The organism is Nocardia concava NBRC 100430 (genome assembly GCF_000308815.1).
Lineage (GTDB): Bacteria > Actinomycetota > Actinomycetes > Mycobacteriales > Mycobacteriaceae > Nocardia > Nocardia concava.
This window is the reverse complement of sequence record NZ_BAFX01000008.1, coordinates 56,555-108,792: the sequence shown is the minus strand read 5'-3', so window position 1 is coordinate 108,792 and position 52,238 is coordinate 56,555. Positions and strand designations below refer to the sequence as shown.

Annotated in this window: 52 protein-coding genes and 1 pseudogene (1 of these 53 cut by a window edge); 17 read left to right on the top strand and 36 right to left on the bottom strand. The window is 67.1% G+C overall.

Features of this window, described 5'->3' with window-relative positions; genetic code table 11:
* A pseudogene (locus ON43_RS46025) lies at positions 1 to 118 on the bottom strand (alpha/beta fold hydrolase); the annotation flags it as partial.
* Positions 119 to 332: 214 nt separating this feature from the next.
* Here ON43_RS46025 and ON43_RS45455 point away from each other — a divergent pair.
* Positions 333 to 500, top strand: coding sequence for a hypothetical protein (locus ON43_RS45455; protein ID WP_162958162.1), 168 nt, complete (start codon positions 333 to 335; stop codon positions 498 to 500).
* Between the two features lie 4 nt (positions 501 to 504).
* Positions 505 to 1,986, top strand: coding sequence for an alpha,alpha-trehalose-phosphate synthase (UDP-forming) (locus tag ON43_RS02875; protein ID WP_040803148.1), 1,482 nt, complete (start codon positions 505 to 507; stop codon positions 1,984 to 1,986).
* Positions 1,987 to 2,048: 62 nt separating this feature from the next.
* Here the strand turns inward: ON43_RS02875 and ON43_RS02870 are convergent, their stop codons facing one another.
* From ON43_RS02870 to ON43_RS02810, 13 genes are all read right to left on the bottom strand, one after another.
* A complete protein-coding gene (locus tag ON43_RS02870) occupies positions 2,049 to 2,993 on the bottom strand; it encodes an oxidoreductase (RefSeq protein WP_040803147.1) in 945 nt (314 codons plus the stop codon).
* 142 nt (positions 2,994 to 3,135) lie between these two features.
* Positions 3,136 to 3,627 carry a hypothetical protein gene (locus tag ON43_RS02865; RefSeq protein ID WP_051177810.1) on the bottom strand — a complete coding sequence of 164 codons (492 nt, stop codon included), beginning with the start codon at positions 3,625 to 3,627 and terminating at the stop codon, positions 3,136 to 3,138.
* On the bottom strand, positions 3,624 to 4,439 hold the full coding sequence (locus tag ON43_RS02860; protein WP_040803146.1) for an Rv1363c family protein: 816 nt from the start codon (positions 4,437 to 4,439) through the stop codon (positions 3,624 to 3,626). Before ON43_RS02860 ends, ON43_RS02865 begins: the two co-directional genes overlap by 4 nt.
* A 50-nt stretch (positions 4,440 to 4,489) precedes the next feature.
* Positions 4,490 to 5,941 (bottom strand): MCE family protein, encoded by a 1,452-nt coding sequence (locus ON43_RS02855; protein WP_040803145.1) that lies wholly within the window; start codon positions 5,939 to 5,941, stop codon positions 4,490 to 4,492.
* A 2-nt stretch (positions 5,942 to 5,943) separates the two neighbouring features.
* Positions 5,944 to 7,161 (bottom strand): MCE family protein, encoded by a 1,218-nt coding sequence (locus ON43_RS02850; RefSeq protein WP_174416439.1) that lies wholly within the window; start codon positions 7,159 to 7,161, stop codon positions 5,944 to 5,946.
* The gene (locus ON43_RS02845) at positions 7,161 to 8,402 is read right to left on the bottom strand and encodes an MCE family protein (RefSeq protein ID WP_040803144.1); all 1,242 of its coding nucleotides are present in this window, start codon (positions 8,400 to 8,402) and stop codon (positions 7,161 to 7,163) included. The genes ON43_RS02850 and ON43_RS02845 overlap by 1 nt, the downstream gene beginning before the upstream one ends.
* Positions 8,399 to 9,460 carry an MCE family protein gene (locus tag ON43_RS02840; RefSeq protein ID WP_040803143.1) on the bottom strand — a complete coding sequence of 354 codons (1,062 nt, stop codon included), beginning with the start codon at positions 9,458 to 9,460 and terminating at the stop codon, positions 8,399 to 8,401. Before ON43_RS02840 ends, ON43_RS02845 begins: the two co-directional genes overlap by 4 nt.
* Positions 9,457 to 10,485, bottom strand: coding sequence for an MCE family protein (locus tag ON43_RS02835; RefSeq protein WP_040803141.1), 1,029 nt, complete (start codon positions 10,483 to 10,485; stop codon positions 9,457 to 9,459). The genes ON43_RS02840 and ON43_RS02835 overlap by 4 nt, the downstream gene beginning before the upstream one ends.
* Positions 10,482 to 11,738, bottom strand: coding sequence for an MCE family protein (locus ON43_RS02830; RefSeq protein WP_083913114.1), 1,257 nt, complete (start codon positions 11,736 to 11,738; stop codon positions 10,482 to 10,484). The genes ON43_RS02835 and ON43_RS02830 overlap by 4 nt, the downstream gene beginning before the upstream one ends.
* Before the next feature lie 8 nt (positions 11,739 to 11,746).
* A complete protein-coding gene (locus ON43_RS02825; RefSeq protein WP_040803139.1) occupies positions 11,747 to 12,598 on the bottom strand; it encodes an MlaE family ABC transporter permease in 852 nt (283 codons plus the stop codon).
* Positions 12,599 to 12,602: 4 nt separating this feature from the next.
* Positions 12,603 to 13,367: an MlaE family ABC transporter permease gene (locus ON43_RS02820; protein ID WP_040803138.1), complete on the bottom strand. Its 765-nt coding sequence runs from the start codon at positions 13,365 to 13,367 to the stop codon at positions 12,603 to 12,605.
* Between the two features lie 322 nt (positions 13,368 to 13,689).
* Positions 13,690 to 14,592, bottom strand: a complete 903-nt coding sequence (locus ON43_RS02815; RefSeq protein ID WP_040803136.1) for a 3-oxoacyl-ACP reductase — start codon at positions 14,590 to 14,592, stop codon at positions 13,690 to 13,692.
* Positions 14,593 to 14,637: 45 nt separating this feature from the next.
* Positions 14,638 to 14,826 carry a ferredoxin gene (locus ON43_RS02810; RefSeq protein ID WP_040803134.1) on the bottom strand — a complete coding sequence of 63 codons (189 nt, stop codon included), beginning with the start codon at positions 14,824 to 14,826 and terminating at the stop codon, positions 14,638 to 14,640.
* A gap of 152 nt (positions 14,827 to 14,978) precedes the next feature.
* Here ON43_RS02810 and ON43_RS02805 point away from each other — a divergent pair, with 152 nt between their 5' ends.
* Together ON43_RS02805 and ON43_RS02800 are read left to right on the top strand one after the other, a co-directional pair.
* Positions 14,979 to 16,172, top strand: coding sequence for an acyl-CoA dehydrogenase family protein (locus tag ON43_RS02805; protein ID WP_040803132.1), 1,194 nt, complete (start codon positions 14,979 to 14,981; stop codon positions 16,170 to 16,172).
* A gap of 20 nt (positions 16,173 to 16,192) precedes the next feature.
* Positions 16,193 to 17,317 carry an acyl-CoA dehydrogenase family protein gene (locus ON43_RS02800; RefSeq protein ID WP_040803131.1) on the top strand — a complete coding sequence of 375 codons (1,125 nt, stop codon included), beginning with the start codon at positions 16,193 to 16,195 and terminating at the stop codon, positions 17,315 to 17,317.
* 111 nt (positions 17,318 to 17,428) lie between these two features.
* On the opposite strand, the gene ON43_RS02795 is transcribed toward ON43_RS02800, so the two are convergent.
* Together ON43_RS02795 and ON43_RS02790 are read right to left on the bottom strand one after the other, a co-directional pair.
* Positions 17,429 to 18,124: a maleylpyruvate isomerase family mycothiol-dependent enzyme gene (locus ON43_RS02795; RefSeq protein WP_040803129.1), complete on the bottom strand. Its 696-nt coding sequence runs from the start codon at positions 18,122 to 18,124 to the stop codon at positions 17,429 to 17,431.
* A gap of 100 nt (positions 18,125 to 18,224) precedes the next feature.
* Positions 18,225 to 19,421, bottom strand: coding sequence for a glycosyltransferase (locus tag ON43_RS02790; protein ID WP_051177809.1), 1,197 nt, complete (start codon positions 19,419 to 19,421; stop codon positions 18,225 to 18,227).
* A gap of 114 nt (positions 19,422 to 19,535) precedes the next feature.
* Here ON43_RS02790 and ON43_RS02785 point away from each other — a divergent pair, with 114 nt between their 5' ends.
* From ON43_RS02785 to ON43_RS02775, 3 genes are all read left to right on the top strand, one after another.
* A complete protein-coding gene (locus ON43_RS02785; RefSeq protein WP_040803179.1) occupies positions 19,536 to 19,952 on the top strand; it encodes a VOC family protein in 417 nt (138 codons plus the stop codon).
* Between the two features lie 73 nt (positions 19,953 to 20,025).
* Positions 20,026 to 20,835: a helix-turn-helix domain-containing protein gene (locus tag ON43_RS02780; protein WP_040803128.1), complete on the top strand. Its 810-nt coding sequence runs from the start codon at positions 20,026 to 20,028 to the stop codon at positions 20,833 to 20,835.
* A 247-nt stretch (positions 20,836 to 21,082) separates the two neighbouring features.
* The gene (locus ON43_RS02775) at positions 21,083 to 22,669 is read left to right on the top strand and encodes an acyl-CoA synthetase (protein ID WP_040803126.1); all 1,587 of its coding nucleotides are present in this window, start codon (positions 21,083 to 21,085) and stop codon (positions 22,667 to 22,669) included.
* A 16-nt stretch (positions 22,670 to 22,685) separates the two neighbouring features.
* Here the strand turns inward: ON43_RS02775 and ON43_RS02770 are convergent, their stop codons facing one another.
* From ON43_RS02770 to ON43_RS02755, 4 genes are all read right to left on the bottom strand, one after another.
* Positions 22,686 to 23,327 (bottom strand): response regulator transcription factor, encoded by a 642-nt coding sequence (locus tag ON43_RS02770; protein ID WP_051177808.1) that lies wholly within the window; start codon positions 23,325 to 23,327, stop codon positions 22,686 to 22,688.
* A 90-nt stretch (positions 23,328 to 23,417) separates the two neighbouring features.
* Positions 23,418 to 24,419 carry a sigma-70 family RNA polymerase sigma factor gene (locus ON43_RS02765; RefSeq protein WP_040803125.1) on the bottom strand — a complete coding sequence of 334 codons (1,002 nt, stop codon included), beginning with the start codon at positions 24,417 to 24,419 and terminating at the stop codon, positions 23,418 to 23,420.
* Between the two features lie 114 nt (positions 24,420 to 24,533).
* Positions 24,534 to 26,183, bottom strand: a complete 1,650-nt coding sequence (locus tag ON43_RS02760; RefSeq protein WP_040803123.1) for an acyl-CoA synthetase — start codon at positions 26,181 to 26,183, stop codon at positions 24,534 to 24,536.
* 98 nt (positions 26,184 to 26,281) lie between these two features.
* Positions 26,282 to 27,319, bottom strand: a complete 1,038-nt coding sequence (locus ON43_RS02755) for an LLM class F420-dependent oxidoreductase (protein ID WP_040803121.1) — start codon at positions 27,317 to 27,319, stop codon at positions 26,282 to 26,284.
* Between the two features lie 93 nt (positions 27,320 to 27,412).
* Between ON43_RS02755 and ON43_RS02750 the strand changes: the two genes are divergently transcribed.
* Genes ON43_RS02750 through ON43_RS02735 form a run of 4 tightly spaced genes read left to right on the top strand, consistent with a single transcriptional unit; the run spans position 27,413 to position 31,000 of the window.
* Positions 27,413 to 28,378 carry a Zn-ribbon domain-containing OB-fold protein gene (locus ON43_RS02750; protein ID WP_040803120.1) on the top strand — a complete coding sequence of 322 codons (966 nt, stop codon included), beginning with the start codon at positions 27,413 to 27,415 and terminating at the stop codon, positions 28,376 to 28,378.
* A 17-nt stretch (positions 28,379 to 28,395) separates the two neighbouring features.
* Positions 28,396 to 29,424 (top strand): thiolase family protein, encoded by a 1,029-nt coding sequence (locus tag ON43_RS02745; RefSeq protein WP_040803117.1) that lies wholly within the window; start codon positions 28,396 to 28,398, stop codon positions 29,422 to 29,424.
* Positions 29,421 to 30,587 carry a thiolase family protein gene (locus ON43_RS02740; protein WP_040803115.1) on the top strand — a complete coding sequence of 389 codons (1,167 nt, stop codon included), beginning with the start codon at positions 29,421 to 29,423 and terminating at the stop codon, positions 30,585 to 30,587. Before ON43_RS02745 ends, ON43_RS02740 begins: the two co-directional genes overlap by 4 nt.
* Positions 30,584 to 31,000 carry a nuclear transport factor 2 family protein gene (locus ON43_RS02735; protein ID WP_040803113.1) on the top strand — a complete coding sequence of 139 codons (417 nt, stop codon included), beginning with the start codon at positions 30,584 to 30,586 and terminating at the stop codon, positions 30,998 to 31,000. Before ON43_RS02740 ends, ON43_RS02735 begins: the two co-directional genes overlap by 4 nt.
* Positions 31,001 to 31,072: 72 nt before the next feature.
* Here ON43_RS02735 and ON43_RS02730 read toward each other — a convergent pair whose 3' ends face one another.
* Entirely contained in the window at positions 31,073 to 32,272 is a 1,200-nt protein-coding gene (locus ON43_RS02730; protein WP_051177814.1) for a cytochrome P450, read from the bottom strand.
* Between the two features lie 206 nt (positions 32,273 to 32,478).
* On the opposite strand from ON43_RS02730, the gene ON43_RS02725 reads away from it, so the two are divergent.
* The gene (locus tag ON43_RS02725; protein WP_040803110.1) at positions 32,479 to 33,645 is read left to right on the top strand and encodes a steroid 3-ketoacyl-CoA thiolase; all 1,167 of its coding nucleotides are present in this window, start codon (positions 32,479 to 32,481) and stop codon (positions 33,643 to 33,645) included.
* 358 nt (positions 33,646 to 34,003) lie between these two features.
* Entirely contained in the window at positions 34,004 to 34,420 is a 417-nt protein-coding gene (locus tag ON43_RS02720) for a helix-turn-helix domain-containing protein (protein ID WP_011207048.1), read from the top strand.
* A gap of 610 nt (positions 34,421 to 35,030) precedes the next feature.
* Here the strand turns inward: ON43_RS02720 and ON43_RS02715 are convergent.
* The 7 genes from ON43_RS02715 to ON43_RS02685 form a co-directional block, all read right to left on the bottom strand.
* Complete coding sequence (locus ON43_RS02715) at positions 35,031 to 36,065, bottom strand: hypothetical protein (protein WP_040803109.1); 1,035 nt, start codon at positions 36,063 to 36,065, stop codon at positions 35,031 to 35,033.
* Positions 36,062 to 36,574, bottom strand: a complete 513-nt coding sequence (locus ON43_RS02710) for an ImmA/IrrE family metallo-endopeptidase (RefSeq protein WP_040803108.1) — start codon at positions 36,572 to 36,574, stop codon at positions 36,062 to 36,064. Before ON43_RS02710 ends, ON43_RS02715 begins: the two co-directional genes overlap by 4 nt.
* Before the next feature lie 10 nt (positions 36,575 to 36,584).
* Positions 36,585 to 37,838 (bottom strand): hypothetical protein, encoded by a 1,254-nt coding sequence (locus ON43_RS42090; protein ID WP_051177807.1) that lies wholly within the window; start codon positions 37,836 to 37,838, stop codon positions 36,585 to 36,587.
* Positions 37,839 to 38,397: 559 nt separating this feature from the next.
* Positions 38,398 to 39,477: an NAD(P)H-dependent flavin oxidoreductase gene (locus ON43_RS02700; protein ID WP_040803107.1), complete on the bottom strand. Its 1,080-nt coding sequence runs from the start codon at positions 39,475 to 39,477 to the stop codon at positions 38,398 to 38,400.
* Positions 39,474 to 40,232 (bottom strand): CoA-transferase subunit beta, encoded by a 759-nt coding sequence (locus ON43_RS02695; RefSeq protein WP_040803105.1) that lies wholly within the window; start codon positions 40,230 to 40,232, stop codon positions 39,474 to 39,476. The genes ON43_RS02700 and ON43_RS02695 overlap by 4 nt, the downstream gene beginning before the upstream one ends.
* A complete protein-coding gene (locus tag ON43_RS02690) occupies positions 40,232 to 41,107 on the bottom strand; it encodes a CoA transferase subunit A (RefSeq protein WP_040803102.1) in 876 nt (291 codons plus the stop codon). The genes ON43_RS02695 and ON43_RS02690 overlap by 1 nt, the downstream gene beginning before the upstream one ends.
* Before the next feature lie 5 nt (positions 41,108 to 41,112).
* On the bottom strand, positions 41,113 to 41,877 hold the full coding sequence (locus tag ON43_RS02685) for an enoyl-CoA hydratase family protein (RefSeq protein WP_040803100.1): 765 nt from the start codon (positions 41,875 to 41,877) through the stop codon (positions 41,113 to 41,115).
* 56 nt (positions 41,878 to 41,933) lie between these two features.
* Between ON43_RS02685 and ON43_RS02680 the strand changes: the two genes are divergently transcribed.
* Both ON43_RS02680 and ON43_RS02675 read left to right on the top strand, forming a co-directional pair.
* Positions 41,934 to 42,722 (top strand): SDR family oxidoreductase, encoded by a 789-nt coding sequence (locus ON43_RS02680; RefSeq protein WP_040803170.1) that lies wholly within the window; start codon positions 41,934 to 41,936, stop codon positions 42,720 to 42,722.
* A gap of 29 nt (positions 42,723 to 42,751) precedes the next feature.
* The gene (locus ON43_RS02675) at positions 42,752 to 43,663 is read left to right on the top strand and encodes an SDR family oxidoreductase (RefSeq protein WP_040803098.1); all 912 of its coding nucleotides are present in this window, start codon (positions 42,752 to 42,754) and stop codon (positions 43,661 to 43,663) included.
* A gap of 66 nt (positions 43,664 to 43,729) precedes the next feature.
* Here ON43_RS02675 and ON43_RS02670 read toward each other — a convergent pair whose 3' ends face one another.
* A complete protein-coding gene (locus tag ON43_RS02670; RefSeq protein ID WP_040803095.1) occupies positions 43,730 to 44,563 on the bottom strand; it encodes an SDR family oxidoreductase in 834 nt (277 codons plus the stop codon).
* 84 nt (positions 44,564 to 44,647) lie between these two features.
* Between ON43_RS02670 and ON43_RS02665 the strand changes: the two genes are divergently transcribed.
* On the top strand, positions 44,648 to 45,535 hold the full coding sequence (locus tag ON43_RS02665; RefSeq protein WP_040803092.1) for a metallophosphoesterase family protein: 888 nt from the start codon (positions 44,648 to 44,650) through the stop codon (positions 45,533 to 45,535).
* On the opposite strand, the gene ON43_RS02660 is transcribed toward ON43_RS02665, so the two are convergent.
* Both ON43_RS02660 and ON43_RS02655 read right to left on the bottom strand, forming a co-directional pair.
* Positions 45,524 to 46,918 carry a uracil-xanthine permease family protein gene (locus tag ON43_RS02660; RefSeq protein WP_040803089.1) on the bottom strand — a complete coding sequence of 465 codons (1,395 nt, stop codon included), beginning with the start codon at positions 46,916 to 46,918 and terminating at the stop codon, positions 45,524 to 45,526. The two genes, ON43_RS02665 and ON43_RS02660, sit on opposite strands and share 12 nt — an antisense overlap.
* Before the next feature lie 158 nt (positions 46,919 to 47,076).
* Positions 47,077 to 47,484: a hypothetical protein gene (locus ON43_RS02655; protein WP_157513876.1), complete on the bottom strand. Its 408-nt coding sequence runs from the start codon at positions 47,482 to 47,484 to the stop codon at positions 47,077 to 47,079.
* Positions 47,485 to 47,511: 27 nt separating this feature from the next.
* On the opposite strand from ON43_RS02655, the gene ON43_RS44580 reads away from it, so the two are divergent.
* Positions 47,512 to 47,655 (top strand): hypothetical protein, encoded by a 144-nt coding sequence (locus tag ON43_RS44580; protein ID WP_157513875.1) that lies wholly within the window; start codon positions 47,512 to 47,514, stop codon positions 47,653 to 47,655.
* Here the strand turns inward: ON43_RS44580 and ON43_RS02650 are convergent.
* The 5 genes from ON43_RS02650 to ON43_RS02630 form a co-directional block, all read right to left on the bottom strand.
* A complete protein-coding gene (locus ON43_RS02650; protein ID WP_040803087.1) occupies positions 47,652 to 48,803 on the bottom strand; it encodes an acetyl-CoA C-acetyltransferase in 1,152 nt (383 codons plus the stop codon). The two genes, ON43_RS44580 and ON43_RS02650, sit on opposite strands and share 4 nt — an antisense overlap.
* A gap of 161 nt (positions 48,804 to 48,964) precedes the next feature.
* A complete protein-coding gene (locus tag ON43_RS02645) occupies positions 48,965 to 49,570 on the bottom strand; it encodes a TetR/AcrR family transcriptional regulator (protein ID WP_040803086.1) in 606 nt (201 codons plus the stop codon).
* A 71-nt stretch (positions 49,571 to 49,641) separates the two neighbouring features.
* On the bottom strand, positions 49,642 to 50,397 hold the full coding sequence (locus ON43_RS02640) for a hypothetical protein (RefSeq protein WP_040803084.1): 756 nt from the start codon (positions 50,395 to 50,397) through the stop codon (positions 49,642 to 49,644).
* A 230-nt stretch (positions 50,398 to 50,627) separates the two neighbouring features.
* Entirely contained in the window at positions 50,628 to 51,422 is a 795-nt protein-coding gene (locus ON43_RS02635; protein ID WP_040803082.1) for an SDR family oxidoreductase, read from the bottom strand.
* Positions 51,419 to 52,238, bottom strand: partial view of an acyl-CoA dehydrogenase family protein gene (locus ON43_RS02630; RefSeq protein ID WP_051177813.1) — the 3' portion only. It continues 401 nt past the right edge of the window; 820 of the gene's 1,221 nt are visible here — the last part of the coding sequence; its start codon lies beyond the right edge, outside the window; its stop codon occupies positions 51,419 to 51,421. Before ON43_RS02630 ends, ON43_RS02635 begins: the two co-directional genes overlap by 4 nt.

Sequence of the window (52,238 nt, the reverse complement as noted above, 5' to 3'; positions counted from 1 at the left end):
TGCCGGTGCCCATGATCATGACGACCAGCGGCGCCGAGCCCTTCACGTCGGTGCCCTTGGATCGGTCTCCCTTGACCTGGTAGTTCAACGAGATTCCGTTCACCGTCGCCAACGGCATGCTTGCGACCCCTTCATCAGGTGTTTCGACTCGAGCTTTCGTCCACCGTATAGGTATCGGCCCCCGGAACGTTTCGTGCCGTCACCATCGCCGTTCGGGCTCGCATTACCGTTGCGGTTCGGGCTCGCAATGCACGCAGCGAACAGGCCCGACTTTCCTGGCAGATACGATGGACTCCTCGCAGAGAGTTGACTTTCCCCGAGAGGACACCGATATGGCCGCGAAGACCGGCGCGAACGACATCGCGGACGACGACCTGGAACCCCTCGCCGACGAAACCGCTCGTCAGGCCCAGCGCGTCGTGGCCGCCTACGCCACCGACGCGGACGAATGCCGCATGCTGCTGTCGATGCTGGGCATCGGTCCGACGCGAGGCGAATAAAGCCGTGCAGCCGGACACGTCCGGTTCCGGTTTTGTCGTCGTCGCGAACCGGCTACCCGTCGACCTGGAGCGACTACCCGATGGCACCACCCGTTGGAAGCGCAGCCCCGGCGGTCTGGTGACCGCACTGGAGCCGGTGCTGCGCAATAACAAGGGGGCGTGGGTCGGCTGGGCCGGTGTCCCCGACGTGGACCTGGATCCGATCGTCGAGGACGGCCTGGAACTGCATCCGGTGCCGCTGACCAGCGACGAGGTCTCCGACTACTACGAGGGCTTCTCCAACGCGACGCTGTGGCCGCTGTATCACGACGTGATCGTGCGGCCGGTCTACGACCGCCAGTGGTGGCAGGCGTACGTGCAGGTGAACCGCCGCTTCGCCGAGTACACCGCGAAGGTGGCGGCCGAGGGCGCGACGGTGTGGGTGCAGGACTACCAGCTGCAACTGGTGCCCAAGATGCTGCGCATGCTGCGCCCGGATCTGACCATCGGCTTCTTCCTGCACATTCCGTTCCCGCCGGTGGAATTGTTCATGCAGATGCCGTGGCGCACCGAGATCGTCGAGGGCCTGCTGGGCGCCGACCTGATCGGCTTCCACCTGCCCGGCGGCGCGCAGAACTTCCTGTATCTGGCCAGACGTCTTGCCGGACAGCCGACTTCGCGCGGCAATGTGGGCGTGCGCTCGAAACTCGGTGTGGTGCAGGTGGGTTTCCGCACCGTGCGGGTGGGCGCGTTCCCGATCTCCATCACCTCCACGGAGCTGGACGAGTACTCGCGCCGGCGCAGTGTGCGGGAGCGGGCCGCGAAAATCCGTGCGGAGCTGGGCAATCCGAAGACGATCCTGCTCGGTGTGGACCGCCTGGACTACACCAAGGGCATCGATATCCGGCTGGCCGCGCTCGAGGAGCTGCTGCACGAGGGCCGCATCGATCCGGCCGACACCGTCATGGTGCAGCTGGCGACGCCGAGCCGGGAACGGGTCGAGTCGTACAAGCAGATGCGTGGCGACATCGAACGCCAGGTCGGCCGGATCAATGGCGAATTCTCCCGCGTGGGCTACCCGGTCGTGCACTACCTGCACCGCCCGATCCCCCGCGAGGAGCTGGTCGCGTTCTTCGTGGCCGCCGACGTCATGGTGGTGACACCGCTGCGCGACGGCATGAATCTGGTGGCCAAGGAATACGTCGCCTGCCAGGGCGGCCTCAACGGCGCCCTGGTGCTGTCCGAATTCACCGGTGCGGCAGCGGAATTGCGGCAGGCCTACCTGTGCAACCCGCACGACCTCGACAGCGTCAAGGACGCCCTCATCGGCGCCATCGACGATGACCGAGACACCCGTCGCCGCCGCATGCGTTCCCTGCGCCGCCAGGTCCTGACCCACGACGTCGATCGGTGGGCCCGCGCCTTCCTCGACGCCCTGGCCACCGACCGGGTCGCGGGCAGCGCCCTGCTCAGCGACGACGATGTGGATCCGGACCTGAGCCGCTGATCCGCGAAACGTGAACGCCCCCGGACCTTTTCCGCCGGGGGCGTTTTCGTATTCCGGGTTTATCAGTCGTCGAATCGGTAGGTGACACCGGTGAGCCGCTCCGACTCCACCCAGAGCTTTCCCGCCAGCTCGGGATCGCGCGCCTGCTCGCTGAACTCGTTCAGGACCGGGTACCCCTTGCTGAACCCGCTGGGCCCGAAGAAGTCTCCGCCGCGCACGCCCGGATCGGTGCCCGCCCGCAGCATCGGCAGCGCGCCCATCTCGACGGTCTGCATGAACATCCGGAACATCCAGCGCAGCGACGGCCGCGACAGGAAGGCGACGGCGGGACCGAGGTTCTGCGCGAAGTCCGACTCGGCGGCCCCCGGATGCGCCACCACCGAAATCAGTTCCGTACCCGTCCCATTGAGCCGTCGCTGCAGCTCGAGCGCGAACAGCGCGTTCGCCAGCTTGGACTGCCCGTACGCCCCGAATCCCTTGTACGGCCTGCGTTCGAAGAACAGGTCGTCGAGCTCGAGCTCCACCTCCTTCTTCGAGGCGAACCCGGTGGTCACCGCCACCACCCGCCCCCGCGGCGCGGCCCGCAGTAGATCCAGCACCAGCCCCGTGAACGCGAACGGCCCGAGATGGTTTGTGCCGAAGACGTTTTCGAACCCATCCGCGGTCACACCCCGCGTGCGCGAGAACGTCCCCGCATTGTTCACCAGCAGATCGATCGACTCGAACTCGTCATGGACCCGTACCGCGGCCTTCCGCACCGACTCCATCGAAGCCAAATCCAGCTCCACGAACGGCAATTCGGCCCCCGGCACCCCCGCCCGAATCTCCTCGGCAGCCGCAGCGGCCCGCTCCCCACTCCGGCAAGCCATCACCACCCGAGCCCCATGCTCCGCCAACCGCCGAGCCGTCTCCAACCCCAACCCCGCACTGGCCCCCGTCACAATCGCGGTGCGCCCGTTGAGATCCGGAATATCCGCAGCGGTCCACGGCGACGTCTTGCTACCCACGGTGCGATCCTGACTCTAAGATCTTGCAGTTCTCGTCGAGCAGCCTAGATCGCCTCGAGTCAGCCGACCAGTTGGCAACCGTTCTCCGGCAACGCAAAACGCGCGCGGCTCTGCCGCGCGCGTTTCGGGGACCGAGAGTCCGTCAGACCGGGGTGACGTCCGAGACGAGCCAGCGGTCGCCGCTGTGGTCCAGGGTCACACGCAGGCGGCTCGCGTCGTAGGTGCCCTTGGAGGGGTCCTTGCCGGCGCTCTTCTGGTTCAGGAAGACCATCACCTCGACGTGATTCGAATCCGCCTTGATCACACCGGTTTCCGTGGCGGTGGCCTCGACGACGAGCTCCTTCTCCTTCGCGGCGGGCGCGAGGACGGTGCTGGTGACCTTCATCCAGTCGTCCCGGAACTTCGAGGTCATGTCGTTGCCGGCCTTGGCCATGGTGGCGTCGATGGTCCGGAAGTTGTAGCCGAACATGCCCTCCACGGTCCGCTTGGCCACCACGACCGACTGTTCGCGGGCCTTGTCGACCTGGCTGTCCTGGTAGTAGCCGTAGCCGATCCAGCCGCCGACGCCCAGGCTCGCGGCGAACACGACGAGGGCACAGACCATCAGGATCAGGTCGCGCTGACGCTTGCTCATACCGTCATCTCCATTCCGGTCGCGGTGATGCCCTTGTCGTCCTTGGACAGCGTCACCTTGAACCGGTACTGCCGCTGCTGCGGACCTTCCGCGCCCGCGTTGGTCAGCGTCTGCTTGACGGCGACCAGCACGACGGCGGTGTGGTCGTCGGAGGACTGCAGGGCGGCCTCGACGACCTCGCCCTTGGCCTTGACCTGTGCCTTCTGCACGATGCCCGCGTAGTCGTCCTTGCGGTCGGTGTAATCCTTGTGCAGGTCACCGGAAGTCACCTCGAGCACCCGGTTGATATCGGCCTGGGCCGTATCCGCGCTGATATTGGTGATGTTGAGCATGGCCTGCTTGGCGGCCTGCACGTAGTCGGCGCGCAGCGCGTCCTGATCGGCGTAGGTGCTGCGCTGATGGCTCGCCCACACGGTGCCGCTCACCGCCACCACCGCGAGCACGAGCGCGGCGACCGCGACGATCCGCATCCAGAGGCTGCCACCGTCGGCCGAAGCGACTGCGGGCGCTTCGGATTCGGGAGCGGCATCGGACGCGGCGTCGGCGACGTCCTCCGCGGGCTGCTCGGACTCCTGCGCGGAGTCCGTGGATGCTGCGGCCACCGCGGGGGCCTCACCCCACCCGGTGACCTCGACCGGCGCCGAGTCCGAGACGGGCTCTTTACTCAGCTCGACGGACTCCGTGCTCGGCTCGACGGGCTTATCGCTCGGCTCGACAGGCTCCTTGCTCTTCGCCTCCGGAGCGGGCACGACGGCTTCGAACGCCGGTGTGGCGGCCCCCGTCTCCTCCGGCGGGGGCCCTTCCGAGCGCACAGCCCGCCGTCGTGTCCGGTTTCTCACCACACTCGAATCGCTCGAATCGCTCACTTCACCTGCTCCTGGACCATTGCTGTCAAACTCGCCGGGACGATCCCGGATCCGTTGTTGTCGATATTCGCCTGACGATACGTGCGGCCGTCCGCACCGAGGAACTCGCCGGTACGCGGATCGTACGGCTGGGTCTGAACGGTGGCGGGTTTGGCCTCCGTGTTGGCACCGGGCTGGGTGGTGTAGCCGCTCGGATGGGTGCCACCGATCGGGTTGCCGTCCTTGTCCACCGGATTCGGCTTGCCGAAGGGAGGATTGTCGCCCGCGGGCACGTAACCCTCTGGGTCACGGCACAATTCGGGAGTCGGTGCGCGCTTGCCGGGAACCTCCATGCAGGGCGTGTTGCGGAGGCCGCGGACCGCCAGCGGGGAGTTCTGGGAAACCTTGCAGTACAGGCCCTGCCGGGTGTCCGGGTGGTCCAGCAGGGCGGGCGAGCGCCGCTCCTCGGGAGTCAGGAAGCCGGTGGTGCAGCCCTGCGGGTCGTTGACGCTGACCATGAAGTCCACCATCGCGCCGTACTCGGTGGGCCCACCGGTCGCGACGCTGAGCAGCCCGGCGATGAGCGGCGGAAAGACCACCAGCAATTGCTCGAGGCCGGCGTTGTAGGTGTAGCCGACCTGGCCGACGCTGACCAGATTGCGCGCGAGCAGCGGCAGCGTGGGCTTCAGATCCTGGAAGAGCTGGGTCGCCCGGGTGACCGCGCCCGGCGTCTTCTCGATGACGCCGCGCAGCGCGGGATCGTGCTCGCGCAGCTGGTCGGTGACGGTCGCCAGATCCTTGGTCCAGCTCCGGATGGCCTCGTCGGACTGCACCTGGGTGTCCAGCAGCGGGCCGATCTTCTCGATCAGGTCCTTGGTGGCGTCGGTGTTGTTCTTGGCCTCCTGGACCAGCAGGGTCGCGGAATCCAGGAAACGCTGCAGGTCCGGTCCGGCGCCGTTGAAGGCGACGAAGGCATCGTCGATGACCTGCTTCAGCTTGGTGTCGGCGACGCTGTTCAGCAGCCGGTCGGTCTGATCGAGCAGGCTGCCGACGTCCTGCGGCAACTTGGTGCGCTCGACCGGGATCACCGAGCCGTCGGACAGGTTGCCGCCCTTGGGATTATCGACCGGCACCAGGTCGACGTACTGCTCGCCGACCGCGGACACGCTCCGCACCCAGGCGTCGACATCCTTGGGAATCTTGTAGTCGCTGTCGATGGAGAGTTTCGCGTCCACCCCGGCGGGGGTCAGCACGACCTCCTTCACCTTGCCGACATTGGTGCCGCGGTAGGCGACATTGGCGTGCTCGTAGAGCCCACCGGTGGCGGCGAGCCGCACGGTCACGTCGTAGCGTCCGATGCCCAGCATGGCGGGCACCCCGACGTAGTAGCCGCCCATCACCGTGATGCCGATGACCGTCAGCACGGAGAAGATGACCAGCTGGACCTTGACGAAGCGAGTGAGTTTCATCGTCACTTCCCTTGCGGCACAGTGAGGCCCGGAATCGCGGGCAGACCCGGAACCTGCCCGATCCCCGGAATGGTCGGAATCGGCGCGGGGGTGTCGGGGTGAGGCTGGAACGGGGCGTTCTTCGGGTCGACCGGAGCGCCCGGGGTGCCACCCAATTGCCCCAGCGCGCCCTCGACGCCCGCGTAGCGCGGACCGAACGGGGTGTCGGTGAGGAAGTTCTTGGCCAGGCGCGCGGCGGTGAGATCGAAGGTGATCTTCACATTGAGGTAGTCGCCCTTGATCGCGCCGTCCATCTGGTGCATGGGGAACGGGAAGGTGAGCAGCATGCTCAGGGCCGAGGTGAGGTTGCTGCCGGTGTTCGCGATCTGCTCCAGCGCGGGCCAGAGGTTGGCCAGGTTGGCCTTCAGATCCGGACCGCCCTGCTGCACGATCTTGTCCACGGAATCACTCAGACCACCCAGGGCGGTCAGGGTTTTGGTGATGTTCTCGCGCCGATCGGCGATCACGGTCAGGGCCGGATGGATGTTGTCGATGGCGCTGGCCACCCGATCCTTCTGCTGGGCCAGCACCCCGGAGAACCGGTCCAGCCCGCCCATGGCGGCGATGATGTCCTTGGTCTGGTTGTCCAGGGTGCCGATGAGCGAGTTCAACTGCGGCAGCAGATCCCGGATCGCGTCGGTGCGTCCCGAGAACGCCTTGTCGAGCTCGCCGGTGATGTTCTCGAGCTGGCTGATGCCGCCGCCGTTGAGCACCACCGACAGCGACGACAGCGTCTGCTCGGTAGTCGGGTAGGCGCCCGCCCGCTCCAGCGGTATGACGTCGCCACCCTTCAATTCGCCCTGTGCCGCAACCTCGGTCGGCGCGGCGAGTTCGACGTGATTGCTGCCGAGCAGCGAGGTCTGGCCGATCTTGGCGACCGCGTTGGCTGGCAGCTTCACGCCCTTGTCGAGGCTGACGGTGACCAGCGCGTGCCAGCCCTCCACGTCGATCCCGGTCACCGTGCCCACGGTCACGTCATTGACCATGACCGGCGAATTGCGGGTCAGCGTGGTGACATTCGGCATCTGGATCTTGACCTGCCACGCGCCCTCCCCGGTGCCGGCGGCGCCGGGCATGGACAGCGAGTTCAGGCCGTCCCACTCACATCCGGTGGCGCCCAGGGCGATCGCGATCCCGATCGCCACACCGGCCACCTGCTTGCGGCCGCGAATGTTCTTCATCAGTTGCCTCCCGGGAGCGCCAGATCGGCGAGGCTCTTGGGCACGGTGACCTGAGCGTTGGCACGGGCGGCGAGTTCCGGCGTGCTGTATTTGATCTGATCGGGGCGCGCGCCGGCCGCGGTGGCCGGGCTGAGCATGAACGGCAGGTAGTTCATGGCCAGGTTGCCGAACACCGGTCCCAGGATCTGGGAGCAGAGGTTCGCACTCTTGTCGGATTCGTTGTCCTGCAACGCCGCGATCGAACCGCACAGGAAGCTCATCGGATCGGCCATATTGGTGAGCACCGGGTAGCCGGTCACCGAGCCGGTCGCGGGCTTGTAGATCTGATAGAAGTTCGTGAGCGCGGTGGGACCGGCGTGCAGCACCTGCTCGAGCTGGGGCCGCTTGTCCACCAGCAGCTGGAGCACATCGGTCATCCGCTGCAGGCTGTCGGTGAGCGCGTCACCACGGGACTCGATGAAGCGGCGCACATCGGAGACCGCGCCGTCCAGATTGTCCAGTGCCGCACCGAGATCGGTGGACACGCCCGCCAGCACCGAGGACACCGAGGCCAGCCGCCCGCCGAACTGCACGATCTGATCGTTGCTGTGCGACAGGGCGTCCACGAACACCTGCAGGTTGCGGATGGTCGCGAACAGGTCGGTGCGGCCGTCCGACAGCGTGGTCAGCGCGCCGGACAGTTCCTTGAGCGCATCGCGGAACGCCTGGCCGTTGCCGTCCAGGTTGTTGGCGGCGGTATCGACGAAGCGTCCGAACGAACCCTGCTTGTCCTGGCCGACCGGACCGAGAGTTGTTGCCAGCTTGTTCAATTCGGCCTTGATGTCATCCCATTCGACCGGGATGGCGGTGTGCTCGATCGGGATGGTCCCGCCGTCCTTCAGCTTCGGCCCGCCGGTGTAGGCGGGCGCGAGCTGAATGAATCGGGCGGAGACCAGCGACGGCGAGACGAGCACGGCCTTGGCGTCGGCCGGAATGTCGATGCCGCGGTCCAGCGTCATCTTGACCGTGACCCGGTCCTTGCCCGGCTCCACCGAATCGATCTTGCCGACCTTGACCCCGAGGACCCGGACCTCGTCATTGGCGTACAGGCCACTGGTGGACGGGAAGTACGCGGTGACCTTCGTCGTGCCGATCCGGCTCACGACCGCGTATCCGCCGCCGACGACAATGGCGACCAGCGCCACCACCGCGGCGATCCGCGCCCAGCGGGGCATCGTTCCAACTTTGCGCAGTGCGTTCATTTACCCGGCTCCGTCTGTGCCGGGGAGATGACCGGCGGGAAGTCTTTCAGGTAGTGCTGGAGGTCGGCGGGCAGATGGTCCGGCCACACCATCGAGTCGATCAGCATCTGGATGTAGCTGCTGTTGGCATTGACGATGTAGGCCTGGAAGTAGGGGCCACTGCCGACCTGCTCACCCAGCGCACCCGCGTAGGGGCCGAGGGCGTCGAGCGCGTCGGAGAGGTTCTGCTTGTTCTTCTGCAGTACCCCGAGCACCGAATTCAGCTTGTCCAGTGTGGGTTTCAGCTGCGCTTCGTTGTCGTTGACGAATCCGGTGAGCTGCTGGGCCAGCGAGTTGACGTAGGTGATGAGCTGGCCGAGCGCGGTCTTGCGCGCGTCCAGCTCGCCCAGCAGGCTGTTGCCGTCCACCAGCAACGCGTTGATCTCCGACGCGCGGTCGGAGAGCACCTTGGTCACGCTCTGCGCCTTGGCGAGCAGATCGGTCAGCGCCTGATCGCGTGTATTGATGCTGCGCGACAGGGCCGTGATGCCGTCGAGCGCGGAGCGCAGCGGCGCAGGGGTGTCCTTGAAGGTGTCCGACAAGGTGTCCAGGGTCTTGTTGACCTGGTCCATGTCCAAACCCTTGACGGTGTTGGACAGATCGCCGAGCGCGTCGTTCAGCGAGTACGGAGAGGTGGTGCGGTCCAACGGAATCGTGGACTGCCCACGCAGGGTGCCCTCGCCCGCGGGCGTGACCTCGAGTGACTTGCGGCCCAGCACCGTATTGGTCTTGATGGCCGCGGAGGTCTTGTTCCCCAACGGAATTCCCTCGTCGAGGGTGAACCGCACCTTCACCTTGGCGCCGTCCAGCTTGACGTCCTCCACCCGGCCCGACTTCACGCCGGCGACCTGAACCTGGTCGCCGGGGAGCAGCCCGCCCGCATCGGCGAACAGCGCCGAGTACTCGGCGCCGGAGCGCACGAAGGGCAGCCGATCGAACTGCAGTGACGCCAGCGAGACGGTCGAGGCGAGCACGACGCCGATGATGCCGACATTGATCAGGGACGAACGCTCGGTCACTTGCCGCACCTTCCGGTCGTCTGGCCACCGGGCAGTTTCACGTGCAGCGGCTTACCGTCCGGACCGTCGATGAGCAGGTCGGTCGGACAGGCGTAGATGTTCAGGAACGAACCGTAGGAACCGATGCGCACCAGCTTCTTATAGGCGTCGGGCAGATTCTCGATGATCCACTGCAGCTCATCGGTGTTGTCGTCGAGCAGGCTCGCGGTGCGGCCGAGCTGATCGAAGCTGGCCTTCAGGTCGGGCCGGGCCGTCCGCAGCAGATCGGTGAGATCGCCGGTGGCGCCGGAGATCCGCGGGATGGCGTCGCCGATCGGATCCTTGTCCGCGGCCAGACCGCTGACCAGCCGCTGCAATTCGTCCAGCGTGGTGCCGAAGGCCTGGTTGCGGTCGTCGATGGTGGACAGCACCGTCTTCAGGTTCTCGATCACGCTGCCGATCAGAGCGTCCTTCTCGGCCAGTGTCTTTCCGAACGAACCGGAGCTGTTCAACAGCGCCACCAACGTGCCGCCCTGGCCCTGGAAGACCTGCAGCAGCGCGCTGGTCAGGTCGTTGACCTGACCCGGATCCAGGCCGCGCAGCAGCGGTTTGAATCCGCCCAGCAGCATGTCCAGGTCCAGCGCGGGCTTGGTCTGCGCGACCGGGATGGTGCCGTTCTTGCCGAGAGCCTGTGCGGTGCCGGGCCCTTCGAGCAGTTCCATATAGCGGTCGCCGACGAGATTCTCGTAGCGGATCGTCGCCTGGGTGCTGGCGTAGATCTTGTACTTGCGATCCACGTCGAAGTCGACGTGCGCCAGCTTGTCCTTGCCCACGTACACCCGGCTCACCGAGCCGACGGGCACACCCGCGATGCGCACCTTCGAGCCGGGCAGCATGCCCGACGAGCTGGTGAACACCGCGTGGTAGCCGTTCTCACGGGCAAAACGCATCTGGGAGAAGATCACTCCGAGCATGGCCAGCACCAGCACCATGACGAGGGTGAACAGGCCGAGCTTGACGGTGACGGCGCGGGGTTTGAACTTCACTTGCCGCCTCCCGACATTCCGGGCATGCCCGCGTACAGCAACTGGAAGACATTGGCATTGACGTGCAGCGGATTGGTCTCCGGATGCCACGCCTCGCCCTCTGAGGTGTCGACCACCAGGAAGCCGTTCGGGACGCCGGGCACGTTGTCGAGCACGCCCTCGCAGTGCGGCCCGCCGGAGGCGTTCACCTTCGGCAGATCCTGCGGATACTTGTAGGGCTCACCGCCGGGCATGATGCTGGCGTTCATGTTGACCGCCGGGTACCGGCCACCGAACATATCCGCGACGAGCGGCATGTTCGAGCCGAGACCCACGATGGTGCAGTAGATCGCCGAGCGGTACTCGTTGAGGATCCCGGTGGTCGGCCGCAGCAGTGCCAGCGCCTCGACGACCGGTGATCCGATCTCGTTGAGGATCGGGGTCGTGGTGTCGGACAGCCCGATCAGATCGGTGAGCATGGCGTCGATACGCTGCTGCTCGTCCACGATGGTCTTACCGGTGACCACCGCATTGTCGGTGGTGCGCAGCAGATCCGGCACGGTGTCGGCATAGGTGCCGCTGACGATCGTGGTCTTCTGCAGATCGGTCTGCAGGGTCGGCAGCGTCGGATTGATCTGCTGCAGGAAGACATCGGCGTCGACCAGCGCCTGGCCGAGCTTGTCGCCGCGGCCCTGCAGCGCGGTGCCGAGGGCGGTCAGCGTCGCGTTCAGCTTCTCCGGCTGCACCTTCGCGAGCACGTCGTTCAGGTGCTGGAAGATGGTGTTGAACTCGACGGTCACCGACTGCGCCCGCACGGTCGCGCCCGGCCGCAGCGAATCGGCCGAAGGCTTTTCCGGCGCAACGAAGTTGATGTACTTCGCGCCGAACACGGTGGTCGAGCTGATGTCGACGGTGGCATTCGCCGGAACCAGCTTCAGCTTGTCCGGGTCGAGGGCGAGCTCGATCCGCGCACTGCCGTCGGCATTGTCACCGATGGACTTGACCCGGCCGATCTCCACACCGCGGATCTTCACCTTGGCGTCACGATCCATGACCAGCCCGGCGCGCGGCGCCGAGACGGTCACCTTCGCGGTGTCCTGGAAGCCACCGGCGAACATGATCAAGCAGATCGCGACGGCCCCGACGAGGACGAGCACCAGCCCGGCGCCCGCCAGGCGAATCACCCAGCCCTGTTCGAGATATCGCTTGGGCTGGGGTTTTGCGACGAACGGCGAGCCGATTGGGCTCGCCACACCGTCTTGTGTCTGAACCATGTCCCGCCCTATCCGGAGAGATGGAAATTGCCGGAGGTGCCGTAGATGGCCAGCGACATCAGCAGCGTCACCATGACGACCGCGATCAGCGAGGCCCGCACCGCATTACCTACCGCCACGCCCACGCCCACCGGACCGCCTGCGGCGTGGTAGCCGTAGTAGGTGTGGATCAGCATGACCGCCATGGCCATGAAGATCGCCTGCGCGAACGACCAGAGGATATCGCTGGGGATCAGGAAGGTGGAGAAATAATGGTCGTACACACCGGCGGACTGGCCGTAGATCACCACGGTCGCAAAGCGACTCGCGATGAAGGAGGCGATGACCGCCAGTGAGTAGAGCGGGATGATCGCGATGATGCCCGCCAGCATCCGGGTGCCCACCAGGAAGGGGATGGGCCGGATGGCCATCACCTCCAGGGCGTCGATCTCCTCGGAGACGCGCATGGCGCCCAATTGCGCGGTGGTGCCCGCGCCCAGCGTCGCCGCCAGGCCGATGCCCGAAATCACCGGTGCCGCAATACGAACGTTGATGAAGGCGGCGAAGAAGCCGGTCAGGGCCTCGACGCCGATATTGCCGAGCGAGCTGTAGCCCTGCACGGCGATGGTGCCGCCGGCGGCCAGGGTCAGGAAGCCGACGATCACGACGGTGCCGCCGATAACCGCCAGAGCGCCTGTGCCCATGGAGATCTCGGCGATCAGCCGGATGGTCTCGGTGCGGTAGTGGACCAGCGCCTTGGGCACCGAGCCGATCGACCGCCCGTAGAAGACCGCGTGCTTGCCGACCGAGTCCAGCCCTTCGGAGAAGCGCCGAAAACGATTGGTGACCTTCGGAAAACGAGATTGGATCACGAAAGCCATCTGATCACCGCGCCGTGAACTTGATGCCAACGGCGGTAACCACGACGTTGATGACGAACAGCGCCATGAAGGCGAACACGACGGTCTGGTTCACGGCGTCGCCCACACTCTTGGGACCGCCCTTCACATTCAGACCGAGGTAGCAGGCGACCAGTCCGGCGACGAGACCGAACAGTGTGGCCTTCACCTGCGAGATGACGAGCTCGGGCAGGTGGGTCAGCAGGGTGATGCCGTTGACGAACGCACCGGGATTCACGCCCTGCAGGAAGACCGAGAAGAGGAAGCCGCCCAGGATGCCGATGGTCGACACCAGGCCGTTGAGCAGGAACGCCACGAACATCGAGGCCAGCACCCGCGGCACCACCAGGCGCTGCACCGGATCGATGCCGAGCACCCGCATGGCGTCGATCTCCTCGCGGATGGTGCGCGCGCCCAGATCCGCGCAGATGGCGGTCGCGCCCGCGCCGGCCACGATGAGCACCGTGACCATGGGGCCGATCTGGGTGACCGAGCCGAAGGCCGCACCCGCGCCGGACAGGTCGGCCGCACCGATCTCCCGCAACAGGATGTTGAGGGTGAAGCTCACCAGCACGGTGAACGGAATGGCGACCAAAAGGGTCGGAACGATGGAAACCCGGGCGATGAACCAGGACTGATCGATGAATTCCCGTCGCTGAAACGGGGGCCGTACCGCGGCGCGAGCAACATCGCCGGCGAGTTCGAAGAACCCTCCGACCGCCCGCAGCGGTACGGCAAGGACTTCATTCATTCCCGCTATTCCTCCTGCCCCTGCCTAGCGATAGCAACCGAGATTTGAATGTGATCTCGGTCCCGCTCGAAGATTAGAACACGTTCTCATACGGTTCGGGAAGGTTTCGCTGGTCTGAACAGGTTCTCTTCCTGAACTGGTGTCCAGTTTCAAGAACATGTTCACCCCAGCCTAACCATCAGAGATATGCCGCACTGTGAGACGACACACATAGTTGATCCCCATTCCTACCAATGATCGATCCCGTGATCAACCGCAGGCCCGGAGGCTGGAGCGTGTCTGCGAAAACTCACAGCCTCCGGCGGGGAAACTGAGGTAACCCTCAGCCCAGGTCCTTCAGCGAGGAAGCGGAAAACGAAGCATCCGAACCGCGTTCGGCAAAATAAGCACCCAGACTGGAGGCGAGTCCCTCGCGGGTCCACTCGCCCTCGGCGTCGAACCGCCGCTCGACGACCGGGGCGGCCATCAGGGCGACCATCGGCCCGTAGACAACGAAGAGCTGGCCCGAGATCGATTCGGCCGCAGGGGAGGCCAGATAGGCCACCAGGCGCGCCACGTGATCGGGCGAGAGCGGGTCCGGGCCCTCCTCGGGGGCCGCGGCGAAGACCTGCTCGGTCATGGCGGTGCGGGCGCGCGGGGCGATGGCGTTGGCGCGCACGCCGACACTCTTGAGCGCGCGGGCCGCCGACAGGGTCAGCGCGGTGATACCGGCCTTGGCCGCACCGTAGTTGGCCTGTCCGGCCGGGCCGAGCAGTCCGGCCTCGGAGGAGGTGTTGATGATCCGGCCGTAGACCGGGGCACCCGTCTCCTTGTATTTACCGCGCCAATACGCGGCGGCGTTGCGGGTCAACAGGAAGTGACCGCGCAGGTGCACCGCGACGACGGCGTCGAAATCCTCGTCGGACATGTTGAACAGCATCTTGTCCCGGGTGATCCCGGCATTGTTCACCACGATGTCCAGCCCGCCGAGGCTCTCCTCGGCGGTGCGGATGAGGGCGTCGGCGGTGGCCCGCTCGGCGATGCTGCCGGCCACGAACTCCGCCTTGACGCCCAGCGCGCGGATGTCGGCGAGGGTTGCGCTGACCGCGTCGTTTTCGGCAAGGTCGTTGACGACGATCGACGCGCCGGCGCGGGCCAGCTCCAGGGCTTCGGCCCGGCCGAGCCCGGCGCCCGCGCCGGTGACGATGGCAACCCGGCCGGAAAGACTAACGTCAGAATCACTCACGCGGCCGACTCTAGAACGTGTTCCACCCGCCGGGCAAGCATGCGCTCAGACCAGCTTCAGCGCCGCCTTGGGGCACTGCGCCACGGCCGACTCGATATCGCGGCGGTTGGCCTCGGTGACCTCGGCCTCGTTGACGAACAGGTTGTCGTCGTCATCGAGATCAAAGACGTCAGGGGCGATTCCGACGCAGATTCCGTTGGCTTCGCACTGATCGAAGTCGACGATGACCTTCATGTTTCTCTCCTTAACCACTGGTTGTGCCCGAGCGTAACAACCAGACCCGCGCGCAACCAGCAAAGTAGCCCTAACCGGAACCAATACTGGAACATGTTTCACTTGCGTGCGATGATCGGCTGAACCGAGAAACGAAGGCTAGAGGTACTCCTATGCGTATCGCCTACACGCCGCAACAGGAACAGCTGCGTGCCGAGCTACGTGACTATTTCACCAAGCTCATCACTCCCGAACGGCGGCAAGCGCTTTCGGCGCAGACCGGCGAATACGGCGAGGGCAACGTCTACCGCGAGGTGGTCGAGCAGATGGGCCGCGACGGCTGGCTCGCCCTGGGCTGGCCCAAGGAGTACGGCGGCCAGGACCGTTCCACCATGGATCAGCTGATCTTCACCGACGAGGCCGCCATCGCGGGCGCCCCGGTGCCGTTCCTGACCATCAACTCTGTGGCGCCGACGATCATGCACTACGGCACCGAGGAGCAGAAGAAGTTCTTCCTGCCCAAGATCGCCGCCGGCCAGCTGCACTTCGCCATCGGCTACTCCGAGCCGGGCGCGGGCACCGACCTGGCCTCGCTGCGCACCGCCGCGGTCCGCGACGGCGACGACTGGATCATCAACGGCCAGAAGATGTGGACCTCCCTCATCGCCTACGCCGACTACATCTGGCTGGCCGCGCGCACCGACCCGAATGCCAAGAAGCACAAGGGCATCTCGATGTTCATCGTGCCGACCACGGCCGAGGGCTTCTCCTGGACGCCGGTGCACACCATGGCCGGGCCGGACACCAGCGCCACCTACTACCAGGACGTGCGGGTCAAGAACTCCGACATGGTGGGCCCGGAAAACGGCGGCTGGGCGCTGGTCACCAACCAGCTCAACCACGAGCGCGTCGCGCTGACCTCGTCGGCGCCGCTGGCGCTGGCGGTCGCGCAGGTCACCGAGTGGGCCCGCAATACCAAGTCCGCCAACGGCTCCCGCGTCATCGACCAGGAATGGGTGCAGATCGCGCTGGCCAAGGTGCACGCCAAGGTCGAGTACCTGAAGCTCACCAACTGGGAGATCGCCTCGCGCGCCGACGCCGGTGGCGATGCCGCGCCGCGCCCGTGGGACGCCTCGGCCACCAAGGTGTACGGGACCGAACTGGCCACCGAGTCCTACCGCGCTTTGATGGAGATCCTCGGCCCGCAGGCCTACCTGCGCCAGGATTCCGCCGGTTCGCAGCTGCGCGGCCGCCTCGAGCGCATGCACCGCGCCTGCCTGATCCTCACCTTCGGCGGCGGCACCAACGAGGTGCAGCGCGACATCATCGCCATGACCGCCCTCAAGCAGCCCGCCGCGGCCCGCTGAACGAAACCTAGGTAGCCATCATGGATTTCACTCTCACCGAGGCGCAGCAGGATCTGGCCCGCCTCACCGCCGAGGTCACCGGCAAGCTCGTCACCGCCGACCGGCTGCGTGAACTCGACAGGAACTTCGACGCCGACGGCAACCCGACCGTGCGCTTCGACCAGCAGCTGTGGGCCTCGCTCGCCGAGACCGGCGTGCTGGCGGCGGCACTGCCGGAAACGGTGGGCGGCAGCGACTTCGGTGTGCTGGAGCAGACCGCCATCCTGCGCGAGATCGGCAAGTCCGTCGCGCCGGTGCCCTATCTGTGGTCGATCGTGCTGGGCGCGGGCGCGCTCGCGCAGTTCGGTTCCGCGCCGCAGCGCGAGCTGGCCGCCAAGGCCGCGACCGGCGAGGTCATTCTCACCGCGGCGCTGAGCGAGGAGCGCAACTGGGAGCTCGGCAAGCCGGTCACCACCGCCATCGCGGGCAACGGCTGGCTGCTGACCGGGCTCAAGACCACCGTGCCGTTCGCGCGTCAGGCCGATCGAATCCTGGTGTCCGCCAGCGTCGACGGCGTCCCAGCCGTGTTCCTGGTCGACCCGTCGCACGCCTCGGTGCGCGTCGAGGACCAGATCGTCACCGACCGCTCTCCCGAGGCCGAGGTCGAATTCGCCGGTACCCCCGCGGAATTGGTGGGCACCGTGGATCAGGGTGCCGAGATCCTGACCTGGCTGCTGGAGCGCGCCTGGCTGGGTCTGGCCGCCACTCAGCTCGGCGTGGTCGAGAAGGGTCTGGAGCTGGTCGCCGACTACGCCCGCGAGCGCGAGCAGTTCAACCGCAAGATCGGCAGCTTCCAGGCCGTGGCTCAGCGCCTGGCCGACGGCTACATCGACGTCCAGGGTGTGCGCCTGGCGGTGCAGCAGGCGGCGTGGCGACTGGCCGAAGGGCTCCCGGCGGCCGCCGAGGTCCACACCGCCAAGTTCTGGGCCGCCGAGGCGGGGCACCGGGTCGCCCACACCGTGGTGCACGTGCACGGTGGCGTCGGCATCGACCGCGATCACATCGTGAACCAGTACTTCACCGCCGCCAAGCACAACGAGTTCGCGCTCGGCGGCGCGACCGATCACCTGCGCGCGCTGGGAGCTCTGCTCTCCGAGGCGCAGTAGCTCTGCTCTCCGGGGCACAGTAGCCCGGCCGACCCTGCAAAGCGGCCGACGGCGAGGCGGTGGTTTCCATACCGGCCACCACCTCGCCGTTTTTCTTTACGCGGAACCGGTTTACGGCACCAGCGGACCGGCGATCACCCGCTCCCCCGCCGCCCAATTGCCCTGCCAGCTGAAGGCCGCGTCATTGGCCTGCTTGCGCTGCCACAGCGCCAGCAGCAGATCCGATGCGGTGCCGGAGATTTCGGCGACCGGCGTCCCCGGACCGTAGGTCCAGCTGTCGCCGGTATCGGTCGAGTGCACACTCAGCGCGACCTCCGGCTCCTTGGCCAGCCCACGCTGAATCATGCGCGGCGCGAACAGTTCGAACACCTCGGTGATGCCGTCCACGGCGAGCGCCGGTTCGAAGGATTCGGCGGTGCCGAGCGCGTCCTGTCCGTCCCACAGGTGCATGAGGGTTTCCTGGGCGCGGCGGCGCTGCCAGAAGCCGACGGTGCGCGGCAGCAGGCTGGTGAAGGTCCAGGCCGGTGTCTCGGGCGCCACCGACAGCGCTTCGAGGATCGCCTTCGCGCTGGCGTCGTACCAGGCGCGCAGTTCGATCGGGTCCTTGGGCGCGGGCGGTCCCTGGTAGTCGCCGCGGCCCTCCGCGACCCCGGTCACCACCCACATGTTCCCCTGCCCGACATGGTCGACGAGGTCGTAGAAGGTCCAGTCGCCGCAACTCGGAACCGGTGCGGCCAGATTCACGTCGGGCGTGATCAGCTCCCCGAACCCGTTCAGCTTCTCGCGCAAAATGGCCACAAAATCCATGCGGCTCACGCTAAACAGTGAAAGCCCAGCCTGCCAGCTAAATCCGGCCTACGACACGCGAATTTCGGCCAACGGTCAGGATGCCGGTGCGCGCACCTGCTCAGGATTCGAGCTCACGCACGGAGAAGATGCGCTCCCCGGCGGGGTCGGGGTGGTCGCAGGCGGGTTCGATCTCGAGCAGCAGGGCGTCGCCGCGCGCGTCGTGGCGGACGGCGCGGCCCAGCGCGGCGGCGGCCCGGTAGTGGGCGGGGGTGCGCAGGGCGTGGCGGACCGCGCGGGCGATGCGCTGCGGAGACGCGCTGCGGGGCAGCACGATTCCGGCGCGGTGGGCGCGCACCCGGGCCGCGTTGTCGGCGGTGTCGCGGCCGTGCGGGAGCACCACCACGGGCAGGTCGGCGGCGAAGGCCTTCATCAGCGTGCCGTGGCCGCCGTGGGTGACCACCAGGCTGGCGTGGCGCATGAGCTCGCGGTGCGGTGCGGCCCGCAGCACGGTCACGTTCGGCGGCGCGTGGATCGCCTCCGGCTCGATGGCCGGGCCGGTGGTGAGCACGCCACGCACGGGCAGCAGGCCCAGCGCGTCGGCAATCCTTTGCAGGCAATCGGTTTGACCACGATCGGTGGTGGAGAGCGTGACCAGGATCAGCGGCTCACCGCCGTCGGTCTGGGTCCAGGTGCCGTCCTCCACCCAGTCCGGCTCGTCCAGGATGGGGCCGACCCAGCGCACCCCGTCCGGACACTGACCCGGGAAATCGAAAGCGGCGCTGGATAATACGAGCTGCCGGTGGGCCAGTTGCGCCTGATCCTGATAGTGCGCGAGCCGTTCCAGCCCGAAGTCCGCGCGCAGCGCGTTGAGCCGGGGTAGCAGTTCCTCGTCCCAGCGCCGCTGCACCAGCGAGCCCACCACCCGATCGCGCAAGCGCCCCAGCGGTCCGTGCGCCCGCCCGAATCCGGTGCCCGGCGGCGGCCCGCCCTCCACCGGCAGCGGGTAGACGCCCGGGATGAGCACCGAGAACGGCACCTCGCAGGCCTGCGCGGCGACCATGGCCCCGAAGGCGAAGTAGGAGGCCAGCACCAGATCCGGTCGCTCGGCGTCGATTTCGTCGGCGGTGTCGCGGGCGTAGCCGGCTCCCGCGCGCGGCCGCAGTCGCGCTCCCGTCGCCGCCACCGCACCGGTCAGCGATTCCTCGGCCAGCACCGTCACCCGATGTCCACGCCGTACCAGTCGCCGCACCACGCCCAGTTCCGGCGGCACGGTTCCGCCGCTACCGGTGAGAGCGACCAGGTAGCTGTGATTCATCGAGCACCTCCACCAGCCACTCTCGCACGACCGATGAGTTTCCCGCACCCGCTTCGTCTGCACGGGTACATCGATGACGCGCGAACCGATCGCGGAGAAGAGGGGCGAACCGCCATGCCGAGCAAGATGATCTTCCTGAACCTGCCCGTTGCCGACCTGGAGCGATCCAAGCGGTTCTACGAGGCCATCGGCTGGAAGGTGAATCAGGACTTCACCGACGGCAATGCCGCCTGCATCGTCGTGGACGACAACATCTGCCTGATGCTGCTCACCCACGAGTTCTTCACCACCTTCAGCACCCGCCCGATCGGCGATACCCGTGCCACGGTCAACTCCCTCTACGCCCTGTCCCTGACCAGCGCCCAGGAGGTCGACGATCTCACCGACGCGGCCCTGCGCGCCGGCGGCACCGAGGAGGTCAATGCCGATAAACGCGCCCAGGAGGCCCAGGTCGGCATGCACGGCCGCACCTTCCTCGACCCCGACGGCCACCAGTGGGAGCCCTTCTATATGGCCTACCCGGGCAACTGACGTAATCGACTACCGGTCGGCGGTTTTCGGGCACCGGTGGCATCGTGTCCTTCGTGAACGAAGGAACCGATCGATGACCGAGGCGCCGGAAACGCGCGGCGGAATCTCGCTGGGCGCGTATCTCAAACGGGAACGGCTGCGCCAGGGCATGACCCAGCGGGCCGTGGCCGACGCCCTGCACATGTCGACCAGCGGCTACGAGAAGATCGAGAACGGACAGCGCATTCCGCATCAGGACACCCTCAACGCCTTGGCCCGGCTGTTCGAGATCCCCATGAACCGCCGCCGGGTGCTGTGGTCCATAGCGACCGGTGACGACCTGGGGGTGTCCGCGGGAGCTTCGGGCTCGGTGACCGAGGGCATGCGGGTCTTCATGCGCAACCTGCGCGGACCCGCGTGCCTGCACCAGATACCCGAATTCAACATCCTCGCGGGCAATGCGCTGGGCGTCCGAATGTTCCCCTGGCTGGATCCCCGCCTCGGATCCGCGACCCGTCCCCTCAACATCATCGTGGCGACCATGACCGACCCCCGCGCACCCCAGATCATGGTCAACTGGGCCGATTTCATCCATCGCTGCGTCTTCGGCCTGCAGGAGTACGCGCTCGCGACCACACCGCTCGAGCGGGTGCGGGAGATCCGCGAGGCCTGCCGGTCGAACCCGGAGTTCGACCGCATCTGGAACACTCCGTGCCCACCCGAGGTACTGGCCGACGACACCGCACTCATCCGGGACCCGGCCACCGGCACTGTCTCGAAGTACCAGGTCGACTGCCTGCGCTGGTCTTACCCCCACCGCGATATGGAGCTGTTCAGCCTGACCCCGCGCGACCCCGACCCGGCCACCGAAGATCCCGATACCTCCACAATCGTGGGGTGGTGAATCGCAGGACCTCCCAGCGAACCGTTGTGCGGCACAACCCGTGTCACACACCCAATGCGGGTGGGTCGCTGATCTTGATCTTGAAACCCGGTCCGGCGAAGGTAGGAGAGCCGCGGGCCGGGTTCATGTCTATGGCTGGACAGGAGGGGACCGGCTCGCGGATCAACCCCGCCGATCGAGGCCCGATGGCAGCTTCCTGCCATCCGATGAACTGTCCCTTCACACCCGCGAAAGCCACTGTGAGCCCATGGCTTTCAATGTGGCAGACCTTTTCGAACACGCGGCGGACGCGGTCCCCGATCGGACCGCCTTGATCTGCGAGGATCGCCGGTTCACCTATCGCGAACTCGACCGGCGCGCCAATCGGCTCGCCCATTACCTGGCGGCCCGGGGCATCGGCGCGGGCGATCATGTCGGCGTCTATTCCCGCAATTCCGCCGAGGCTCTCGAAACGATGCTCGCGACATACAAATTGCGGGCCGTCTCGGTGTGCGTGAACTATCGATATGTGGCCGGCGAGGTGCGCTACATCGTCGAGAACGCGGATCTGAAAGCGCTGGTGCACGAGGCGGAATACGGCGATATCGTGGCCGAGGTCCGGGCATCTGCGCCGGGTTTGTCCGAGGTGCTCGCGATCGGACCGGACTATGACGCGGCACTGGCCGCGCACTCCCCCGACCGCGATTTCGGCGCGCGCAGCGGCGACGACCTCTACATCCTCTACACCGGCGGCACCACCGGCATGCCCAAGGGCGTCATGTGGCGGCACGAGGATGTGTGGCGCGCACTGGGTGGCGGCATCAACCACGTGACCGGCGAATACGTCTCGGACGAATGGGAATTGGCGAACAATGCCAAATCCGCGCCGGACGGCATCGTCATGGCCCCGCTCTCCCCGCTCATCCACGGTGCCGCACAGTGGGCGGCCTTCCTGGCCCTGAACTCCGGCGGCACCCTGGTCTTCGTGCCGCGATTCGATGCCCACGAGGTCTGGCGGATTGTCGAGCGCCATCGGGTCAATGTGCTGACCGTGGTCGGCGACGCCATGGCCAAACCGCTGCTGGAGGCGTATCACGAAGGCCGCTACCAGGTTCCGTCCCTGTGGGCGCTCAGCAGTCACGCCGCGCTCTTCTCGCACTCGCTGAAACAGCGGTACATCGAGCTGTTCCCCAACCTGTTCATCACCGATGTGATCGGCTCGTCGGAGAGCGGCAGCACCGGATTATCGGTGGTCACAAAGGATTCCGACCACACCCAGGGCCCGCGGGTGCGCTTCGGCGCACAGTCCGCGCTGCTGGACGACGACGGCAAGCTGATCGAGCCCCGCCCCGGAGCCGTCGGCCGGATGGCGCGCACCGGGCATGTGCCGCTGGGCTATTACAAGGATCCGGAGAAGTCGAAGACGATCTTCTTCGAGATCGACGGCAAACGCTATGTAGTGCCGGGTGATTATGCCCGCTACGAGGCGGACAGCACCGTCACGCTGCTGGGCCGGGGCTCGGAGTGCGTCAATACCGGTGGCGAGAAGGTGTTCCCGGAGGAGGTCGAGACCGCGCTCAAATCCCACCTGGACGTCTTCGACGCCCTGGTGATCGGCATTCCGGACGTACGCTTCGGCCAGGCCGTCGCGGCGGTGGTGCAGCCCCGCCCGGGCGTCGAGCTCGCCCTGGCCGAACTCGACGGGCATCTGCGCACCAAGGTCGCGGGATACAAAGCGCCGCGCGGGTATTGGCTGGTCGAGGAGGTCATGCGCCAGCCCAGCGGCAAGGCCAACTATCCCGCCGCCAAGCGATACGCGGCCGAGCACGCCGACACCATGCGCGTGCCCCGCTGACCGAGCGAGCCGTCGCTCAGCTCGACAGTCCGAGTTCGCGCACCCGCGCACCCAGCTGGAATCTGGTGCTGACATCGAACCGGTCCATGAGCTGAGCGACATAGCGCCGATACGTGCGCAGCGAAACACCCAGCGCCCGCGCCGCGGTCTCGTCCTTCACCCCGGCGAAGAGCTGCTCGACCACCGCCAGCGCGACCGCGTCGAGACCGCCGTCGCGCAGTTCCAGGTGGTCGCGCAGCTGACGCGCGGAATGCCAGGTGCGGACGGCGAATTGGTGCACCACGCCGAGCAGCGTGGGCTCGGCGACCAGATAGCCGCGCGACTCCGCACCCGGCACCGCCGACCACAGCGCCGCCCGCTCCCGGTCCACGATCAGCGCATTGCAGAAGTCGGTATCGGTGACCCGGATCCGCGAGCCGAGCGAGAACTGCCGCAGTACCGACTGCCGTCCCCGGCTGCCCACGTAGGCCGACGAGAGCAGCAGCCGCACCTGTTTCCCGGCCTCGTGCAGCTGCCGGAACACCATGTCCTCGGACCGGTATTCGGTCTCCGGCCGCACCGGGCGGGCAATGGCCATGACCGCCTCGTGGCGGACCTGCCCGAGCATGTCGCGCAGGCTGTCCACCAACCGCTCTTCCGCCAGCTGCTCCACGGTCACCGCCGCTCCCCCGTCATTCCGGCACGCTTTTGGCCGGAATCCACCACGCTGCCATGGATCCCGGCCAAAAGCATGCCGGGATGACGAGGCTTAATTCGGGCGGAGTTCCATGGGGAGGCCGAAGAGGGGGAAGAGCTTTTCGGTGTCGAGGAAGAAGGTGAGGCCGGAGATGCGGTCGCCGTCGAGTTCCAGGGTGGTGATGGACCAGGGGGTCCACAGGCCGGGCTCGTCGCTGGGCTTGTAGTGGCCGAAGGCGGGGAGGCCGTTGGCGCCCTCGAGGGGGATCATGCGGGAGTCGCGGCAGGCGTGGCCGGTGCCGAGCATGAACTCGGCGACGTTCTCCGGGCCGGAGATCCACAGTGAGAACGGCGGCATGGACAGCGCCACATCGGCTTTGAGGAGCTCGGTGAGGGCGCTCATATCGTAGGCCTCGAACGCCTTGACGAAATCATCGACGAGTTTGCGCTGCTGCTCGTTGTTCTCGTCGAAGGGGTCGGAGACGGTGGACTTCTCCTGCACCTTCGACATGGTGGCGCGGGCGCGCTGCAAGGCGCTGTTCACCGATGCCGGGGACACATTGAGCATGTCGGCGGTCTCGCCGGCGGAGAAGCGCAGCACCTCGCGCATGATCAGGATGGCGCGCTGGCTGGCGGGTAGATGCTGCACCGCCGCCACGAAGGCAAGGCGCAGCGTGTCTTTCGTGCTCGCGGCCTCGGCCGGATCGGCGCCGAAGGCGAGCGCGTTCGGAATCGGTTCCACCCACACGTAATCCGGCTCCGGCGCGGGCAGCTGTGAATCGGGGGTCGAGGGGCCGTTCAGGTCCATGGGCCGGGCGCGCCGCTGCGGCCCGTCCAGCATGTCCAGGCAGACGTTCGTGGCGATCTTGTACAGCCACGACCGCACACTGGAGCGGCCCTCGAACGAGTCATACGACTTCCACGCGCGCGTGAAAGTCTCCTGCACCGCGTCCTCGGCTTCGAATGAGGACCCGAGCATTCGATACGCATAGGCGCACAGTTCGCGTCGATGCCCTTCGAAAGAGCGCAATACGTCATCGGAAATCGTGACGGATCTGCTTACCTTCTCGCTCATGGCCAACAGCCTCGCACAGCCCACCGACAAGAAAAACCCGCAAAAATGATCGATGCCCGCCCGCATAGAAAATGCGGACGGGCATCACATCACTGTAATTCGCTGGGCGAGAACTTACTTGCTACTCGAAGCCTGCGCGTGGTTGTCGGCCTCGCGCGCCTCGGTCTGCGCCTTGGCCCACTTGTAATCCGGCTTACCGGCGGGCGAACGCTTGATCTCGTCCGCGTACCACAGGCTGCGCGGCATCTTGTAGGAGGAGATTTCCTTGGTCAGGGTCGGGCGCAGCTCCTCCAGCGTCGGGCGGGCCTCGCCGCGACACTGCACGACCGCGACCACCCGCTGGCCCCAGCGCTCGTCGGGCACGCCGACCACCAGCGCGTCGAAGATGTCCGGGTGCGCCTTGAGCGCGCCCTCGACCTCCTCGGGGTAGATCTTCTCGCCACCGGAGTTGATGGACACCGAGCCGCGGCCCAGCATCGTCACGGTGCCGTCCTCCTCCACCCGGGCGAAGTCGCCGGGGATGGAGTAGCGAATCCCGTTGAACACCTTGAAGGTTTCGGCGGTCTTCACCGGGTCGTTGTAGTAGCCCAGCGGGATGTTGCCGGTGCGGGCCAGCATGCCGACCTGGCCGGAACCGGCCACGACCTCGTTGCCGTTCTCGTCGATGACCTTGGTGGAGCCGTCGATCTTCACGCGCGGGCCGCCGGTGTGGGTGGCGCCCTTGGCCGCCACGGCCAGACCGCCGAAGCCGGTCTCCGAGGAGCCGATGGAGTCGGTGATGAGCGCGTTCGGGAACCGCTCGATGAACTCGTCCTTGAAGGCGGGCGAGAACAGCGCGGCACTCGAGGCCAGCACCCACAGGCTCGAATGGTTGTACGGCGCACCGGTTTCCGGGTTGCCCTCGGCCACCGCGTCGAGCATCGGGCGGGCCATGGCGTCACCGGTAATAAAGATCATGTTCACGCCGTGGTTCTCGATGGCGCGCCACACCCCGTGCCCGCTGAACTCCGGCAGCATGACGGCCTTACCGCCGTCGAAGAGGCTGTGCAGGGTCGCGGTGAACGCGCCGCCGTGGATCAGCGGCGGGATCGGGTAGCGCACCATCTGCGTACTGCCGCTCGCGCCGCCCTTGGCCTGCTCCCACTCGTCCTCGATGAAGACGCCGGTGTAGAAGTTGATGCCGCCGCCGAGGACGCGCCACCAGTCCTCCTGCCGCCACATGACGCCCTTGGGCATGCCGGTGGTGCCGCCGGTGTAGATCATCATGATGTCGTCGGAGGAGCGCTCCTCGAAGTCGCGCTCGCCGTGCGAACCGGCCAGTGCCGCTTCGTATTCCACCGCGCCGGGGGGCAGCGGCAGGTCGGTGCCGTCCTCGACGGTGATGACGGACTTGATGGCCGGCACCTTCGGCAGCACATTGGCGACCTTGTCGCTGTAGCGACGCTCGTGCAGCAGCGCGACCATGTCCGAGTTCTCGAAGATGTACTGCAACTCGTTCTCAACGTACCGGTAGTTCACGTTGATCATCACGGCGCGCGCCTTGAAGATGGCCACCATGGCCTCCACGGCCTCGATGGTGTTGCGCGAGTACACGCCGACCTTGTCACCCGGCTTCACACCCTGTTCCTGCAGGTAGTGCGCCAATCGGTTGGCTCGATCCTCCAATTCGGCGTAGGTCACCGAACGCGAGTCGTCAACCAGTGCGACACGTTCCGGCATGAGGTCGATGGTGTGCTCGACGAGGTCCGCAATGTTGTAGCTCACAGGATCAAAATAGAACGTGTTCTTGTGTGTGACAAGCCACAAATCCCACTCAGTCGATGGACCGAATGTGCCCCCTGTCACACACAGTACAACCAAACCTACGATTCGATCAGCGGACGGAGCTGCTCGAACTGCGCCACATCCCGGACGCCGATGAGCATCATGGTGACCCCGGCCTGCTCCCACACCTTCAACTGCTCACGCACCTCGGCCTCATTGCCGATGATGGTGGTGTCCAGGATCAGCTCGTCCGGAACCGCCGCGGCCGCTTCTGCTTTGCGGCCGGACCGGAACAGCCGGGTGATCTCGTCGACCGCCTCGCCGTATCCCATCCGGCGATAGACCTCGGCGTGGAAGTTCAGCTCCTCCGCGCCCATGCCGCCGATGTACAGCGCGCTGTAGGGCCGGATCGCGTCGAGCGCAGCCTTGCGATCGTCGGTCAGGATCACCTGGGCGGTGGCCGCGATCTCGAAATCCTCGCGCGAACGCCGCGCACCCGGCCGCGAGAAGCCCTCGTCGAGCCACTCGTTGTACATATCGGCCAGCCGCGGCGTGTAGTAGATGGCCAGCCAGCCGTCGGCGATCTCCGCGGTCAGCGCCACGTTCTTGGGGCCCTCCGCACCGAGCCAGATCGGCAGGTCCGCGCGCAGCGGATGGGTGATCGGCTTGAGCGGCTTGCCCAATCCCGTTGCGCCCGCGCCATTGAACGGCAGCGGATAGGCCGGACCCGGGCTGGTCACCTTGGCCTCGCGGGCCAGCACCTGCCGCACGATCGAGACGTATTCGCGGGTGCGGGCGAGCGGTTTGGCGAAGGACTGCCCGTACCAGCCCTCGACCACCTGTGGGCCGGAGACGCCGAGGCCGAGAATGTGCCGTCCGCCGCTGAGGTGGTCGAGGGTCAGCGCGGCCATGGCGGTGGCGGTCGGCGTGCGCGCCGACAGCTGGACCACGGAAGTGCCCAGGCGGACCCGGCTGGTGTCGGAGCCGTACCAGGCCAGCGGCGTGAACGCGTCCGACCCCCAGGATTCCGCGGTGAAGACGGCGTCGAAGCCGGACTCCTCGGCGGCCAGCACCAGCTCCCGATGATTGGCGGGCGGCTGCGCGCCCCAATATCCCAGTTGCAACCCAAAGCGCATTCTCGCGTTCCTTCCTAGAACATCCGGGGCCGGTCGACAGGGCCGCAGCCGCAGCTCTTGCCACCATCACTAGAACCTGTTCTACTCGATCTCGTGACTCTGGGGAACACCGAAGTACTGTCCGCACCGCTGCGGATGCAATTCGACTACACCCGCTCCACCGGTCCGATCATCGGTCGCTTCCTCACGGAACTGCGATCCGGCAAGGTCGTCGGTGTGCGGGGTTCCGACGGGCGCGTGATCGTGCCGCCCGCGGAATTCGATCCGAAGACCAGCGAACCGCTCTCGGAGTTCGTCGAGGTCTCCGACGTCGGGACGGTCCAGACCTGGTCCTGGGTGGCCGAGCCGCTGCCGGGCCAGCCGTTCGACCGGCCCTTCGCCTATGCGCTGATCAAGCTGGACGGCGCGGACACCGCCATCCTGCACGCGGTGGACGTGGCCTCGCCCGAGGACATCTCGACCGGTCTGCGGGTGCGGGCGCGCTGGGCCGCCGAGCGCACCGGGCGCATCCAGGACATCGCCGCCTTCGAGCCGGGCGAGACCTCCACCGCCCCAACGCCTTCCGCGGATGCGGGCGAGCCCATCACCGGCATCGTGACCCCGGTGGACTTCTCCATCAAGCACACCGCCGCCCCGCAGGAAGCCGTCTTCCTGAAGGGCCTCATGGAGGGCAAGCTGCTGGGCGCCCGCGCCCAGATGGACGGCAAGGTGTACTTCCCGCCCCGCGGCGCCGACCCGCGCGACGGCTCGCCGACCGACGATTTCGTCGAGGTGTCCGACACCGGCATCGTCACCACCTTCTGCATCGTGAACGTGCCGTTCATGGGCCAGTCGATCAAGCCCCCGTACGTCGCCGCCTACATCCTGTTGGACGGCACCGACATTCCGTTCCTGCACCTGGTGCTCGGCATCGAGGCGAACGAGGTCCGGATGGGCATGAGGGTGAAGGCCGTGTGGAAGCCGCGCGAGGAGTGGGGTCTTTCCATCGGAAACATCGACCACTTCCGGCCGACCGGCGAACCGGACGCCGACTACGACTCTTTCGCGCACCACCTGTAGAGAGGCGCTGAAATACCTTGAGCAACACAGACATCGCGGTCGTCGGGTTCGCCCATGCGCCGCACGTGCCGGAGACCTTCGGCACCACAAATGGCGTGGAGATGCTCGCGCCGTGCTTCCAGGAGCTGCACGCCAAGCTGGGCACCAGCGTCTCCGATATCGACTTCTGGTGCTCCGGCTCCTCGGATTACCTTGCCGGGCGGGCGTTCTCGTTCATCTCGGCGATCGACTCCATCGGCGCGGTGCCGCCGATCAACGAGTCGCACGTGGAGATGGACGCGGCCTGGGCGCTGTACGAGGCGTACGTGAAACTGCGCTCCGGACAGGCGAAGACGGCGCTGGTGTACGGCTTCGGCAAGTCCTCCGCCGGCACCCTGCGTCAGATCCTGAGCCTGCAGACCGACCCGTACCTGGTCGCGCCGCTGTGGCCGGACTCGGTGTCCATGGCCGGGCTGCAGGCCCGTGCGGGCCTGGACGCGGGCAAGTGGACCGAGGCCGATATGGCCGCGGTCGCCGCCCGCAGCACCGGCGGCGACGCCGACAAGCTGCTGGCCGAGGCGAAGGTCGCGGATCCGTTCCGCGCCCACGACATCGCGCCGATCACCGACGGTGCGGCCGCCATCGTGCTGGCCGTGGGCGATCGCGCCCGCGAGCTGTGCGAGCGCCCGGCCTGGCTGACCGGCATCGCCCACTACATCGACACCCCGGTGCTGGGCGCGCGCGATCTGACCGTCTCGGAATCCGCGGCCAAGGCCGCCAAGGCCGCGATCAACGGTGCCGGTGGCGATTTCGACGTTGCCGAGCTGCACACGCAATACAGCCACGAGGAGCTGATCCTGAAGCAGGCCATCGGCCTGAACGGGAACACCCGCATCAATCCCTCGGGCGGTCCGCTCGCGGGCAACCCGATGTTCGCGGCCGGACTCGAGCGCATCGGCTTCGCCGCCACCGAAATCTTCAATGGCACCGCGAATCGCGCACTGGCACACGCCAGTTCGGGCCCCGCGCTGCAGCAGAACCTGGTCGCCACCCTGGAGGCACGATGACCTTGCCAGCCGCTGTCCTGGGTACCGGACAGACTCATCACGTGACCAAACGGTCGGATGTCTCCATGGCGGGCATGGTCCGCGAGGCCATCGACCGGGCGCTCACGGACTCCGGCCTGACCATGGCCGATATCGACGCGGTCGTGGTCGGCAAGGCCCCCGACTTCTTCGAGGGCTCCATGATGCCGGAGCTGTTCCTCGCGGATGCCTTGGGCGCCACCGGAAAACCGCTGCTCCGGGTGCACACGGCCGGCTCGGTCGGCGGCTCCACCGCCGTCGTCGCCGCCAATCAGGTGCAGGCGGGCGTGCACCGGCGGGTGCTGGCCATCGCGTGGGAGAAGCAGTCCGAGTCCAATGCCATGTGGGCGCTGTCGAATCCGGTGCCGTTCACCAAGCCGGTCGGCGCGGGCGCGGGCGGCTACTTCGCCCCGCACGTGCGCGCCTACATCCGCCGCGCCAATGCCCCGCTGCACGTGGGCGCGATGGTCGCGGTGAAGGACCGCCGCAATGGCGCGCGCAACCCGTTCGCGCACCTGCACCAGCCGGATATCACCCTGGAATCGGTGATGGCGTCCCAAATGCTGTGGGACCCCATCCGTTTCGACGAGACCTGCCCGTCCTCCGATGGCGCGTGCGCCATCGTGATCGGTGACGAGGAGTCGGGTAGGTCGGTCGAGGCGCAGGGCAAGAAGGTGGCGTGGATCCACGGCACCGCCATGCGCACCGAGCCGCTCGCCTATGCGGGCCGCGACCAGGTGAACCCGCAGGCCGGACAGGAGGCCGCCAAGGCGCTGTGGAAGCAGGCCGGGATCACCAACCCGCTGGAAGAGATCGACGCGGCCGAAATCTATGTCCCCTTCTCGTGGTTCGAGCCCATGTGGCTGGAGAACCTGGGCTTCATGCCCGAGGGCGAGGGCTGGAAGCTCACCGACGCCGGCGAGACCGCCATCGGCGGGAAGCTGCCGGTCAACCCGTCGGGCGGCGTGCTCTCCTCCAACCCGATCGGCGCCTCCGGCATGATCCGCTTCGCCGAGGCCGCCAAGCAGGTCATGGGCCGCGCGGGCGACTACCAGGTGGAGAACGCGCGCAAGGCGTTCGGCCATGCGTACGGCGGTGGCTCGCAGTACTTCTCGATGTGGGTCGTCGGGAGTGAGCAGCCGTGACCACCACGACCGAACACCCGGCGCGGGTAGCGGGCGCGGCCTCCCAGGCCGCGGTCCGCGCCAAGGACAAGGACGCCTGGGTGGCGCTGTTCGCCGCCGACGGGATCGTGGAGGATCCGGTCGGGCCGTCGTTCTTCGATCCGGAGGGCGTGGGACACCGCGGCGCGGAGGCCATCGCGGCGTTCTGGGACAAGGCGATCGCGCAGACCGATTCGATCGAGTTCCTCTTCGACGACTCCTTCGCCTGCGGGCGCGAGGTGGCCTTCACCGGCCGCATCCGCACCACCATGGGCGGCCACATCATCGACGCGGAAGGCGTTTTCACCTACAAGGTCGATGAGCACGGGAAAATCCTGGCCCTGCGCGCCTTTTGGGAAACCGAGCGCGCCATGGCGACGATGAAAAAGGTCTAGACCTCTTATCGGGTCCGAAATACAAAGCGGGCGACTGGATTATCCAGTCGCCCGCTTCTTTTCTTCTCAGGCTCAGTGCTTCACCGGGCAGCCGCCCTTGTAGTCGACCTGAAATTCCTTGATGCCGTTGAGCCAACCCGACTGCAGGCGGCGCGGATCCCCGAGCTTCGAGATGTCGGGCATGTAGTCGGCGATGGCGTTGAAGATGATCTCGATCTCCAGCCGCGCCAGGTTCGCGCCGATGCAGAAGTGCGCGCCGGTGCCGCCGAAGGACAGGTGCGGGTTCGGGTCACGCAGGATATTGAAGGTGTACGGATCCTCGAACACCTCCTCGTCGAAGTTGGCCGAGCGGTACGACAGCACGACCCGCTGACCCTTCTTGATCTGCACGCCACTGACTTCCACGTCCTCGAGCGCGGTGCGCTGGAAGGAGCTGACCGGAGTCGCCCAGCGAATGATCTCGTCGGCGGCGGTCTTGGGCCGCTCCTTCTTGAAGAGCTCCCACTGCTCGGGGTTCTCCAGGAACGCGATCATGCCGTGGGTGGTGGCATTGCGGGTGGTCTCGTTGCCCGCGACGGCCAGCATCATGACGAAGAAGCCGAACTCCTCCGGCAGCAACGCCTCACCGTCCATGTCGGCCTCGACCAGCTGGGTGGCGATGTCGTTGGCCGGGCAGGCCCGGCGGGCCTCCGCCATCTGGTAGGAGTACCCGAGGATCTCGGTGGAAGCGACGACCGGATCGGCGTCGGATTCCGGATCGTCGTAGCTGGTCATGTCATTGGACCACTGGAACAGCTTCTTGCGGTCGTCCTGCGGCACACCGATCAGTTCGGCGATGGCCTGCAGCGGCAGCTCGGCCGCCACCTGCTCCACGAAGTCACCGGTGCCGGACTCGACCGCGGCCTTCACAATGGCCTCGGCGCGGGCGGTCAGCTCGGCGCGCAGGCCGTTGATGACGCGCGGGGTGAAGCCCTTGGAGATGATCTTGCGGAGCTTGGTGTGCTCGGGCGCGTCCTTGTTCAGCAGGACGAAGCGCTGCAGATCGATCTGCTCACGGGTGATGTCGTCCTGGAACCGCGGGATGGCGGTGTTCTCGTAGGTGGAGAACACATCGTCGCGGCGCGAGACGGTCTTGACGTCCGCGTGCTTGGACAGCACCCAGAAGCCGTCGTCGGTGAAGCCGCCCTTCTGCGGATCCTTGGGATTCCACCAGATGGGGGCGCTGCGGCGCAGTTCGGCTAGTTCCTCGACCGGCACCCGGTGCGCCCACATCTCCGGGTCGGTGACATCGAATCCATCCGGCACTCCGGGCCGGGCTGCAGCGTCCACCACCAGCAGTCTCCTTTGACCAACTGAAACACGTTCTACCGCTATTGAAGCACAGGAGGTAAAACAAGAGAAGGGACTAGGTAATAGTCCGGAACAGGCTTACGTTACTGGTTGTGAACTCGTTGCAGTTCTAATCCGGAAGGACAGACATGGGTACTCCCGTCATCGTCGAGGCCGCGCGCACGCCCATCGGCAAGCGCAACGGCTGGCTCGCCGGCCTGCACGCCGCCGAGCTGTTGGGTGCGGCGCAGCAGGGCGTGCTCGAACGCGCGGAACTGGATCCCGCGCTGGTCGAACAGGTCATCGGCGGCTGCGTCATGCAGGTGGGCGAGCAGGGCAACAACGTCACCCGCACCGCTTGGCTGCACGCCGGGCTGCCGTGGCAGACCGGCGCGGTCACCATCGACAACCAGTGCGGTTCGGCGCAGCAGGCCACCGGCCTGGTGGCCGGGCTCATCGCCACCGGCGCCATCGAGATCGGCATGTCCTGCGGTCTCGAGTCCATGAGCCATGTTCCATTGGGCGCCAACGTCGGAACGCACGCGGGCCCGCGGCGTCCCGCGTCCTGGAACATCGATATGCCCAATCAGTTCGAGGCGGCCGAGCGAATCGCCAAGCGGCGCGGCATCACTCGCGACGATGTCGACGCGCTGGGTGAGCGTTCGCAGCGGCTGGCCGCGCAGGCGTGGGCCGAGGGCCGCTTCGACCGCGAGGTGCTGACCATCAAGAACGCGCCGCAGGTCGACAAGGAGGGCAACCTCACCGGCGAGTTCGCCGATATCAGCCGGGACCAGGGCCTGCGCGAGACCACCCGCGAGGGTCTGGCGAAGCTGAAGCCGGTGATAGAGGGCGGAATTCACACCGCCGGCACCTCCTCGCAGATCTCCGACGGCGCATCCGCGGTGCTGCTGATGGACGAAAAGGCCGCGCAGCGTGAGGGATTGCGCCCGCGCGCCCGCATCGTGGCGCAGGCGCTCGTCGGCGGCGAGCCCGAATTCCACCTGGACGGTCCGGTTCAGGCGTGCGAGCGACTGCTCGAGCGCTCCGGCATGAGCATGTCCGACATCGACTTGTTCGAGATCAACGAGGCTTTCGCGTCCGTGGTGCTGTCCTGGGCCTCGGTGCACAAGCCCGACTTCGATCGGGTGAACGTCAACGGCGGCGCCATCGCCATCGGCCACCCCGTCGGCAGCACCGGAACCCGCTTGATCACAACGGCTTTGCACGAGCTGGAGCGCTCGGACAAGAGCACCGCCATGATCCTGATGTGCTGCGGCGGCGCGCTCGCGACGGGCACGATCATCGAACGGATCTAGTCTCTCAATGATTTTCGGCCAGGTTGAACGTTCATCCGTCCCGGCGTGAAACGTGGCGTACGCCACACAAACTTCGGTACAGACAAGAAGATGAGACGTCAGCTATCTTATGGCTACCCGAGGCCCGTCCGGGAAGACCCTCGCGACGGGCCAGAACCGGGGCTCTTAAGCGCTCGGCAAGAACCGTAGCGTTGGCCCGCAAACGCCCAAGCCACAGCGGGTGAACCGGATCACCGCCTAGAAGCTTCAAGGAAATCACGAATCAGGCGTAGGTTTTCAGTTACTGAGCCGCTAATATCAATGATACGTATCCGAGATAACGACTGTTAGTACAGCGAAGGGAATTGGGCGGCTCACAATGGCTGATTTCGCGGCGCGGCTGAACAAGCTGTTCGAAACCGTGCATCCCCCGGGGCGTAAGCCGCACACGAACGCAGAGGTGGCGGCTGCCTTGACGGCCTCCGGCCATCCGATCTCGAAACCGTATCTGTCGCAGTTGCGGTCGGGACAGCGCACGAACCCGTCGGATGAGACGGTGGCTGCTCTGGCAAAGTTCTTCAAGGTCAAACCGGACTACTTCTTCAACGACATCTACGCGGCGAAGATCGATCACGATCTCGAGCTGCTGTCCCAGCTGCAGGGCTATGGACTCCGTCGTCTGTCGAGTAGGGCGTTCGACCTGTCCGAAGAATCTCAGAACCTACTCACCTCTATGGCGGAGAAGTTGCGGGCCAGCGAAGGTCTGCCCGAAATTCCTCCGGACGGCACGGAATAGGCACTGCCACAGAGCAACACAGTGCGGCTGTCTCGGAGGCCGCACTGTGTTGGTTTGTTACAGGGCTTCCTCCAGACCTGACATAGGCCGGGTCACCGGTGACGCTTGCAGGGCGGCACCGGTGTCCTGGCGGACCATTCGGTCCGAGTGAAGGATGTTGCACCGGTCTCAGCGTGCTGAGGTCATGTGGCGTAGACCCCTGCGCTGGTGCATTATGCACAAACCTGGCATATCGCTGCCCGGGCGTTCCCGGACGGACGAGTGAGTTTGTTTGTGCACTATGTCGTTTTGTGCACTGTGAGTGTTTCGCCCCCAATGCACCATCTGCGACAAGCAAGAGTGACAACTTCAAGTGACAAGTAAGTCCCGTACCACGCACGGCGGGTTCGATGAGACGAAACCTCGGATACGAAGTCTCCTCGAGAAGGCCCGACGGAATGCCACGCCCTTGGCAATCACGCGAGGTACGGGACTTGCTCATTTGCGACAAGATCGCATTTACGTCAGTGATCTTCGCGTGATCAACTTCGGAAGCGCTCGACAGGTATTCCGGAGCGCTTCCGGATGGTAATGGCTGAGTAAATGACTACCGCTGTGCCGAGCTCTCCTACTACCGCTGTGCCGAACCCCGGATCGCAGTCGGCGCACCCGCACCGGCCGCGGCATCATAGGCCCGGGCGATCGCCTGCACCCAGCCGCGCGGACTGACACCCGCGGGCGGCGAGATCCAGCGGCCGTCGATGACCACCTCTCCGAACGGATTCCGCGCCCAGTCGGCCACCCGCTGCGCGCGCTCGGCCACCGAGACCGGCGGCGCACCCGCCGCAGCCAGCTCGACACCGCCGCCGGACTGCAGGTAGAGCGCGTCCATGATCTGCGCGACCTGGTCGGAGGCCTTGAGCTGGGTGCCCGATCCGGTCTGCTCGTGCGCCACCACCTCCGGGAAGCGGGCGATCAGCACCCGGTGCAGGGTGCGAATCTGCTTGAGCAGCACCCGCGCTCGCCACCACAGCTCGATCACGATCCAGACCGCGCCCATGGCGATGAGCATGGCGGCCAGCTGCCACACCGGCCAGAACCAGCCCTCGTGCTCGGGCTGCGGCATCGGTTCGCCGTTCGTCAGGCGGCGAATCGACAGGGCCGCGAGCACGCCGACCACGAAGGTGCCGGCGGTGTAGAGCGCGATGCCGCGGCCCAGGGTGGTCCAATCCAGGTTGCGCACACCGGTGATCACGATGAACACGCACTCCAGCAGCACGATCACCCAGCCGAAGGTGATGGACCAGAGCAGGGTCAGGATCATGGCGAGCGCGCCGCCCGCGTAGATCATCCAGCCGATCTGGCGCAGGTTCCGGCGCGACACCACCGGCCAGGCGGCAGCCGCGACCACCGAGGTCGCGGTCGCGAACATGATCCAGGCCGCGGTCACCACTCGATCGCCGAGCCAGTTGCCGTGCACTCCCCCGGGGGCGAGATGGTCTACGGCCACACCGATTTCGGGCACTCCGACGGTGACGGCCAGCGCCACCGCGGCGACCGCGATGACGATCGCCACCCGTGCCGTGGTCGCGGGTTTCACCAGCACGCGTCCGACCCGTGCGCCCGAGGCCATCCAGACCAACATGGCCACCAACCAGAAAGTCATCCGAGTGCCTCATCGAATCGAAGGACCGAGACGCCCGCGCCCCGGCTGTGGAACACCCGCAGTCGAGTCATGAGCATGCTCGCGAAGGTTTCCGCCTCCCACTCGCACTGCTCGTCGTCGCCCAGATCGACCGCCTTCTGATGCGCGCGCTGGCTGAGCATGTAGGCGATGAGATCGTCGCTGGCCTCCAGCACCACCTCGGTCGCCGCCTCGCCCGGATGGTCGAAGACGATGTGGCCCAGTTCGTGCGCGAGGGTGTGCTCGCGGCTGGGCAGCGCCTGCGCGAGCACGATCACATCGCGGTCCGGATAGCTGCGGCGCTGGCCGCAGACGCCCGGACCCAGTTGGGCACTGGCGATCTCGATGGGCCGCCGCCGCTCCGCGGAGATGGCCAGCACCACCTCGTCCAGATCGGTGGCGTCGAAATCGGCCGCCACCGCGCATACCGCGTCCACCGCCGCGGCCACCCGGCGGTAGGACCCGATGCTATGAGCCTTGCTCTCGGTCATCGCGGTCCCCTCACGCCCTCGGTCCGAAGAATGCGGCGCGGGCGGCATCGATGCGCCCCTGCGCGGCGGACGCGCTCTGGAAGCTCACCGCGCCCGAGCCCGTACCGGCCAGCGCCATGGCGATCAGCCCGCCGATCACCGACAGCGGCTTCCACGGCGGCAGCGGGGTGTTGTTCGAGGTGGGCTTCACGTCCGGATTCGGCTGCGCCAGAACGGGAGCCGGGGCGGGCGCGGGTGGTGGCGGGGGCGGCGCGGCGGGCGCGGCCTCCGGTTCGGGGAGCGCGGCGGCCGGGGCGACCACCGCGGGCAGCTGCGGCACGGCCGGGGGCTGCGGGATCTCCAGCGGCACCGGCGGAACCGCGGGGGCGGTCGGCGGCGGGATCAGCAACAGCAGCAAGGGAGAGGCGCAGATGGCGGCGGAGCCGAGACCGGCCGAGCCCAGCACCGCGGAACCCACTGCGGCCGAACCGAGATCGGCAGAGCCCGCGGCGGAACCCGCACCGGCCGAGCCGACCGCGGAACCGATTCCGGCCGAACCCACGCCCGTGGAACCGCCGAGCGCGGAACCCACTCCGGCGGAGCCGATTCCGGCCGAGCCGACCGCGGCGGAGCCGGTGCACAGTGCCGCCAGTCCGGCCGAGCCGACGGCCGCGGAACCCACCGCGGCGGAACCCGTTGCGGCCGAACCGGTACCGAGCAGCAGGCCCAGGATGGCCGAGCCGGTGCCGATGCCCGCCGAGCCGACGCCCGCGGAACCCAGGCCCAGCACCGATCCGGTGCCGACACCGGCGGAACCCACTGCGGCGGAGCCGGTTCCGACCGCGGCCGAACCCGTCGCCGCTCCCGCCGAACCGGTGCCCACGACCGCCGAGCCCAATCCCGCACCGGCGGAGCCGGTTACGGCCGAGCCGGTGCCGAGAGCGGCGGATCCGGTGCCACCGAGCACGGTGCCCAGTCCGGCCGATCCGACGGCGGCGGAACCGACACCCGCAGAACCCGCGGCGGCCGAGCCGCTTCCGAGGCCGAGCAGAATGGCGAGCAGATCATCAGGGCCCGCCACCGGCTGCGGCGCGCCGTTCACGGCCTGTGTCTGACCGCCGATAGGCTGCGACTGCGGAGTCGGCTGGCCGGGATCCTGCCCGGCGGGTACGGGATCGAGCGGGATGCCACCCGGCTGCGCCTGCGCGGCAGCGGGCCCGAGCAGCGCCGAGCCGGCGACAGCTGCGATCACTGCCACCAGGCGCATTGCACGATCGACGATCATGCGACAGCCATCCCCTCATCGATACCGCGCACTTGGCTTGTCTCCGCACCAGGGGTGCGGAATCCCGATCCGCACCGGCAGATCGAGACAGGTTCGAACTCACACTGTCGCCCCGATTGCCAGACCTTTGCGGAACGCGGTCATCCTAACGGTCACCACGCCATCCCGCACAAGTCCCGATCGCATTAGGGGTGCCCACAAACCGTACGCCTGTGCGACCCCCTACGTATCCAATATCACCAAGCGCCCCAGCCCAATTGGCCTAGACCATCCCCCACCCCGCGACCTCACAGCCCCCTCTCCCCGGCTGTGAGGTTCGACAACCTTGTCCAATACCGACAATTCAGACCAACACGACAGCTAATCGCGTGCTCACAAAACGTCGCTCAACGTTCCTGGGAGTGACGGGTAGAGGCTGCCCGAAATGCGCGAAGCCGCCCCCGGGCGAGAGGTTCCGGGGACGGCTCGGCGCGCCGACAGGGGCGCGCGTGGATCCGACGGTGTGCGGATCCGGGTGCGCGGTCGGGCTGTGGTGGCCGCGCACGTTTCGGGGAGAGCGTCAGGCGGGTTCGGTGACGCGGTACTGCTGGAGGCTGTCGATGCGCTCGACGGCCTCGGTGATGATGCGGTCGATGAGGTCGGCCACGGTGGGGAGGTCGTCGATGATGCCCGCGACCTGGCCCGAGGCGAGGACGCCGGCCTGCGTATTGCCCTCCACCAGACCGGCTTTCAGCAGCATCGGGGTGTTGGCGGCCATGATGACCTGGGACCAGGTGAGGTCCTTGTGCTTGCGCATGGCCAGGCCGTCCTTGACGATGGTCGACCACTTCATGCCGGTCATGGCCTTGAACTTGAAGGCGTTGGACACCGCGGCGGTGAGGCCGCGCACGCCGCTGGAGTGCTCCAGCTTGTCGACGAGTTCGGTATTGAGCACCCGGTGCGGCATGCCGTCGACCTTCTTGGAGACGACGGTGTCCATTAGCCCGCGCTTGATGTACTCCTGCTTCACCGAATCCGGCACGCTCGAGTCCTGGGTGAGCAGGAACCGGGTGCCCATGGCGACACCGGCCGCGCCGTAGGAGAGCGCGGCGGCCAGGCCCCGGCCGTCGAAGAAGCCGCCACCGGCCACGACCGGGATATCGACGGCGTCGAGCACCGAGGGCAGCAGCAGAGTCGTTGCGACGGAACCGGTGTGGCCGCCGCCCTCACCGCCCTGCACGATCACCGCGTCCGCGCCCCACGAGGCGACCTTGACCGCGTGCTTGGCCGCGCCGATGGACGGCACCACCACCACGCCGTTGTCCTTGAGTCGCGCGATGAGCTCCTTCTTGGGAGCCAGCGCGAACGAGGCGACCTTCACGCCCTCGCGGATCATCAGCTCGCAGCGCTCGGTCGCGTCCGAACCGTCGGCCCGGATATTGACGCCGAAGGGCTTGTCGGTCTTCGCCTTGGTCTTGGCGATGGCCTGCTCGAGTTCCTCGAACGACATGGTGGCCGAGGCCAGGATGCCGAGACCGCCCGCATTGGCGGTGGCCGCGACCAGACCCGGACCGGCGACCCAGCCCATGCCGGTCTGCACGATCGGGTGCTCGATGCCGACCAGTTCGGTCAGCGGAGTCTTCAAACGCTGGGCGGTCATGCCGTCACTTCCTTCTCGCGGAAACCCTTGGGGTCCAGCACGGTCCGGATGATGGTGAGCTCTTCCTCGGTCGGCAGCCGCGTCTCGCCCGCCTCGGCCAGCCCGGCGATCTCGAACGAGGTGTTCTCCGCGACCTCGTCGGCGCTCACACCCGGGTGCAGCGACAGCGCCCGCATGGTGTGGTCCGGCCCGTTGTAGTCGAACACGCCCAGGTTCGACACCACCCGGTGCAGGTGGTGGAACCGGTAGGCCGGGTTCTCGGAATCGATCTTGTCGTAACCGATTCCGGAGACGATGTCGACCTGATCCACGAACACCCGCTTGCCGTGCTTGGGCACGAAGTAGCTGGTGGCGTGGTTGATGGTGTTGCCCGGCGCGCCGCGCACACCGAACATCTGCCGGGTCGGCTGCTGCAGCGGACCGAACGCCGAGAGGTTCTGATTGCCGTACTTGTCGAGCTGGTTCGCGCCCATGACCACATGGCGGCGACCGGAATTCACGACATCGAAGACCTTCGAGAACGGAATCCAGCCCTCGATCGGAGCCTTGCCGCCGATCGGCGGGATCTCGGCGAAGAACAGCGCCTCACCGTCGGACAGCAGCAGATCCGGCTCGAAGGTGAGCCGCGCCAGCCGCGCGCCGATGGTGGTGACGGTGGACATGGGCGAGGCCATGATCTCGCCCGCGCCCCGGAAGATCTCGGCCGCCGCGACGACGCAGATCTCGGCGCGAGTGATGGTGGAAGTCTCGGTCATTACTTCTGCTCCTCGGCGAAAGCCTTGACGGCGGCCTGGTATTCGTCCTCCGAGACATCCAGGTAGCGGGCCTTGAACTCGGCCCACGACTCCGGCGTCTTGGCGGCCTCGACATAGTGGCGCTGGAACTTCTCGTCGCGGCCGTAGCTGCCGGCGAAGGTGAAGTGCGCGCCGCCGGGGGCCTCGACCACGCCGTCGACCATCATGCGGTTGAGGATGAGCGCCTGCGTCGGAACGGCTTTCACCAGTTCCTCGGTCTCCACGAGGCGGTCCACCGACAGGTAACGCTTCTCGGCGGAGAGCATGTAGAGGTCGTCCATGTACGGGTCGATGCCGGTGTAGGCGGCATTGCCGTGCTTGTCACCCAGATCCAGGTGCACGAAGGCGGCATCCAGGTTCAGAGCGGGCATGGCGACCAGGGTTTCGGCCTTGCCGTCGGTCAGGTAAGGCGACTGAACAGTCTTCAGCTCGCCCTCCCAGAAATCGATGACCGCGGAACCCAATCCGGCGCGGATCGGCAGGAACGGCAGCCGGGCCGCCGCGGCCTGCAGACCGCACTTGACCATGCCCTCGTCCATCTCGCGCACGGTGATCGCACCCTCGGTGCGCGCCTTGGCGAACCACGGGTCGTAGAACGGCGCGGAGTCCAGCGACACGAAGCCGTAGTACGCCTTCTTGACCTTGCCGGCCGAGCACAGCAGACCCAGATCCGGCCCGCCGTAGGTGACCACGGTCAGATCGGTGACATCCGAACGCAGCAGCGCCCGCACGAAGGCCATCGGCTTGCGCCGGGAACCCCAGCCGCCGATGCCGATGGTCATTCCACTGCGCAGTTCGCCGACGACCTCGTCGAGCGACATTCGCTTGTCGCGCATGGCTGCTACTTCCCCTTCTTCTGCGCGGCCAGATCATCGTCGAAGCGCGCCCGGATCTCGTCGGCCACGCCCGCCAGGTTGAGCTCCATGGTGAAGCCCTGCTCGAAGCGGTAGGAGCGGTGCACGTCCTGCACGTCGATGCCGTTGAGCGCCTTCTTGGCGGCGCGGATGACGCGGCCGTCCTTGTTGGCGATGTTCTTGGCGACTTCCATTGCGGCGGCGTCGAGTTCGGCCCGCGGCACCACCTTGAAGACCGAGCCGTAGTGGTGCAGCTGCTGCGCGGTGAGGGTGCCCGCGGTGTAGAACATGGTCCGCATCAGGTGCTGGGGGACCAGTCGGGCCAGGTGGGTGGCCGCACCGAGCGCGCCGCGGTCGACCTCGGGGAGGCCGAAGGTCGCGTCGTCGGAGGCGACGATGACATCGGAGTTGCCGACCAGGCCGATACCGCCGCCCAGGCAGAAGCCGTTCACGGCGGTGACCACGGGGACCTCGCAGTCGTAGATCGCGGCGAAGGCGGCGAAGCAGCCGTGGTTGGCGCGGATCAGCGCGGTGTGGCCGGTATCGGCGTTCATCTCCTTGATGTCCACGCCCGCGTTGAAACCGCGACCCTCGGCGCGCAGCACCACGACCCGGGTCTCCGGGTTCTTCCCGGCCGCGGTGACGGCATCGGCCAGGGCGAACCAGCCGTCCGAAGGCAGTGCGTTGACCGGCGGGTAGTCGACAGTGACGACTTCGACGCCCTCGGTTTCGGTGTGACGGTTGATCCCCATCGAATGTCCCATCGTTGGCAAAACAAGCAAGTGCTTGGTAGGTTAGCACGGTGGGAATCGAAGTAAACCTGTCCGGCTCGGTCGTCCTGGTCACCGGCGGCGTGCGCGGCGTCGGGGCCGGTATCAGCCGGGTCTTCCTGGACGCGGGCGCGACCGTGGTGGCCTGCGCGCGGCGGCCCGCGGACACCCCCGTCGAGAGCAATGGACGCGGTATCGACTTCCTGCCGTGCGATGTGCGCGATGTGGATTCGGTGCGCGGGCTGATCGGGCAGATCGTCGAGAAGTACGGGCGGCTGGACACCGTGGTGAACAATGCCGGTGGCGCGCCCTTCGCCCTGGCCGCCGACGCCAGCGCCAACTTCCATTCCAAGATCGTGCAGCTGAATCTGCTGGCGCCGCTGCTGGTTTCGCAGGTGGCCAATGAGGTGATGCAGAAGCAGGAGACGGGCGGATCGATCGTGATGATCTCCAGCGTCTCCGGGCATCGGCCCTCGCCGGGTACCGCGGCTTACGGTGCGGCGAAAGCCGGTGTGGACAGCCTGGTTTCGTCGCTGGCGGTGGAGTGGGCCCCGAAGGTGCGGATGAACTCCGTCATCTGCGGCCTGGTCAACACCGAGTCCTCGCACCTGCACTACGGCGACGAAGAGGGCATCGCCGCGGTCAGCCGCACGGTTCCCATGCAGCGCATGGCAACTCCCGAGGACATCGGCCGCACCGCCGCCTTCCTGGCCTCGCCCTTGGCCGCCTACATCACCGGCAGCCAGCTGCTGGTGCACGGCGGCGGCGAGAAGCCCGCCTTCCTCGAAGCTTCCACCGCAGACGTCCCCGCCGTCTCCGGCCACTGAATCCCGATCGACACGAAGAGGTAATCGATATGACCGACAACAAGATCTGCGACGGCCGCGTCGTCATCGTGACCGGAGCGGGTCGCGGCATCGGCCGTGCCCACGCCCTCGCCTTCGCCGCCGCCGGTGCGAAGGTCGTGGTCAACGACATCGGTGCCGAGCTCGACGGCGCGCCCAGCCCGGACTCCCCGGCCGCGCAGGTCGTCGAGGAGATCAAGGCCCTCGGCAGCGACGCGGTCGTGAACGGCGACGACATCTCCGACTGGGAGGGCGCGCGCCGCCTGATCGCCACCGCCGTCGAAACCTTCGGCCGCCTCGACGTTCTCGTCAACAATGCCGGCATCGTCCGCGACCGCATGCTGGTCAACCTCGGCGAGGACGAGTGGGACGCCGTCATCAAGGTGCACCTCAAGGGCCACTTCGCCCCCATGCGGCACGCCGCCGAGTACTGGCGCAACGAGGCCAAGGCCGGTCGCACCCCCGACGCCCGCATCATCAACACCAGCTCGGGCGCGGGCCTGCTCGGCTCGGTCGGCCAGGGCAACTACTCCGCCGCCAAGTCCGGCATCGCGGGCCTGACCCTCACCGCCGCGGCCGAATTCGCGCGCTACGGCATCACCGTCAACGCCATCGCCCCGGCGGCCCGCACCCGCATGACCGAGACGGTCTTCGCGGACATGATGGCCGCCCCCGAGGACGGCTTCGACGCCATGGCCCCGGAAAACGTCTCCCCGCTGGTGGTCTGGCTCGGCTCCGCCGACTCCGCCGGCGTCACCGGCCGCATGTTCGAGGTCGAGGGCGGCAAGGTCACCGTCGCCGACGGCTGGCGCCACGGCGTCTCCATCGACCGCGGCGCCCGCTGGGAACCGGCCGAACTCGGCCCGGTCGTCCGCGACCTGCTCTCGAAGGCCACCACCCCGGAGCCGGTCTACGGCGCGTAAACCGCATTTCCGCACCGAGCCGCCCCCGGAACCTCTCACCCGGGGGCGGCTTCGCGCATTTCCGGGCTACTTCTTGCGGATGCCGGAGACCAGGGCGAAGAGGGCGTCCAGGACCGGGGTGGGGGTCAGGGCGGTGGCTACCACCTGGATCTTTCCAGCGATGCCCGGAATGTACCGTGCCCGTGGACGTTTGATGGTCAGGGCCTTTTCCACTTCGTTGACAACTGATTCGACCGGGGCGGCGATCTTGGGGACCTGTTGGGACATTTTGCGGAGGCCCGCGAGATGGGCGCTGTAGAGCTCGCGCTGGGCTTCGGTCAGGTGGGCGGTGGTGGTGTCGACCATGTCCGTGGCGCCGAACCAGAGGTCGGTGGCTATGGGGCCCGGTTCGATGAGGGTGGTGCGGATTCCGAAGGGGCGGAGTTCTACTCGGAGGGCGTCTACCAGGCCTTCGAGGGCGAATTTCGAGGCGTTGTAGGCGCCGGTGCCGGGGGTGGAGATGCGGCCGCTCAGGGAGGAGATGAAGACTACTCGGCCCTGGGTGGCGCGTAGGCGCGGGAGGACGGCTTGGGTTACGGCTACCTGGCCGAAGACGTTGACCTCGAACTGGTTTCGGAGTTCGTCGAGGGTGAGGAGTTCGACGGGGCCGTCGACGACGATGCCCGCGTTGTTGACCACCGCGGTCAGGTCGGCGGGGAGGGTCGCGTCGAGGGCGGCGATGTCGTCGGGGTTGGTGACGTCGAGTTGCACGGGGGTGATGCGGGAGTCGGCGGCGGTCAGGGCCTCGCCGTCGGAGAGCTTGCGGACGCCCGCGTAGACCTGCCAGCCCTGCTGCGCCATGCGCAGGCAGATGGCCTTGCCGATGCCGCGCGCCGCGCCGGTAACCAACACAGAGTTCATGGTGGTCAGCCTAATTCGGGCGGGGCGGGCGTGGCGGGCCGTAATGCGGATGCCGATCGGGGGCGGGGGTGTCACCATGTGCGCATGGGGAACGTCCTGATAGCCGGAGACCTGCACGGGAACACCGCGCACGCGCTCACCTTGGTGCGTACCGCGGTGCGTGAACAGTGCTCGAAGGTGTTCGTCGTGGGGGATTTCGGGGCGTGGGAGCACATGGCCTCGGGGCGGCGGTATTTCGACGTGGTGGGCAAGGCGGCCAAGCGGGCCGGGGTGATCGTGTACTTCCTGGACGGGAACCACGACAAGAGCTCCCTGTTGCACGAGCTGTACGACGACAACCGCGATGACGAGGGATTCCTGGTGTGCCGCAAGCATCTGCGGTACGCCCCGCGCGGGCACCGGTGGACCTGGGAGGGCACCACGTTCGCGGCCTTCGGCGGGGCGCGCTCGACCGACAAGGGCTGGCGGCTGGCGCGGGAGGCGCGCAAGGCCGAACTGGTCGCGCAGCGGCGGCGCTACGGCTCCGCGAGGACGCAGGAGACCGCGGGCATGCTCTGGTTTCCCGAGGAGGAGATGACCGACGACGAGCTGACCGCCCTGCTCGAAGCGGACAGCTCACCGGTGGACATTCTGCTCACCCACGACAAACCGCGTGCCTCGCAGCCGAAGTGGAATCGCAAGGACAAGCCGGAGTGCTATCCCAACCAGGACCGCATCGAGCGCGTGGTGCGGGCGCTGCGGCCCGCCGTGCTGTTCCACGGCCACCTGCACGTGCGCTACACCGACACCATCGCCTCCGGTGACGGGCAGTGGACCCGGGTCGAGGGCCTGGCCTGCGACCCGGAAGCCTCGCAGTACCTGGAGTATTCGAACGAACACTCCTGGTACGTGCTGCAACTGCCCTACGCCGAGCAGCAACTCGAGGACGATAACGACGACACCGAGGCCGAACCCCGTTCGCTACCTGCTTGATTCGTCCCGGCTCGGTTCGTCATAGGAGGAAGTGCCCTCGTCCAGCAGGGGCTCCTCCACCTTGAAGTGCGCCGGCGCGAAGAAGCGCAGCACGTGATAGCCGGTGATGACGACCAGCGTGCCCAGGGCGATGCCGCTGAGGGTGAAGTTGTCGGTGAACTTCATGCTGACGTTGCCGATGCCGATGATCAGCCCGGCCGCGGCGGGCACCAGGTTGAGCGGATTGCGCAGGTCGACCTTGGCATTGGTCCAGATCTGCGCGCCCAGCAGGCCGATCATGCCGTAGAGGATGACGGTGATGCCGCCGAGCACGCCGCCCGGAATCGCGGCGACGATGGCGCCGAACTTCGGGCACAGGCCGAAGAGCAGGGCGAAAAAGGCCGCGGCCCAATAGGCGGCGGTCGAGTAGACGCGGGTGGCGGCCATGACGCCGATGTTCTCGGAGTAGGTGGTGTTGGGCGGGCCGCCGACCGCGGTGGACAGCATGGACGCCGCGCCGTCGGCGGCGATCGCGGTGCCGAGCTTGCCGTCCAGGTTGTCGCCGGTCATCTCGCCGACCGCCTTCACGTGCCCGGCGTTCTCGGCGACCAGCGCGATCACCACGGGCAGCGCCACCAGCACCGCCGACCACTGGAACGAGGGCGCGTGGAAGGTGGGCAGCCCGAGCCAATCCGCCTTGGCCACACCGGAGAGATCCAGTCGCCAGTGGTCGACGACCTTCCCGCTGCCGTCGGCCGAGTGGATCTTCCCGAACACCCGGTCCAGCACCCACGACAGCCCGTACCCGAACACCAGGCCTAGGAAAATCGCGATGCGCGAGAAGAATCCGCGCAATCCGACCACGGCCAGACCGGTGAAGAGCATGACCAGCAGCGCCGTCCACTGATCCTGCGGCCAGTAGGTCGAGGCCGTGACGGGGGCCAGATTGAAGCCGATCAACATCACCACCGCGCCGGTCACCACCGGCGGCATGGCGGCGTGAATGATGCGCGCTCCGAACCGCTGCACCGCCAGACCGATCAGAAACAGCACCGCACCGACCGCCAGGCACGCCCCGGTAACCGTCGCGCTACTTCCGCCCTGGGCCCGAATCACGGCCGCCACACCCACGAACGACAGCGAACAGCCGAGGTAACTGGGCACCTGTCCGCGCGTGGCCAGCAGGAAGATCGCCGTGGCCACACCCGACATCATGATGGCCAGATTGGGGTCCAACCCCATCAGCACCGGAGCCACGAAGCTCGCCCCGAACATGGCCACGACGTGCTGCGCCCCTAGTCCGAACGTCCGCGGCCACGACAACCGCTCATCCGGCCGCACCACCGCGCCCGGCGCGGGCGTCCTGCCATCCCCATGCACTGTCCAGCGGACACCCAACACCATCAACCGCCCGCTTTCTCCCGTAGGTCCGAACCCAATCGCGGACATCCTAATCCGAGCAAACCCCCAGCTCCCGCGCCCACACGTCAGAGCGACCGACCGGTACCCAGCCAACCCAGCTGATTCCGGCCAACAGCCCGCCCGTTGGCACAATGGCCATCTCAGTCCACGCCGTAGCGACGCCGCACGGCGGCCGGGAGCGCATAGGGGTTCGACGAGTCCTCAGGCGGAGCGAAGGAGTCCGCCTGCGGCGCGGGACTATTCGAGGCGGCGGCCGCAGTCCACGCGAAACGCCGCGCCGCGGCCGCGACGACCGGATCGTCGACTAGTTCGCGACGCAGGTCGGCAGCTTGTTCACACGCGTGCGCCAGGGCCTGCTCGTGCGCGCGCGAAACCGCCTGCGCCATCGTCGAATCTGGTAGCTCGAGTCCCGTGATCCGCCCATCCGCGGCTACCTCGATGCACACGCCCGCCACCGTGGCGCGGCCCCGCACCCGCTCGACGGCATCCTGCACGCGCCGGGCCTTACGCGCCACGTCCTCGAACCGCCCCTCCCCCAATGTCGTCATGCGCACAGGCTAAGCACGCTGCGCGAAATGCCGAGTGGGATCGGCAACTTCGCGCCCATCGCCCTCGGCATCCTGCGCGACAGGCCGCCTGAACTCCTGCGCCTCATGAACGCGGAAGCCGCACACCGGAACTCGGTGTGTGGCTTCGAAAGGCGCTCGGGGCTGGATTAACCCAGGCGCTCGATGATGGTGACGTTGGCGGTGCCGCCGCCCTCGCAGATGGTGAGCAGGCCGTAGCGGCCGTTGACGCGCTCGAGTTCGTTGAGGAGGGAGGCGAAGAGCTTGGCGCCGGTGGCGCCGAGGGGGTGGCCGAGGGCGATGGCGCCGCCGTTGACGTTCACCTTGTCGGGGTTGGCGCCGGTTTCCTTGATCCAGGCCAGCACCACCGAGGCGAAGGCCTCGTTGATCTCGATGACGTCGATGTCGTCGATGGTCAGGCCGGTCTTCTCCAGCGCCCACTTGGTGGCCGGGATCGGGGCGGTGAGCATGTAGATCGGGTCGGCGCCGCGCGCGCTCACGTGGTGGATGCGGGCGCGGGGAGTGAGGCCGTATTCGGCGACCGCCCAGTCCGAGGCGAGCAGGGTGGCGCTGGAACCATCGGAGATCTGGCTGGCCAGCGCGGCGGTGATGCGGCTCCCCTCGGCGAGCGGCTGCAGCCCGGCCATCTTCTCGAGGGTGGTCTCGCGCGGGCACTCGTCAATCCAGAAATCGCCGACCGGCACGATCTCGCGATCGAACTTCCCGTCCACGATGGCCTTGCGGGCACGCTCGTTGCTGCGCAGCGCCCACTCCTCCATATCGCGGCGGGAGATGTCCCACTTCTCGGCGATCATGGTGGCCGAATTGAACTGCGACACTTCACCGGTGCCATAGCGGTGGTCCCAGCCGTGCGAGCCGACGAACGGCGCGTCGAAGCCGTAGGCCTGCCCGGCCAGCATGGCCGCCGAGATCGGAATGGCGCTCATGTTCTGCACGCCGCCGGCCACGATCACCTCGGCGGTACCGGACATGATGGCCTGCGCGCCGAAGCTGATGGCCTGCTGCGAAGAGCCGCACTGCCGGTCCACGGTGACGCCGGGCACCGATTCCGGGTAGCCCGCCGCCAACCACGAAGTGCGCGCGATGTTTCCGGCCTGCGGCCCGATGGTGTCGCAGCAGCCGAACACCACATCGTCCACGGCGGCCGGATCCAGATTGCCGCGCTCGAGCAGCCCCTTGATGGCCGCCGCGCCGAGATCGGCCGGATGCACGGCGGCCAGCGAACCGCCCCGCTTGCCGACCGGGGTGCGCACGGCGTCGATCACATACGCCTCACGCATCGGCGAGTATTGACGGCGGGACGGTGCTGACATGGGAACTCCTACTGACTGCTACTGCGGTGGTGAAGTTGTGGTTCTGGAGCTTTTGGGGGCTCCGGGGGCGAAGCCCCCGAATCTCGAGGGGGTTCGGGGGCGAAGCCCCTGAGAGTCCCGAGAGTTGGTTATTGCTGCTCGGGGTTGGTGAGACCGTCGAGCACGATGGTCAGGTACTGCTTGGCGAGGTTGTCCACGGTGATCCGGCCGCCGGGCTGGTACCAGCGCACCGACACCCACACGGTGTCGCGCAGGAACCGGTATGCCAGTTCGACATCCATCTCCGGCCGGAAGCTGCCGTCCTCGACGCCATTGGTCAGGACGCGGTGCCAGAGCTCGCGGAACTCCTTGTTGTATTCGGAGATGTAGCCGAATCGCGGTGTGCCGCTGAGCCGTTTGGCCTCGGCCTGGTAGATGGCGACGGCGGCGTGAAATTGGTCGAACGACTCGTACGACGCGACGACCAGCGCTTCGAGCGTGTCGCGCGCGGGCACGCCCGCGGCCACGATCTCGCGGTAGCGTCCGAATAGATCGTCGAGGAACCCGCGCAGGATTTCATCCACCATGGCTTCTTTGGAATCGAAGTGGTGGTACAAACTCCCGGATAGAATCCCCGCCGCGTCGGCAATGTCACGAACCGTGGTGGCGCGCAGCCCCCGTTCCGCGAATAGGTTCGCGGCCAGGCCGAGCAGTTCGTTGCGACGTGCTGATTTGGAGGGGTCAGGTTGGGTCACTCCGCCAATATACAACCAAGCATTTGCTTGGTCCACCATGCTCCCACGTAGCGGCACGCGCCGCAGCGGTCTCAGCGCATCGAGAAGCGCAGCGGCGAGGAAACCGACAGGTCGGCGAGCAGGCGATCGCAGATGACCACGGGTGAGATTCCGGCCCGCGCCATCCGCGCCACCAGCGCCAGGCGACGCTCGGGACTGTCCCATTCCACGGTCAGCGGCTCCTGCCCCGGCCCGGCGTCCACGGTGGCCATAACCCGCGGCGGCCCGCCGTCCCCATTGGGCTCCTCGATGAGTTTGAGAACCATCCCCCGCTGCCATGCCCGATATGTCTCCATATCGGCGCCCACCACCAACTTGTCTGTGGCAGCACATAATCCCTGCGCGATGCCGTCGGCGAAGGCCACATGGTCGTAGCGCAGGCGACGGCAGGTGCGCACCACCTCCAGCAGATCCGCGCGCACCTCGCAGAGCAGCGCGGTTCTCTTCCGGCGCCGCCGATCGGCCTCGGAATCGTCGTATCCGGCCTCTCGCGACAGGCCGAGACGGCGGGCACGATCGCGATCGCGAATCATGTCCCGCCGCAACGCGGCGCGCGGATCACGCACCACGTCGGATTCGTCAACGGCGTGTTGTTCCAGGATCTGCGCCGCCCGCATGGCGGTGGCGCGTTCGGAGTCGTGGTCCAGTAATTCCGCACCCAAAGTCAGTGCGGCCAGAACGACATTGTCGAGCCTTCGGCGCGCCAGCACGACCTCACGCACCAGCTCGAGTTCGAATTCCTCGTGGGCTTCTTCTGGGGCTGCTTGTTGTCTGCGATCCGGACCCATGGGTCGTGCCCTTCGACTAGCGGTACCGGCCTAAACCAGGATTGCACAGGGAGACCCTCAACGCGCCAGCCATTTTCCGCCCCGAATAAAACACGCACTGCCGCGCCCCCCGAAGGGGACGCGGCAGTGAGAAAAGCTGCGACCTGAAGACACAGCATTCCGTGTCGGCAAGCACAGCATTCCGTATCAACCGAACGCACTAATTCGGTTGCGCGGTCCGGTAATCCGAATTACGCGCGCTGGCTCGAAATCGAGACCACCTCACCGGTCAGGTAGGTGGTGTAGTCGCTGGCGAGCATGGCGATGGTGGCGGCCACCTCCCACGGCTCGGCGGCGCGCCCGAAGGCCTCACCGGCGGCCAGGCGATCGAGCAGATCGGCGGAGGTGACCTTGTCCAGGAAGGCGTGCCGCGCGATGGACGGGGCGACGGCATTGATGCGCACGCCGAACTCGGCGGCCTCGACCGCGCTGCAGCGGGTCAGCGCCATGACGCCGGCCTTGGCGGCGGCGTAGTGGGCCTGGCCGTGCTGGGCGCGCCAGCCCAGGACCGACGCGTTGTTGACCACGACACCGCCGTGGCCCGCCTCGCGGAAGTACTTGAGCACCGCCCGGGTTGCCCGGAAGGTTCCGTTCAAGGTGATGTCGAGGACCTTGTCCCACTGCTCGTCGGTCATGTCGACCACCGGCACCTCGCCACCGAGACCGGCATTGTTGACCATGACGTCGATGCGGCCGAAGGCGGCCACGGCACCGGCGATCAGGGCGTCGACCTGCTCGGTCGAGCTGACGTCGCACGGCACGGAAGCGACTCGCCGGTCCGGGAATTCGGCCTGCAGTGCCTGCTCGGTCTCCTTCAGGCGACGCTCGTGCCAGTCGGAGATCACCACGTCCGCGCCTTCGGACAGCAGGCGGCGGGCGGTGGCCGAACCGATGCCGGTGCCCGCGGCGGCGGTCACCACCGCGATCTTGCCCGCGAGCAGGTTGTGGCCGGGGGTGATTTCGGGGGCGATGGAAAGGTCACTCACGGTCGAGCCTCTCGGGGAAGTCCGAGCACGCGCTCGGAGATGATATTGCGCTGCACTTCGTTCGAACCGCCGTAGATGGTGTCCGCACGGGTGAAGAGGAACATGCGCTGCCAGGCATTGAGGTCATCGCCCGGGCCGTCGGCGATCAGGCCGGGCGCGCCGAGCACATCCATGGCCAGTTCGCCCAGTCCGCGATGCCAATTGGCCCACAGCAGCTTGGTCACCGACGCCTGTCCGGCGGCGGTACGGGCATCGACCGAGGCTCCGTCGTGGCCGGACTCGAGGGTGCGCAGCACATGCGCGCGCAGCACCCGCAGGCCGACCCACGCCTTGTCGAGGCGATCGGCGATGACCGGATTCTCGATGGCGCCGTTCTCGCGGGCCACGGCCTCGAGGTCGGCGAGCTCGCGCGCGTAGCGGATCTGCTGGCCCACGGTGGAGATGCCGCGCTCGAAAGTGAGCGTGCCCATCGCGACCTTCCAGCCCTCACCGGGCTGACCCACCACCAGATCGGCGGCGGTGCGCGCATTGTCGAAGAAGACCTCGTTGAACTCCGCGGTCCCGGTGAGCTGGATGATCGGCCGCACCTCGACGCCCGGCTGCTTCATCGGCACCAGCAGATAGGACAGGCCGTGATGGCGGGTCGAACCCTTCTCGGTGCGGGCGACCACGAAGCACCAGTCCGACAGGTGCGCGAGCGAGGTCCAGATCTTCTGGCCGTTGATGACCCACTCGTCGCCCTCGAGCTGGGCCGAGGTGCTGACGGCGGCCAGGTCCGAGCCCGCGCCCGGCTCCGAATAGCCCTGGCACCACAGC

What these genes read in the sequence shown, in the direction of transcription:
- ON43_RS02730 (WP_051177814.1), bottom strand. Translation starts at nt 32,272, where the DNA reads ATGTGGGCGCACCGGGTGCCGGTCGAGGAACTAGCCGAACTGCGCCGC.
- ON43_RS02790 (WP_051177809.1), bottom strand. Translation starts at nt 19,421, where the DNA reads ATGAATCACAGCTACCTGGTCGCTCTCACCGGTAGCGGCGGAACCGTG.
- ON43_RS02755 (WP_040803121.1), bottom strand. Translation starts at nt 27,319, where the DNA reads ATGCGCTTTGGGTTGCAACTGGGATATTGGGGCGCGCAGCCGCCCGCC.
- ON43_RS44580 (WP_157513875.1), top strand. Translation starts at nt 47,512, where the DNA reads ATGCCGAGTGGGATCGGCAACTTCGCGCCCATCGCCCTCGGCATCCTG.
- ON43_RS02810 (WP_040803134.1), bottom strand. Translation starts at nt 14,826, where the DNA reads ATGAAGGTCATCGTCGACTTCGATCAGTGCGAAGCCAACGGAATCTGC.
- ON43_RS02660 (WP_040803089.1), bottom strand. Translation starts at nt 46,918, where the DNA reads ATGGTGTTGGGTGTCCGCTGGACAGTGCATGGGGATGGCAGGACGCCC.
- ON43_RS02845 (WP_040803144.1), bottom strand. Translation starts at nt 8,402, where the DNA reads ATGAACGCACTGCGCAAAGTTGGAACGATGCCCCGCTGGGCGCGGATC.
- ON43_RS02800 (WP_040803131.1), top strand. Translation starts at nt 16,193, where the DNA reads ATGGATTTCACTCTCACCGAGGCGCAGCAGGATCTGGCCCGCCTCACC.
- ON43_RS02715 (WP_040803109.1), bottom strand. Translation starts at nt 36,065, where the DNA reads ATGACTTTCTGGTTGGTGGCCATGTTGGTCTGGATGGCCTCGGGCGCA.
- ON43_RS02785 (WP_040803179.1), top strand. Translation starts at nt 19,536, where the DNA reads ATGCCGAGCAAGATGATCTTCCTGAACCTGCCCGTTGCCGACCTGGAG.
- ON43_RS02820 (WP_040803138.1), bottom strand. Translation starts at nt 13,367, where the DNA reads ATGAATGAAGTCCTTGCCGTACCGCTGCGGGCGGTCGGAGGGTTCTTC.
- ON43_RS02825 (WP_040803139.1), bottom strand. Translation starts at nt 12,598, where the DNA reads ATGGCTTTCGTGATCCAATCTCGTTTTCCGAAGGTCACCAATCGTTTT.
- ON43_RS02655 (WP_157513876.1), bottom strand. Translation starts at nt 47,484, where the DNA reads ATGACGACATTGGGGGAGGGGCGGTTCGAGGACGTGGCGCGTAAGGCC.
- ON43_RS02765 (WP_040803125.1), bottom strand. Translation starts at nt 24,419, where the DNA reads ATGAGCGAGAAGGTAAGCAGATCCGTCACGATTTCCGATGACGTATTG.
- ON43_RS02720 (WP_011207048.1), top strand. Translation starts at nt 34,004, where the DNA reads ATGGCTGATTTCGCGGCGCGGCTGAACAAGCTGTTCGAAACCGTGCAT.
- ON43_RS02805 (WP_040803132.1), top strand. Translation starts at nt 14,979, where the DNA reads ATGCGTATCGCCTACACGCCGCAACAGGAACAGCTGCGTGCCGAGCTA.
- ON43_RS02665 (WP_040803092.1), top strand. Translation starts at nt 44,648, where the DNA reads ATGGGGAACGTCCTGATAGCCGGAGACCTGCACGGGAACACCGCGCAC.
- ON43_RS02740 (WP_040803115.1), top strand. Translation starts at nt 29,421, where the DNA reads ATGACCTTGCCAGCCGCTGTCCTGGGTACCGGACAGACTCATCACGTG.
- ON43_RS02780 (WP_040803128.1), top strand. Translation starts at nt 20,026, where the DNA reads ATGACCGAGGCGCCGGAAACGCGCGGCGGAATCTCGCTGGGCGCGTAT.
- ON43_RS02855 (WP_040803145.1), bottom strand. Translation starts at nt 5,941, where the DNA reads ATGAAACTCACTCGCTTCGTCAAGGTCCAGCTGGTCATCTTCTCCGTG.
- ON43_RS02710 (WP_040803108.1), bottom strand. Translation starts at nt 36,574, where the DNA reads ATGACCGAGAGCAAGGCTCATAGCATCGGGTCCTACCGCCGGGTGGCC.
- ON43_RS02690 (WP_040803102.1), bottom strand. Translation starts at nt 41,107, where the DNA reads ATGCGCGACAAGCGAATGTCGCTCGACGAGGTCGTCGGCGAACTGCGC.
- ON43_RS02685 (WP_040803100.1), bottom strand. Translation starts at nt 41,877, where the DNA reads ATGGGGATCAACCGTCACACCGAAACCGAGGGCGTCGAAGTCGTCACT.
- ON43_RS02865 (WP_051177810.1), bottom strand. Translation starts at nt 3,627, where the DNA reads ATGAGCAAGCGTCAGCGCGACCTGATCCTGATGGTCTGTGCCCTCGTC.
- ON43_RS02700 (WP_040803107.1), bottom strand. Translation starts at nt 39,477, where the DNA reads ATGACCGCCCAGCGTTTGAAGACTCCGCTGACCGAACTGGTCGGCATC.
- ON43_RS02725 (WP_040803110.1), top strand. Translation starts at nt 32,479, where the DNA reads ATGGGTACTCCCGTCATCGTCGAGGCCGCGCGCACGCCCATCGGCAAG.
- ON43_RS02795 (WP_040803129.1), bottom strand. Translation starts at nt 18,124, where the DNA reads ATGGATTTTGTGGCCATTTTGCGCGAGAAGCTGAACGGGTTCGGGGAG.
- ON43_RS02670 (WP_040803095.1), bottom strand. Translation starts at nt 44,563, where the DNA reads ATGAACTCTGTGTTGGTTACCGGCGCGGCGCGCGGCATCGGCAAGGCC.
- ON43_RS02675 (WP_040803098.1), top strand. Translation starts at nt 42,752, where the DNA reads ATGACCGACAACAAGATCTGCGACGGCCGCGTCGTCATCGTGACCGGA.
- ON43_RS02830 (WP_083913114.1), bottom strand. Translation starts at nt 11,738, where the DNA reads ATGGTTCAGACACAAGACGGTGTGGCGAGCCCAATCGGCTCGCCGTTC.
- ON43_RS02640 (WP_040803084.1), bottom strand. Translation starts at nt 50,397, where the DNA reads ATGGGTCCGGATCGCAGACAACAAGCAGCCCCAGAAGAAGCCCACGAG.
- ON43_RS02850 (WP_174416439.1), bottom strand. Translation starts at nt 7,161, where the DNA reads ATGAAGAACATTCGCGGCCGCAAGCAGGTGGCCGGTGTGGCGATCGGG.
- ON43_RS45455 (WP_162958162.1), top strand. Translation starts at nt 333, where the DNA reads ATGGCCGCGAAGACCGGCGCGAACGACATCGCGGACGACGACCTGGAA.
- ON43_RS02695 (WP_040803105.1), bottom strand. Translation starts at nt 40,232, where the DNA reads ATGACCGAGACTTCCACCATCACTCGCGCCGAGATCTGCGTCGTCGCG.
- ON43_RS02650 (WP_040803087.1), bottom strand. Translation starts at nt 48,803, where the DNA reads ATGCGTGAGGCGTATGTGATCGACGCCGTGCGCACCCCGGTCGGCAAG.
- ON43_RS42090 (WP_051177807.1), bottom strand. Translation starts at nt 37,838, where the DNA reads ATGATCGTCGATCGTGCAATGCGCCTGGTGGCAGTGATCGCAGCTGTC.
- ON43_RS02775 (WP_040803126.1), top strand. Translation starts at nt 21,083, where the DNA reads ATGGCTTTCAATGTGGCAGACCTTTTCGAACACGCGGCGGACGCGGTC.